Genomic DNA, 57,671 nt, shown 5'->3' on the forward strand with positions numbered 1-57,671 from the left:
GCATTTTGCTAAATCAACACTATTTAATGTCTTATTATAAGCAAAACTAGTTTCTCCTTCTTTTACTATGTTCTTAAGTCTAATTTCAGTAGGATCTATATTAAGCTTATGTGCTAACATATTTATAGTTGATTCCACGGCAAAACATCCTTGAGTTGCACCATATCCTCTAAGAGCCCCAGCTGGCATTTTATTAGTGTAAACTACATCACCTTTAAATCTTGATGCTGTTAGTTTATTATACATTGGCATAGTTTTTTCTCCAACTAATCCAAATGTTGTTGAAGCATGTTCTCCATAAGCACCTGTATCTGATAATGCATCAATATCTATAACTTTTATAATTCCATCTTTTGTAGAACCTATTCTTACATTTAATTTCATTGCGTGTCGACTTGTTGAACAGTTAAAAGTTTCTTTTCTATCATATATTATTTTTGCAGGTTTACCAGTTTTTAATGTTACAATAGCTGAAAATATTTCAACACATGCAGTCTGCTTACCTCCAAAACCTCCCCCAATTCTAGGTTTTATTACTCTAATTTTGCTTGAAGGTATATTTAAAGCTCTAGATAGATGTCTTCTTACATGAAATGGTATTTGAGTAGAACTAACTACTACTAACCTTCCATTATGATCTAAGTAATTATATGCTCTATATGTTTCCATCATTGCATGAGCTTGAGCTTGTGTATAATAAGTTTCTTCAACTACAATGTCACATTTGTTTAATTCTTCTTCTACATTTCCTTTTTCGTATAGATGTTTAGATACTATGTTTCTTTCTCTTTCCATCCCTATATCAAAGTTACAATGACGGTCAGTGTCATGAACTATAGTTTCACTATCTATAGCTTCTTCCATGTCTATAATAGGCTTTAAAACTTCATAATCAACCTTTATCATTTTCATAGCTTTTACCGCAGTTTTTTCATCTACTGCAGCAATTATAGCAACTTCATCACCAACATATCTAACAGTATCTTCAAGTATTAATCTATCATATGGTGATGGTTCTGGATATGACTGACCAGCTAATGTAAATCTATTATTAGGTACATCCTTGTAAGTTAAAACACATTCAACTCCATCTATGTTTATAGCTCTAGATACATCTATATTTTTTATTCTTGCATGGGCATGTGGGCTTCTTAGTATTTTAACTACTAAGGCTTCTTTTGCTGCTAGATCGTCTGTATATACTGGTTTTCCAGTAGCAATTGACATACCATCTATTTTTTTTATGCCTTTTCCAACTAACTTCATCATCTATTTTACCCCCAGATAAGTTTTAATCGCTCTTAATTGTCCCATATATCCTGTACATCTACATAAATTACCTGTTAAATAGTGTATTATATCTTCTTCTGTAGGATTATTTAATTCATCTTTCATAGCTAAAACTGTCATTATAAATCCTGGTGAACAGAATCCACATTGTTCTGCACCCTCACTTACTAATATTTCTGCAAATTCACTAGCTTCTTTTTGCAGACCTTCTATAGTTGTAATCTCTTTATTTAAAGCTCTAACTGTAAGCATTGAGCATGATAATGTTGGTTTTTTATCTATCCATACAGAACAAAGTCCACAACATCCTGTATCACACCCTCTTTTTACACTTAGGTTTCCTAATTTTCTTAAACTATCTACTAAATATTCTTCTGGCTCTATTTCAACTTTTCTTTTTTTTCCATTCACTGTAAGTTCTACTAGCATTTTGTAACCTCCATGATTGCTCTTTTTACTAATACTTTACTTATTTGTAATCTATATTCTTTAGATGCTCTCATATTAGATCCAAACTCTATCTCATCTACCATTATGTTCATAGCTAAATCTATATTTTTTTCATTTATTTCATTATTTGATAAAAATTCACTTGTTTTCTTTGCTATTTTAGCCCTTTGAGGTCTAGCTCCTACACATATAGTAAAGTTTTTATCTAATTTAGACACCGCTACATTAAGTATTGGGTAGTCACTTTTAGCATTTCTCATGGAATTATATACTGCTTTTTTGTTGTTTTTCTTTATATAAATCTTAGTTAATATATCTTTTTCATAACTTTTATTTAGAAATTCTTCTAGAGATATTCTTCCACCTTTATAAGTTTCGACTTCAGTATCTAAAGAAAGTAGCGCTACTATCAAATCTGAAAATCCAAACTTTGAAAAAACACTTCCCCCAACAGTCACAACATTTCTAAATTGAACTCCTATTATATCTCTAACTGAATCTTTTAATATACTAAAATTCTTTTTTATAATGCTACTTGTTTCTAAACTTCTTAGAGTAGTCATAGATCCTATTTCTATAAAATCATCATCTTCTTTGATATAATCTAAGTTTAGATTTGAAAGCTCTATACCTGTTCCAATTCTCTTATTCCCCATTCTTAAAAAAGCTGTTCCTCCAAGAATTTGATTATTCTTTCTTTTAATTAATGTTGAGTATGCTTCTTCTAATGTATTTGGCTGAACTATCTCAGTAAGTGTAAACATACTTTTCCTCCCTTTTTATTACTTATAAATTATTTATATAATTTCTTTTATGAGATTATATCACACTTTATCAAAAATTTAGACATAAACTTGGTATTACTGATTATTTTTTCTTTTGTAAACTTTCTAAATAATTTAATCATTTTAAAATATATTGCGCGTAAAAATAGGCTATTGCAAAATATTACTAATATAATATATGAGTTTAATATCTTATATATTTTGTATTTTTATTAAACTACTTTATTATTTTAGTATTATATTTTGAAATAGCCTCCTCATGTTACATTTATAAATATATTTATTTAAACTTATGAAGCTTGACTTGTTTTATTTATAGCTTGCATACTTTCTTCTTTAGGTAATACTAAATTTAAAACTATTGCAATAATTGCAACTAATATAAGTCCTGAGTCTCCAAATATAAGTTGTATAGACTCAGGCATTTGAGATAATACACCTGGAACTAATGATAATCCAACTCCCAGACCTAAAGCAACTGCAACTATTGTACTATTTCTATTATTTAAAGGCTCTGATGTTATAAGTTTTATACCACTTACTGCAATCATAGCAAACATCATAACACTTGCTCCTCCTAATACACTTGGTGGCATTAATGATATTAAAGCTCCAAATTTAGGAAATATAGCTGCTAATATTAAAAATCCAGCTCCAATTGCTACTACATTTCTATTTATAACTTTAGTCATAGCAATAAGCCCTACATTTTGCCCAAATGATGTAGTTGGCATAGAGTTAAAAAATGCCGCTATCATGCTTCCAAATCCATCTGCCATTACCCCACCTGATATTTCTTCATCTTTAGCATCTCGACCTATACCTGAATGCGCTATTGCCGTTATATCTCCAACAGTTTCTACTCCCGACACTATAAACATACATATAAATGCAAATATTGCATCTATATGAAATTCAAATCCAAATTGTAGTGGTGTTGGTATAGCTACTAAAGCCATCTCCGAAATCTGAAAAAAATCTATTTTTCCCATAGGTATTGCTACTATATAACCTACTACAAGTCCGATAAGTATAGATGCTATACTAGTTATACCCTTTGTATATTGCTTACAAAACAATACCGTAACTAATACTATGCTCCCTAAAAATAAGTTAGATATAGATCCAAAATCACTAGCTCCAATGCCTCCAGCAAAATAATTAATACCTGTTGGTAGCAATGATATTCCTATTGCTAAAACTACAGTCCCCGTTACAACTGGTGGGAAAAACTTTCTTATCTTTTTTACATATGTACCAAATAATATTTCAACTAAACTTCCTACTAAGCAAGCCCCTAGTATTCCCTCATATCCATATTTAACACCTACCGCTGTTGCAACTGACACAAAACCAAAACTAGTTCCCATAACTATAGGTAGTTTGGCTCCAAATGGTCCTAAGCTATAACACTGTACTAAAGTTACAAGTCCTGATACAAGCATTGCACATTGTACTAACATAGTTTTATCTTCTAAACTAAGTCCAAGTGCTCCTGATATTATTATTAGTGGTGTAACATTCCCTACAAACATAGCAAGTACATGCTGTAATCCTAGTGGTATAGCTTCCTTTAATCTCGGTTTACCATCTAATTGATATATAACGGAATTCTTTTCATTCATAAATTGTTTTTCTCCCCTTTTGCCGTACATTATTTTATTATTCCAAATCAATATTCGTATTTATAAGTAAATTATAACAGTTTTGAATTTTTTATCAATATTTTTTCCGAATTTTTTTTATTTCCTTATTAAAAATGTACGTATTAATATTTTGTAATAAATAGTTATTAATATAATAAAAATTAGAAAAAAGCCCTTACATCAATGTAAGAGCTTTTTTCTAATTTTTATTAACTTCTATTTCTTTTAATTGTTCACTATTTTTCTCATTTATATTGTTTTTATTTATCAATTCAATTACAGAGTTACTATTACTTAAAATATCCTTTGCGTATTGTAAAGCATTTTCATATTGTCCCTTTTTAAATCTATTTTCTGTCATATGCTTCACTCCTTAAGATTATTTTAGCATGGAGGAAAGAAATTTTTATTAGCCAATCTATTTCCTAATATATCAGCAATTTTTTTATTGCTTGATATTTCAGATGCAATTTCTTCTTTATTTTTATTTTCTTTTAATAACTTCTTTACATCTTTGTTATTATCTAAATTATCATTGCTAATAGGTTTCTTTTTATTTTCCATATGATTACCTTCCTTTTTTGTATCGTTTAATAATAGAATGTCCATATGATATTTATTTTAAACTTATAATTTTTTTCTATTTATCTAAAAAAAAGAAAGTATAAAAATACTTTCTTTTTTAAGCAATCAATATAAATCTTCTTTATCTCGTTTTTTATCTCTTCTGTTCTCATAAATAGTATAAATACTCAAACCTACTATACAAATTGCAATAGTCCACAATATAGCTGATATAAACATATATTTCACCTCTGGTTTTATGGTTTAGTATTTATATATAATATTTGTAATAATGTAAAAAAGTTCCTATTTTTGTTAAAGATGCTTATTTTTTTTCATTTTATAATGACTTGTGATTGTAAAAATACCACAAAATACTAATATAAAATAATATATGTATATTCCATATAAAAATACAGAATATCCTATTAGTTCTTTTGGAATTATGTTTTCAAAAATTGTAAAAAATGCAATTTCATTTGCACCTACATTTCCTGGAGTAGGTACAGGTGATACTGCCATATATAAAAAACCTTGTAAAGTAAGCATGTGCCCATAACTCACTCCATTTAGGCCTAATGCTCTATATATACAATATGCTACACTAAAATATAAGCTCAATTGTATAAAAGTATAAAATAGAGCTTTTATTAGCATTTTTTTATCTTTTAAAAATAACATTACTGAGTAATAATATTCTTCTATAAAATCATTTATATTCATTCTTTTTTTCTCTAAAGACTTAAATATTTTTAACTTTTTTAATACATCAAACATAAAATTTATTATTACTTTAGTTTTTTTAGGACTGTATATTATTAAAAATCCAAAACTTAACATTACAGTATTCATAATCATTCCTGTCGTTACTAGTAGTATCACAGGGTTCATTTCATTTTTTAAATATCCGTAATGAGTAAACAGCAATATTCCACAATACAAAGTTACTACAGTTTGAAATACCACAGTTTTATTTACTACAACCGCTACAGATTTACTCATAGGTATCTTGGATTTTCTCATTACATAAATTTGTATAGGCTGACTTCCTGATGCTAGTGGTGTTACTAAGTTATAATATAACCCCATAGTAGCTAGTTTGAATCCCAAAAACTTTATTTTATTCATATATATTGAATCTATTATTATCTTTATTATCCGAGCCTCTAGTAATATATACATTAATATGCATATAAATCCTAATAATATATATTTAAAATTTATTATTTTAATAAGTTCTGGTAATATACTTATATCTAGTGTTGTGGATACTAAGTATATTGTTAAAATTATTAAAAATAATAAAAAACTATATTGTAATAGATCCTTTTGTTTTTTGTTTAGTATTCCCATATTATTTCTCCTAATCAAATTAGATGCTCTTCTATAATATACTATATACTCACCTTATTTCAATAGTTTTTAAGTTGTAGCAAAATTCAAATAAAATAAGAGCATTAAAAAATGCTCTTATTTTCAACTTTATTTTATTTTTTCTGCTGGTTTATAATCCACACCTTTTGTATCAACCCTTATACTTTCTATAACGATATTTTTTACCGGTTTATCATTCTTCCCAACTTCTACATTATTTATTTTATCCACTATATCCATTCCTTTTATTACTTTGCCAAATGCTGCATATTCTTTGTCTAAGTTTTTAGATTCTTTTGTCACTATAAAAAATTGACTTCCTGCAGAGTCTGGATGTTGACTTCTAGCCATAGATAAAACTCCTTTTTCATGACTTATATCATTTTTGAATCCATTGTTTTCAAATTCTCCACTTATAGAGTATCCTGGTCCACCCATTCCAGTTCCTTCTGGATCGCCACCTTGAATAACAAAATTTTTTACAACACGATGAAAAATTAATCCATCATAAAACCCTTTGTTTGAAAGTTCTATAAAGTTATTTACAGTATTTGGAGCTAAATGAGGATATAATTCAGCTTCTATAGTCCCATAATCTTTTACCTTAATAGTAGCTATCGGTAATTCTTTTGGTGGGTCTAAAGGTTTATTTACAAATTCTTTTTTTTCACCTGACTCTTTACTACAACCAATCACAAAAACAGATGATAATATAATGACACTTAATACAGTCCTAAACAAAATCTTTTTCATATAGTTCCCCTTTTCATAAATTTATCTATGTTTTGAATATTATACCATCTTTACTTGTCCTGTTCTACAATTTTGCATTTACTTTTAATAATTGTTAAAAACTATTAAATAACCGCTTACTTGTATCTACAAAAACATCAAATAGTTTATCTAAAGGGGTAAATATAAATCTATATATGTAATTTACAAAATTTAAAGATAAAATAATCATTATTAAAAATGGACTTACAATTATTATAATATTTTTAATAATACTTATATCCCAAGTTGGTATAATAGATAAAATAACAATTATTAAGTAAATATGAAATAAATACACATTCATAGTATTTTTTCCGTATTTACTATAAAAAACTTTATTATTTGGTACTAGATTTATTATACCTATACTAAGAATAATAGAGAAAATATATAAAATACTTCTAAATAAAATCCCATCTATTGTTCCTAAATTATTAGTATAATATGCATGAGAGTTATATAAAAATTTATAGTTTATTATTTCATGCTTAGATAAACTTATAGCTATTACTATAAATATAATACTAATACTTAATCCAACTAATTTATTTAGTTTATTTATTTTGTATAAAGTTTCCTCATTAGTATAATAACCTATAAGGAAAAATGGTAAAAATACTATTGTTCTTGATAATGATAAAAAATTTTCTCCAATATTATCTAATCCAATTAATAAGCCAAATATAAAACTAATAGGAATTATATATTTTATCTTAGTTATATATTTAAGAGATATTCTCCAAAAAAATAAACTTACAAGATACCATAATGTCCATCCAGGATATAACAATGAAAACATATTTTCACCAGTTACTATATATACACCTATATACCATACAGTATTAAAAAACACATATGGTATTAAAAGTTTTTTTATTATTATTTTGCTAGACTTTATTCCCTTCTTTGATAAATATCCTGATATAAAAATGAATAGCGGCATATGAAATATATATATGTATATATATGCACCTTTTAAAATATCACTTTGATTTATGTAATATTCTATTGTATGCCCAAATACAACTGTAAATATTAAGATAACCTTAAGATTATCAACCAAATAATCTCTCTTATCTAAATTCTTTTGTTTTTTCAATTCTATTCCTCTTTTCTTTAGTTTAAAAAATCTAAAATTATTTTAGACTCCCTTGTTTCATCTTCTCTTATTATTTTCAATATATTATTATGATACATATTATCTAAAAGAACTAATTTTGCTAATTTTGTTTTGTTAAATTTATTTACAAAACTTCTTGAACATTGAAAATCAATAACTCCATCGTTCTTTCCATGTATACATAGTACAGGTATATTTTCATCTCCATTTATTAAATTTATAGGATTAGTTCTATTTATATCTTTTTTATTTATATATTTTTTTATAATTGCTTTTGCATATGATTGTGTACATTTTTCAAAATCTAATACTCCTGAAATAGATACAAATTTCTTTATAGTATTTGTTTTAATATTATACTTTTCATGGAAATATCTATTAAACACTAAATTACTTGCTAACTCTCCACCTGCTGAAAACCCCATAACATAAATTTTTTCTCTATCACCCTTTATTTCTTTATTAGTTAAAGAATGTTTAAATCCTTTAAAAACATCATCTATCTGAGATGGATAAGTAAAATATGGAACAAGTCTATATGCTATAAGTATTACGCTATATCCTTTTTTGTTAAAAAATTTACCTATATATGAGTATATTTTAGGACTTCCATGCCACCAGCTTCCTCCATGTACAAAAAATATTATAGGGCTATCCTCTTTACAATTGAAAACTCTATAATATTGTCTTTTGTTAATATCATAGTTAATATCCATATATTTTATATTATTATCTTTTAAATTTGCTCTTACTATATTATATATTAAAGGAATTTTTAATATATTTTCTTTTAATTTATTTTTATTCATTATTTATCTCCTCAATCCTAAATAAAATAGAAATGTCTCTTAAATCGAGACATTCCATTTTATTTATTTGTGTAAGTAGTTACATCTAATGACTGTATAATGTCAATAGTATTTCCATCCCCAACTACATATATTGTATATATCTTTTTATCTTTTAATTGTACATTTTTATTTTTCCTAAATTTCACTTTATTTCCTTGTATATCTATATCACTTTGTTCTACTAAAAAATCATATATTCCGATAGGTATCTGAGCATAATTAGTACTTTTTCCAAAAGGAAGTTCATCTACCATTTTGACTCCATTTATACTTAAGTCTATTGGAGGTGCCGTTGGTGATAAATGAGCTAACCTAAACTTAGAAGTTTTATTTTCTATAGATTCATTAGGGTCTTCTGATACAGCAAGAACCATTAATTTAGGATATACACCCGTTATTACTACTGTACCTACATTTCCACCAGCTATATTTAATTCTTGATCTAATATTATATTATCATTATTGCCATTTTCATAAACTTTGATATTGTATTTCCCTGGAATCATAGGTGAATATGGCGTAAAGTTCTTATACAACACATTTGAAAAAGCTAATACATCATTAATATATATATCAAACTTTTCACTATTTACAGCTGTATTTAAAATCCTTATATATGAATAATCACTATTTACTCTTATATTCATATATATCCCCCCTTTTATTTATAACATATTTCATTATATGTATATAATAAATTATCTGCTACTCCAAAGATTCAAAGTATATCATTATTACCTGGGCAATTAAAACCATTGAAATAACTATATTTACAGGCATTTTTTTGTATACTTCTATTAGATATACCATTTTTTTACATTTATAATTATCTCTTGACAGCAATTATTCTTTTAAATATATTTATAATTTCCCAAATATAAAAAGCTCCTACAAATTGAAATTCGCAGAAGCTTAAAGTTATTCAAATTTTAATATTATTTAACCTCTTTATTTATAGAAATTACTTTACTTTTTTTATTATCATCATGTTTTTGTGAAGTAGTCTCTTCTATCTTTCTATTTTTCACTTTTTTTACTACATTACTTACCATTTCTACTATGTTATATTTATTCGCTAGTTCAAATTTTTTGCAATATTTGCCTTTAAAAAAAATCTCATCTGGTATTCCTGATTTGTACATTTCACATATAGGTTTTCCATCTTTTAATTGAACAAAATTTTTACTTTTTAATGTATATTTACATTTATGGCATTTTCTAGTTCTCAATTTTCCCATTTCCCCCCAAAAAAGTGTAATTATAAAACTACTTCCATGTATATATTTTAACATAAAAAAGTATTTTTTAATATATAGACTATAAATTATATATAACTTATTTTATAAAAAAAGCAATTGAAGATATAATAATTATATATTCCTTCAATTGCTTTATAATTTTATATTGAGTAGTATTCAAATCCATATCGTTTTATATCTTCTTTATTTATAAAATTTCTAGTATCTAAAATAGCATTATTATTCATAACTTTTTTTAATATGGAAAAATTTATATATTTAAATATATCATGGTCTACACCTATTATAATTAAATCACTATTTTCACAAGCATTTACCAACTCTTTATATAAATATTCACAATTTCTAACATTCGGATCATATACCCTTACATTATATAAATTACATTTTAATATATCAATAAGCTTGACTATAGGACTTTCTCTTATATCATCTATATTTGCTTTATATGTCATCCCTAATATAGTTACTATTTTATTATTTTGTTTATTTTTTAATATATCTTCTATTCTTTTAAAAATATAACTAGGCATACAATCATTTATATTTCTTGAAGTCTTTATTAAATTAGCTTTATCAGGAACTTTCTCTACTACAAACCATGGGTCAACTGCTAAACAATGTCCTCCAACACCAGGTCCTGGATAATGTATATTTACTCTAGGATGTTTATTGCAAAATTTTATTACATCCCATACATTCACTCCTACCTCATTGCAAATTATAGCCAATTCATTAGCTAGAGCTATATTTACATCTCGATAAGTATTTTCCATAAGTTTACATATTTCTGCAGTCTTTGTATCCGTTATATAAATATTTCCTTTAACAAGATGTGAATATAAATCTTTTATCTTTTTAGCACTAATTTTATTTATCCCTCCAACCAATCTATCATTACTTTCTAATTCATTTAATATATCTCCAGGTATTACCCTTTCTGGACAATAGCCTAAATATATATCTTCACCAACTATAAAACCTGCATTTTCTAACATAGGTTTTATAATTTCACTAGTTGTTCCTATAGGGGACGTAGATTCTAAAACTAATAAATTTCCTTTTCTAAGATATGGAATTATTGAATGTAAAGCATTCATTACATAGCTTAAATCTGATTTTTTTGACTTGTCTATAGGTGTTGGAACTGCAACTATAAACACATCTGCTTCACAAGGTGACATGCTTCCCCTTAGCTGTTTTTTTATAACCATATCTTTTATAAGTTCTTTTAAATTTGGTTCTTCAATAATTATATTTCCTTTGTTTAACTCATCTACTACTTCTTGTTTTATATCTACGCCTATAACTTCATGTCCACTTTTAGCGAACAGTGCTGCTGTGGGTAATCCTATATATCCAATTCCTAATATGCATATTTTACTAATCAAAGCTTATCTCCCTACCTATACCATTATTTTTCAGTTATAAAAAGGCAGCCTTTTGGCTACCTTTGGAAAATCTATACACCTACTATATCAACTGTTCCACTTACTTTAAATATATAAAAATCTAAATTTTCATCATCAATAACATCAACTTTAGTCAGTTTAGCTGGAGTAAATTTTGCTGTTACATTTTTTGGTCTTACATCTTCTTCAAATTTAACTATATCATATACAGAATAAGCTGTTACAGAATCTTGCATTCCATCATATACAATTTCATTAGTTATAGTATCATATAATATCCATGAATAGCTAACCGCTCCTACAAGTACCACTGCCTTTAATAAAGCCTCACCTAATACTGTTCCTTCTCCACATGGGTTTTGTATTTCATGATTATATTTAAATGCTACATCTAGAACTTCATAATTATCTATATGACCTAGGTTTACAATAATACCTATTCTTTCTAATTGTTCTTTATTTATTAATTTTTTCTCAACTTTTAATATAGCTTGTTTTAAATTATTAGTTATATCGCATGGAGATTGCCCTATATTTTTTATACCAATCATATTACTAGTCACCCTCTCAAAATTTAAATTGTCACCATGACTATCTACTTTATATAACTCTTCTAAATTTTCAAGTTCGTTAATTTCATCTTCATCATTTTCTTCTTGTATATAATTATTTTCAATTAAATCACTTTGTGTTATTTCATTTTCTATAGTGTCTTTTAAATCTAATACCTCTATACTTTGTATTTCTATACTTTCATCTAGTTTTTTATCTATATCAGTACTTTCATCTTCCATACTACTTTTCATTTCTTTTTTTATAAGTTTTTTTAAAAACTTCAATATACCTCTTTTTTCTTCCATTAAAGCATCTCTCCTTATGCCTTTATGGCATGTAAACTAATTTGAATTTCCCATCAATCCTAACTGTTTTGTTATCTGACTGGGGATCTTTACTCTCATTTCCTAATTCAATATCTTGTAAATAAACTTTTATTGGCATAGGTGTTAACTCTTGATCTACAGGTATATAAGCTATAGTCATATAGTTATTTCCATCTACATCTTTAACAGATACTAATCCATCTGCACTAGACCATGCAGTTTGAATTGTAACATTAGGTATACTTGGATCTATTATTAATTCATCTGATTGTAGTCCATCCACAGCAACTCTAAAATAAATGTATCCTGAAACATTTACTTGAGCTATTTTTAACTTCAAATCAGTTATAGTTTTACCACAAATTACATCTGCACTTGGTATTGTTTCTTCAACGATATTTTTATAAACCATTAAATTTTCTGTAGATATAGCTATTGAAAAATTATTTCCATCTATATATTCAAATTCCTTTGGTACAGTAAATGTAGCCGAAAAATCCAACTCAGCCATTTGGTTGCATGTTAAAGCCATATATACTCCTCCTATATCCTTTTATTAATACAAGGGGTATTTTCCCCTTATTCATATGTATGCATTAGAACAGTTTTTTGTTTACAATATTTGTGTTTTTTTATAAATAAAAAGAGATTGTAATATTACAATCTCTTTTTATTTGACATATAACGATTAATTCAACTTTTAAATTCTGTCATATTCTAATGCTTTTATAGATTTTTTATTCATCCATTTCAACGTATCTTTCATTACTTCTTGATTATTAATTTCATTTAGCATTTCATGCCTTCCATCTCTGTAAAGCTTAAACTCTACATCTTTTATACCCACTTTTTTATAATTTTCATATAATTTTTTTATACCTTTACCAAATTTTCCAACTGGGTCTTTATCCCCTGCAAAAATATATATAGGCAAGTTTTTGTCTACCTTCTCTATATTATTTATATTACGTATTTCTTTGAATAAATTAAATAAATCATAAAAATACCCATTACTAAAAACAACTCCGCATTTTTCATTATCTACATACTTTTTCACTTCTTTTTCATCTCTACTTAGCCAGTCAAATTCTGTTTTATTTGGTTTAAACTTTTTGTTAAATCCACCAAATACTAACTTATCAATTAAGTATGCTTTTTTATCTCTTCCCTTTAATTTGCACATAAACTTAGCTACTATTAACCCTAAATCAATTTCTATCCCATGCATTCCATTAGTACCAGATAGAATCACTCCATCTATTTCACTACCATATTCCATAATATACTTTTGAGATGCAAAAGATCCCATACTATGACTAAATAAAATTATCGGTAAATCTTTATTTTCTTCTTTTATTATACATGTTAATTTATATAAATCTTTTACTATACAGTTAATACTATCTTTGTTTGCTAATTTACCTATATGATCAATTGATTTCGCACTATTCCCATGCCCTCTATGATCATTTATATAAACTATATATCCATTATTATTTAAAAATGTCGCAAACCTTTCATATCTATTTGCTTCTTCAGACATACCATGTGAAATTTGAACGATTCCTACTATATTATTTTTATTTTCAGGTTCATATTTATATACATGTATTGTATGTTGTTCCTCTCCTTCAAACACAAAATTAGTTTTTATCATAACTCCTCCATTAAAATCATCTAACATTTCAAATTTTATATATTTTAAGATTATTATATCATTTATATATTTTATAAGCTAACTTACTTTAGTATAAAAATAAGAACTGTATAATTAATTATACAGTTCTTATTTTTATACTAAATATCCATTCTACCTCTATAGTTTTCTTTTCCATTTTTTATATGGCTTTTTCTATTCATAGTTTTTTTACTGTATTTTGATTCACCTTGAGATGCCATTTTAGCATTTATTTCAGTATTTTCACATCCATTTATTCCTAACTCAGTTGCTATTTCCTCTTTTGTTTGATTATAAATTTCAACTTTTCTAAGATTTTGTTTTTTCTTATTTGTCATTATAGTTCTTCCTTTCCTAAATATATTCTTTACTATTATGCTTAATTTAAATAAATTAAATTCTTATAAATTACTAAATAGTTTTTATGGCATAAAAATAAGGAGTTTAAAACTCCTTATTTAAAACTAAAATCCAATTTTTAATCCGATTATTAAAAAAGTTATTCCTGTTAAAACTAATATAGCTAACAACGGAGCTATAAATCTAACCCATTTGTCCCAAGGAATTCTAGCTACAGTTAATGCCCCCATTAAAACTCCAGATGTAGGAGTAATAAAATTTGTAAACCCTGATCCAAATTGGAATGAAGTTACAATTTCTTGAGCTGAAACATTAACTAGATCTCCAAGTGGTGCTAGCACTGGTATTGTAAGTGATGCTAGCCCAGATGATGATGGTATTAAAAATGTTAATAAACTTTCAAGTAAGAAAGTAAGAGTTATAAATATACTCTTAGGAAGACCACTTAAAGATTGTGCTGCTGAATTTAAAATACTGTCAATTATATGTCCATTTTGCGCAATTATAACTATCCCACGTGCTAGCGCTATCGCTAATCCTGCTGCTATTAAATCTTTAGCTCCTTCTATGAAAGATTCTACAATTTCATCTTGTTTTAATCCACCAAAAATACCTGAGAATATACCTATTATACAAAATATCATACATATTTCAGGTATATACCAACCTTTAACTACTACTCCATATACCATCGTTGCCATACCAACTACAAATACAATTAAAACTAACATTTCTCTTACTGTAAATTTTTTTATTCCTGAGTCATCCATAACAAAATGTTCTCTATTTTTTTTATCTAACTCATATACTATAGATTTTTCTGGATTTTTCTTAATCTTATTTGCATATAACATTACAAATGTTATAGATATAGTCATCAATACTAAAAATATTATACTTCTATATCCTATCCCTGATCCTGGAGCAATATTAGCTAATGCTTGTGCTATCCCAACTGAAAATGGATTTATAGTTGACGCCGCTGTTCCTGTTGCTGCTCCAACAAAAACAACTGCCATTCCAGTTAAAGAATCATACCCTATACTTACCATAAGAGGTATAAATATCATATAAAATGGAAGTGTCTCCTCACTCATCCCAAAGGTTGTTCCTCCAAGTCCAAATAAAATCATACATATTGGTATAATTAAAAACTGCAGACTTTTCATTTTTGATATAGTATGACCTATACCAGCTTCTATTGCCCCTGTTTTATTTACTATTCCAAATGCTCCTCCAACTAAAATTACAAATCCAACTACTTCAGCTGCATCTATAAAACCATTAATCGGTGCTTTGAATATATCATCTATTCCTTGAGGATTCGCATCTACCTGCTGATACGTTCCTGGTATAACTACACTTCTTCCATCAATTTCTTCTCTTTGGAATTCACCACTAGGTATTATCCACGTTAACCCTGCCATAACAATTATAAGAGAAAATATTATCGTGAATGTGTGTGGTATTTTAATTTTCTTCTTACTCTTTTTTTCTAAAGCATTTGCTCTACTCATAATTCATCTCCCTATAATACCTAATATTTTAAATAATTTTGGTTTAGTAGATTGATAAATTTATGTCATTACATTGCGTCATATTCTTTTCTATCAATACTTGTTCCCACTAAAATTATAGCAGATTATGTTTAATTATATTATAATTTTTTTAACTAATTAATAATTCCACTATTTTTATAACTATAATAGCTTTATTATAGTTATAAAAATTAAAAAACATAGATATATTTATATCTATGTTTTTACTTAATTATATATTTAAAAGATTTTCTAAAGCTTTAGCAACTCCATTTTCTGTATTTTTACAAGTTATATAATTTGAATTTTCTTTAACTATATCTTCTGCATTTCCCATAGCAACGCCCATTCCTGCATAGGTTATCATAGTTAAATCATTGTGATTATCTCCAAAGGTTATTATTTCGCTTTTATCTATTCCTAGGTATTTTCCTAAACTTTCTACTGCACTACCTTTATTTATCCCTTTTTTCATAATCTCGATATTATTAAAAAAAGATTTAGTTAATTCTATATCTTCTATAAGCTTTAATTCTTTTCTTAATTCTTCTAGCAAATCTAAGTTTTCTTCTATTATCAAAAACTTAAGTATATTTTTTCCTTTTATTTGATTTTTAATATCCTTGCTTTCTATTATTGTTATATTCAAATCTTCTTGCATTTGATATTTTTTAAGCCACTCATTTATGTATGGAGTGAATATTGTATTGTCAGTAAAGCATTGATAGTATATTTTATGCTTTTCTAATATACTTATTATTTCTTCACATTGTTTATGATTTATTGGTTCTTCATATATTATATTTCCGTTTTCTTCTTTTATTAATGCACCATTACAGCATATCATAGGTGTGTTTATCCCTAATTCTCTTGCATATTTAATAGCCGATTCATATATTCTTCCAGTTGCTATCGCTATTTCAATTCCTTTATCAGCTGCTTTTTTTAATGTGAGTTTATTAAAACTACTTATCTCATGTTCTTCATTTAATAATGTTCCATCCATGTCTGTTACTATTAATTTATAAGCCATAATTCCTCCTAATAGTCGTCAATTTATTATTTTATATTACATATTCTACATTAAGTTATTATACCCTTTTTCTTTCCATATAAATTAATAGCTTTTATATTCTTTCTAAACAACAGCTTTTATATGTTCTAGTGTGTTAAGTTCTATCATATATCTCATTTTTTCTCTATGCTCTAAAAATTTATTATATACCTTATCTGAAATATCTGTATCTCCATAAATTTTCCAGTATTTTATCTTACTTAATGTATAGTTTCCATACCCCATAAATCCTAATACATCTTTTAGAGGGTATCCTAAAAATATCCCTATCTCATGAGGAAAATCTTTAGTTTGTAATTTCTCTATAAGCTTTTTTATATAAACATCTAGTTCATATTCTTTTGGATACCCTAGATATTTTAAAAAGTTAATACATTTTTTATTATCTAATGTTTGCTTTAATGCTTCTTCATTTATAAATAATACTCTTGTAGATCCATCGTCTAGTTTTATAATTTCATATGACAATTTAGAACATCCATTAAAAAAATCTTTTATATCCTTTATCTTTTTATGTCTATTTGAGTCCTTCGATGATATATTTAATATCTCACATGGCTTTGATCCTAAAATAACCGGCCCTAAAGCTTCCAATAGCCACTTTATATATGATGAATTTATATTATTTTTACATGAATAATTACATTTTTTCATTTTAAAGATCCTCCTTGAATTTGAAAATGAATTTCATTTATATTCATTTTATGTTATTATATCAATTTTGATAATGATTTTCAATATCTTTTACAATTAATTTATACTTAATAAAAAAAGCAAATTTTTTACGTTTTTGATAAATTTCTATTTATTTTTAGTTTCACTAAAATATATTACATTTTCTGTCACTTTATGTTAAAATTGACTTAAATATATTATGAAATTAAAAGGGAGATGAAATTATGAAAATAGAAAGACTAAATACAGTTCTTGATAAGATGAGATCAGATAACATAGATCAAATGTTAGTTAGTGATCCTTATGCAATATTCTATTTAACAGGTAAAATGATACATCCAGGGGAAAGATTATTGGCTTTATACTTAAATGTAAATGGAAATCATAAAATGTTTATAAACGAACTATTCCCTGTAACTGAAGATCTAGGTGTTGAAATGGTTTGGTTTAACGATACTCAAAACTCTGTTGAAATCGTTTCTAATAATATAGAAAAAACTGGAACTATAGGTGTTGATAAAAACTGGCCAGCTAAATTCTTATTAGCTTTAATGGATTTATGTAAAGAATGTAAATTTGTTAATTCATCTTATATAGTAGATACTCTAAGATCTTCTAAGGATGAAGAGGAAAAGGATTTAATGAGAAAAGCTTCTGCTTTAAATGATGAAGCTATGAACAGACTAAAAAAATTAGTATCTGCTGAGTTAACAGAAAAGCAACTTGCTAATAAATTATCTGGTATATACGAAGATTTAGGAGCTGATGGTTTCTCATTCTCTCCAATAATAGGATTTGGGCCTACTGGTGCAGACCCTCATGGAACTCCTGGAGATAGAAAAGTTAATGTTGGAGATGCATTAATTCTTGATATAGGTTGTGTAAAAGATCACTACTGCTCTGATATGACTAGAACAGTATTCTATAAAGAAGCTCCAGAGAAAGCTAAAGAAGTATTTGAAATAGTACTTGAAGCTAACAAGAGAGCTATAGCTTTAGTTAAGCCAGGCGTTAGATTCTGCGATATAGATGCAGCTGCTAGAGATTATATAACTGAAAAAGGTTATGGTAAATATTTCACTCATAGAACAGGGCACTCTATAGGTCTTGAGTGTCATGATATGGGAGATGTTTCTTCTGTTAATACTGATTGTGTTGAAGAAGGAATGATATTCTCAGTTGAACCAGGTATATATTTACCAGGTGAGTTTGGAGTTAGAATAGAAGACTTAGTTTTAGTAACTAAAGATGGACATGAAGTTTTAAATAAACATGATAAAGAACTTTGTATAGTAGGATAAATACAAGAAAAAGATGGTAATTTTAAATTACCATCTTTTTATATTTTTATACTAATTATTCCACCTCTTAAAACTTTCGCATCTATTCCAAGCATCTTAGCATAAATCCACATTGTAGGACTTCTTAATCTTCCCTTTGAGCACCCTATAACCACAGGTCGTTCTTTATTGACAGATAAATTAATCAACTGACTTTTTATATATTTTAAATTTTTAATCATTCCATATAATATAACTACCTCTGCCCAAAATAAATGTTTATGTAAAAACTCATGCTCTCTTTTAGTTATTATTTCTATATTGTAATCTAACCTACCATTTTTAAGATATTCTTCTTTAGTCCTAACATCTATGGTTACTTCATTAGATATATCCTTGAAGTCAATTAAATATTTTTTAAATAACAAATTCATAAATTTATCTAGTGTAAATATAAATAATTCCTCCTCTTACTAAAATTAATTTATATTATACCTTCATTTTATACATAGTTAAACTTTATTTATACATTAATGTAAAAAAAGACTAGAATATACATCTAGTCTTTTATATATAATTCAAACTATGCATTTACAAGTTCTACATCCATTGCTCTTGTTAATATATCTTTTACATCTTGGTGTGTTGCTTTTATAGGATTTGTAAGTCCACAAGCATCTTTAAGTGCATTATCAGCTAGTGTATCAAAATCTTTTTCTTTTACACCTAGCTCTTTAAGTCCTGCTGGTATACCTATATCAGAAGATAATTTTCTTATAGCATCTATACAAGCTTTAGCCCCTTCTTCATCACTCATATTTTTAGTATCTACACCCATAAACTTAGCTATATCTTTTAACTTATTGCTACATACCTTAGAGTTAAATACTTGTACCTCTGGAAGAAGTATAGCATTACATACTCCATGTGGTAAATCATAGAAGCCTCCAAGTTGATGAGCTATAGCATGAACATATCCAAGTGAAGCTGAGTTAAATGCCATACCAGCTAAATACTCAGCATAGGCCATCATATCTCTTGCTTCCATATTATTACCATCTTCTACAGCATCTCTTAAGCTATCATTTATAAGTTCTATAGCTTTTTGTGCACATGCATCAGTAACTGGTGTAGCAGCTGTAGATACATAAGCTTCTACTGCATGAGTTAATGCGTCCATTCCAGTTGCTGCAGTTAAAGATTTTGGCATACTAACCATTAATTCTGGATCATTTACTGCAAGTATAGGTGTTACATTTTTATCAACTATAGCCATCTTAACATGTCTTTCTTCATCTGTTATTATAGAGAAGATTGTCATCTCAGATGCTGTTCCAGCTGTTGTATTTATTGATATTAAAGGTAGTTGAGGTTTTGAAGATTTATTTATTCCTTCATAATCCTTTATATTTCCACCATTTGTTGCAACTAAAGCTATTCCTTTTGCACAGTCATGTGGAGACCCTCCTCCATATGATATAACAAAATCACATTCATTTTCTTTTAATATCTCTACCCCATCCATAACATTTGTTACAGTTGGATTTGGTTGAGATCCTGCATAAACTATAAATTCTATATTATTTTCTTCTAAAAGATCTGTTACCCCTTTAAATTCTTCACTTTTAGAAGATCTTTTTCCACAAACTATTAAAGCTTTTTTTAGTCCTCTAGACTTTATTTCCTCTGCTATATTTTTAACACATCCTGGTCCCATTAAACTTATATTTGGCATAAAAAATGCGTAACTCATATAAATTACCCCCTTGATATTATGTATTAATAGTCAAATTTTTGTTTGTTTTTTATTTAACATACCTTTATTATATACCAATTTATCCCACATGTATATACAATTTTATAAATTTCATAATAAAAAAGATACAGTGTAAAAACTTATACACCGTATCCTTTTTTATTCTTCAATTTTATAATCTCCTGATTTTCCACCTGTTTTTTCTAGTAATCTTATATCACCTATAATCATTGACTTGTCAATAGCCTTACACATATCATATATAGTCAACGCTGCTATTGATACACTACTTAGCGCTTCCATCTCTACTCCAGTTTTTCCTATACACTTAGTAGTTGAATATATTTGTATGTAGTTTTCCACTTCATTTATATCAAACTCTAAATCGCATCCAACTAAGTTTATTTGATGACACATGGGTATATTCATAGATGTGTTTTTAGCTCCCATAATTCCAGCCACTTGTGCTACAGACAAAACATCTCCTTTTTTTATACCACCATTTTTAATCCTGTTTATAGTTTCACTACTTAAGTATATTTTACATGTTGCTATAGCTTTTCTAGTTGTATCTATCTTGTCACTTATGTCAACCATCTTAGCATAACCCTTATCATTTATATGTGTAAGCATATTATCCTCCTATTTGGTACATTTTTCTTGTCGTATCACTTTTTTTATTTTCAATCAGTTTATGTTTTTCTGGTTTTACATATATATGTTTTTTCATTACTTCTAAAAATTCATCTTTGTCATTTAAATACGGCTTTATGTTTAACTCCTCCCTTGAGTGTAAACAAAGTTTTAAATTTCCATTTGATGTAATTCTTATCCTATTACAATTACTACAAAAAGAGCAACTCATAGGAGTTATCATACCTACTCTACCTTTATAATTATCTATCTTATAATATGCTGCTACACTTTTATCTTCATTTTTTATAGATTTTAGTCCATGTATTTGCTTCAAATTTTCTTGTACATTAATGTATCCTTTTTCAAATATATCAAGACCTTCTCCCAGAGGCATTAATTCTATAAACCTTACATCTATAGAATTTTCTTTAGTTAATTCTATAAAGTCGTATATTTCATTATCATTTAACCCTTTTATTAAAACGCAATTTATTTTAACTTTAATTCCTATATCTATACATTTGTTAATTGATTTTATTACTTGCTCTAAGTCTCCACATCTAGTTATTTTTTTATATTTATACTTATCTAAAGAATCTATACTGATATTAACTTTTTTTAACCCTTTTTCCTTTAAATTTTCGATTCTATCCATCAGCCCTATTGCATTAGTCGTAATACATATATCACTTATTTCACATTCATTTTTTGTATATTCTATAATATCATCTAAATACGGTGATATCAGTGGCTCTCCACCTGTAAACCTTACTTTTTTTATTCCTAATTTTGAAAGTTGTTTTATGATAAACTTATAGTTATTTAGTGTTAAATTATCATTAATATAATTATTATCTACTGTATTATTCGGCATACAATAAATACATTTTAAATTACATTTATCTGTAAGAGAAATCCTTAAATAATCTATTTCTCTATTATACTTATCTATCATTTGCACACTCCATTGCTTCACCTTTTAATATATCTATACCATGACCTATTGTATCTATAACAAACTCTATACTTTCTACCGCTCCCTTAGGACTTCCTGGTAAATTTATTATCACAGTATTTTTTCTTATTCCACTAACCCCTCTACTTAATATAGCTCTTTTTGTTATATCACAAGATTGCATCCTTATATACTCACTAATCCCTGGAATCTCTCTTTCTATAACTTCTTTTGTAGCTTCTGGTGTTATATCTCTTTTTGAAAATCCTGTACCTCCATTAGTAAGTACCAAATCAATACCACCATTGCAAAGTTTTACAAGCTCTTCTTTTAATATATCTTTATCATCAGGAATCATATTGTAGTATTTAACTCCATATTCGTCTTTATTATTTATAAAATCTGTTAATTTTTGTCCTGTAATATCTTTTCTTAATCCATTAGCCCCTTTATCACTTAAAGTTACTATTGCCACATTATACATACGTTCACCCCTCAAACAATATCTTTGTCTAATTCTATCATATTTCAATGCTATTAGATAGTAATATCACGATTATTATATCAAAAAAACATCCATATATAATACTTTTCTATCATTAAATACGAATGTTTTTTTATTTTAATATTATTTTGTTAGCATTATTTTTTTATTAGTAGCGTCAAGTTTACATAGTACGCCTAGAGGAATGCTTATCATAGGTTTACAATGCCCCGATTGAAGATTGTATAAGCAAGGTTTTTTATATTTTTCAACTCTATCTAGTAATAAATCATATAACTCATAATCATCTTCTTTTTCTTTGTTACAATCTTCAAAATCTCCAAATATAATTCCTTTACAATCTTTAAATTTACCTGCTAATTCAAGTTGCGTTAACATCCTATCCAGTCTATATATATTTTCCCCTACTTCTTCTATAAATAAAATTTTATTTTTCACATCTATCTCATAATCTGTTCCTATAGTGCTTGCTATTAATGACAAGTTCCCACCTATTAGCTTCCCTTCTGCGTAACCTTCAACCAATGTGTACAATTCTTCATTAGTTGGATTTTCTATTATTAATTTTTCATCCATATCTATCATATCCATAAAAGACCTATAAGTAAATTCATCCCAATATGGTGATGTCGAAGCCATAATACCATGATAAGTTACCAAATTGCAATATTGATTAAACGCAATGTGTAGTGCTGTTATATCTGAATATCCTATAAATACCTTAGGATTATCTTTTATAATATTATAATTAATTTTATCAAGTATTCGTGGCGTTCCATATCCTCCTCTTAAGCATAAAATTCCATCTACTTCTTTATCTTTAAACATTAATTCTATATCTTTTGCTCTAATTTCATCTTCACCTGCTAAATATCCTTTATGACTTAAGTAACAAGTTTCTCCCATTTTTACTTTGTATCCAAAACTTTCAATTGTTTTTTTTACATTTTCAAGTTCATCTTTCAAAGATTCCTTGCTTTTAGGTTTATACGGACTAGATGGTGCAATTATCCCTATCGTATCACCCTTATTTAATTTTTTCGGAAATATCATATCTCATTCCCTCCCATTATATAGTTTAAAGATTTAATTACTTTACTATTTTTTATATATACTCTATCTAATCTTCTTGATACTGAACTTAATATCTCATTTCTATTAGTATCACACAAGCTTGCAACCTCTAAAATATTAGGACCTTTTTCTCCATATAAGATAACATCCTTTTCATAATCTTCCTTTTGTAAATTACTTATATCAATCACCATTTGATCCATGCATATTTTTCCAATGATATTACATCTTTTATTATCTATAAAAGCATATCCTCTATTTGATAATATCCTTGGAATCCCATCTGCATATCCACAAGGTAAAATACCTATAGTCATATCATTTAAAGCAACATATGAGTAGTCATATCCTATACCTTCTCCTTTTAGGATATTCTTAACCTGTATAATTTTAGACTTGAATGTTATAGCTTCTTTTAATTTTAAATTTGATGGTCTACTATTATAACCATATATGCTAGCACCTACTCTAACCATATCTAAATGAAAATTTTTATAAGCTACCATACCTATACTATCGCATATATGTTTAATCTGTATTTTTTTAAACTTCTCTATTTCTTCAACTATTGTTTTAAACTTATTAAATTGCTCATAATCAGATTTTTCATTTTTAAGTGCTAAGTGTGAAAAAATACCTTCTATATATAAATTTTTTAAGTTTATTATGTATTTTAGTTTATCTATTGTTTCATTATCTACCTTAAATCCAATTCTATTCATTCCTGTATCTACCTTTATATGAACTTTACCTATAATTTTTAACTCTTTAGAAATATCATCTATTATTTGCGCCTGTTTTATAGAAAATATAGTTATAGTTATATTATTTTTTATAGCAATTTTTAAGTGTTGATCAGGTATGTACCCCATAACTAGAATAGGTATATCTATATCGTTATTTCTAATCTCTAATGCTTCACTTAATGTAGCTACACATATATAGTTTACAATATTTTTATTTATATTTTTGCATATTTCAACAGCTCCATGCCCATATGCATCCCCTTTAACTACTATAGCTAATTTTGTTTTGTCTGATATAAACTTTTTTATCTCTTTTATATTATAATTTATATTATCTAAATTCACCTCAATATAGGTAGGTCTTAATAAATTCATATACTTCTCCTTTTGTATTTATTTATTACTATTTATCTTTATAGTAATTAGTATGTATATTTTAAAATTTAAATAACTATATCTATATATATGAAGATATATAAATTTAGTTAACTTTATATGTTAATTAATATAATCTACTATATTATGGAGGTATATAATGAAAGTATATATAAGTGCTGATATCGAAGGTACATGCGGAATTGTTAATTGGGATGAAACTAATCTAGAATCAACTTGTGGACAATATCATAGAAATCAAATGTCTAAAGAAGTATGTTCAGCTTGCGAAGGTTCTAATGATTGTAATTGTGAATATATATTGGTCAAAGATTCTCATGATAGTGCTAGAAATATTAATCCATCTTTACTTCCTGAAAATACGCATTTATTAAGAGGTTGGACTAATAACCCACTAATAATGATGTCTGGATTAACAGAAAATTTTGATGCAACACTCTTTGTAGGCTACCATAGTGGAAGTTCTGAATCCGGAAATCCATTGTCACATACTATGAGTACGAAGTATGATTATATTAAAATAAATGAAGAAATTGCAACTGAATTTTTAATAAATGCTTATACTAGTGCTTATTATAACGTACCTGTAGCATTTTTAAGTGGCGATGAAATGCTTTGTGAAAATGCTAAAAAATTAAACCCTAATATAGTAGCTGTACCAGTATCTAAAGGTATAGGAGATGCTTCTATATCTATACATCCAAATACAGCTATAAAAAATATAAGAAATGGAGTTAAGCAAGCACTATCAGGAGATATTTCAAGGCATCTAATTAAACTTCCTAATTCATTCAATATAGAAATCAAATTCAAAAACCACAAAGATGCTTATAAAGCTTATTTTTATCCTAATGTCAAACTTATAAACAATCAAACAATCTTCTTTAAAACCAATGACTACTATGAGTTTTTGAGAATGTTTTTATTTATATAACTAAGTTATTAAGGATAATATTTTTAATATTATCCTTAATAACTCTTTTCTCTAATTATATCATCTATCATCTCTTTTATAGATTTTTTATCAGATAAATCTACCTTTTCTTCAAAACCTTTTAATATATTTATATCCTCTTGTGTAAAATCTGATTTATTCTTATTTTCTATATATTTTTTAAGTGTTTTCATCATAATTTTATCAACCAGATTAAGTGATTTATATTCAAACTCACCCTGTAAGTTGTATATTTTAAAATTGTTTTTTTCTAATTCATAAAAGTTATTTTTTATTAAATTAATCCTTCTTTCTTCATTTATAGCTTCCATTCCTACAGTAAAAATATATAATTCTTTATCTTTAATTTTTTCATAATTATCTATTATGAATTTTATTCCATTAATTTTACCTCTATATATTCCTCCCCCAAATATTATAGTGTCATATTCAAGTAAATGCTTTGGTCTTATATCTGTTACTTCATATAAATCAGCATCTAATTTTAAAGTTATCCATCCTGCATATTTTTTTGTACAACCATACTTGGTTTTATATATAACTGCAATTTTTTTACTCATCTAAACACCTCTATAATAAAAATTATTTTTATTTATACTATATATTTATATGACTTATCTCTTAATTTTCCTTTATTTTAACTCTGATTTAATATAAAATAAAAGGAAAAGGACTATCTCTTTATAATAGTCCTTTTCCTTTTATTTTTATTTTGAGTATTTTATTACTATATCTTTCATTTCATCCATTTTTTCTTCCATATCTCTAACTAATTTAAATTGATTTCTAGCCCTATCTAAATTATGATTTTCTCTTTGTATTTTGAAGTATACATCCCCATTTATATAATCCATTAAAAATCTCATTCCACACTCAAAAGTCATAAGTTTAGCTCCAAATGCAAGATTATCAATTTCAATTTTATTTAAAGAATCTTTAGTTTCTTCTAAAAATCCTTTTACAAAGTTTTCATATAAATTAATATCAAATCTAACCTTACTTAAATCAGTTTCATCTTCTAAAGCTGTAGTAGCTCCCGAACGTATAGAGTCTCCAAAATCATATGCTGTTAACCCTGGCATAACTGTATCTAAATCAATTACAGCTATAGCTTCATCAGTTTCTTCATCTATCATTATATTATTAAACTTCGTATCATTATGAGTAACTCTCAAAGGTATATCTCCAGAGTAAATAAGATTAACTAAAACCTCACAATCATTTTTTCTTTTTAGAACAAAATCAATGTCTTCTTTAACTGCATCTACTCTTTTATGCGGATCTTCTTCTATCACACCTAAAAAATCTTCATATCTTTTCTTAGTATTATGAAAATCCTTTATTGTTTCATATAGTTTCTTAACTTCAAAATCTGCTAATTGTTTTTGGAATTTTCCTAATGCTTTACCACACTTGTACATGTGTATAGGTTCTTCAACCATTTGATACGTTTTAGCATTTGTTATATATATAAATGCTCTAAAACAATCATTATCTTTGGTTCTATAGTAATTTTTATTGTCTTTAGTTTTTATTATATTTAAAGTTTCTCTAAATATATCTCCATCTTCACTTTTAACTTTTACTTTTATATGATTAGTTACATTTTCTATATTATCCATAAGTTCATCAGGATTTTGAAAAATATTTGTATTTATTTTTTGTAATATATACTTAATTTCTTCTTTATTTTCTTTTTTAAAAGTTAATATATATGTGTCATTTATATGACCACATATATGACTTTGAGCCTCTATAAATTCCCCTTCAAAATTAAATTTATCAACTATATTTTTAAAATCATAGACCTTAGACATATTATTCCTCCCACAATTTATCTGGATAAAACCTTCCCATTAAATTACTTATATTTTTACATACATTTTCTTTGTCTTCTTTGTATGTAACTCCATACCATTGCTCATTAGATACTAATACTTTAACATTTGCCTTATTTTTCTTTATCATATTATCAACAACCGATGGTATGTAAAATTCTGATTTTAAAGCATCTTTATCTATATTGTTTAAAAATAACTTAAATTCATTTTCTAATTCTTCAAATATAGTTGGTTTAAATCCCCATATATTCATCGATACAATACTATCTTTTTTTATATTCACCCATAAATTGTCATCTTCTGTATATTTAGTTGTACTTCCAATTTTTTTAATTTTTGTTCTTTCTGTTATAGATACTAAGTTTCTATTCTTATCTATTTCACATATTCCTCTTGCAACAGTTCCATTTTCTGTCAATGTGTTTTCAAGTACAAATCCTACCATTGTGTAATCATATTCATTTGTATTACTCATTAGATAATCATAAATTAATTTATAAGTGCTTTGTCCATAAAAATCATCAGCATTTATAACGGCAAAAGGTCCATCTATAATATTTTTACAGCAATATATTGCATGTCCAGTTCCCCAAGGTTTCACTCTATCTTTAGGTATGCAAAAGTTTTTTGGTATTCCAAAATTTATATCTTGAAACACATATTCAGTTTCTATTACTTTTTCTATTTTTTTACCAATTTTTTCTCGGAATATTTCTTTAAGTTCTTCCTTAATTACAAATACTACTTTAGAAAATCCTGCTTTAATTGCATCATATACAGAATACTCTATTATAATTTCACCATTTGGTCCTATTGGATCTATTTGTTTTAATCCCCCATATCTACTACCCATTCCTGCAGCCATAACTACTAACGCGGGTTTTGTCATAATACTTCCCCTCTCTATAAAAACGTTGTCCACATATAAGTTATTATATTATATGCTAGCGAAATAATCTATAATATTATATTAATATTCTCTATTTTCTGTTACCTATATTTTATATATCTCTTATTTTAATTTCGTAATATTTAAATTTATCTAAAAATAAAATAAGTCATATCAAAATATTCAATATGACTTATTTATATAAAAATTTATTCAACTTCATTAAGTTCAAGTATTTCTTTTGATTTAAATAAAAATGATAGTTTTGTTTCTGCACATATTATTGCCATAAATATCAATATACTTCCTAAAATCATTCTTAATGTTATTACTTCTTTAGCTATTATAACTGAAAACATCATACCAAATATAGCTTCTGTTGATAATAATATAGCTGTTTTAGTTCCATCAACCTTTGTTTGACATATAGTCTGGCCTAGGAAACAAATTGTAGTATTAAATACACCTAAAAATATTATAGATGTAACTGTTGAATTATTTATTGGTGTATTAGTTTCTCCAACTAATATTTGAAGTATCACCGATAGTATAAAAGCTGTAGTCATTTGAATACATGTAAGTATTACTGGATCATGCTTTTTAGTAAATTCACTTGTAAAAAATATATGCATAGCAAACCCTATAGCACAAACTAAAGTTAAACTATCTCCAAAACTTATACTAAAATCCGATTTCAAAGATATAATTCCAATACCTATAAGTGCAATCAAACTACTTATAATTCCTATTTTATCTATTTTTCTTTTATATAAAATACATCCTACAAATGGAACCATAACCACATTGGCCGCTGTTAAAAATGCGCTTTTTGATGATGTTGTATACTTTAATCCAAATGTTTGAAAAGAAAATGCAATAAATAAAAATATACCTAAAATCACCCCTGCAATAATATCTTCCTTATTTACATTTTTAACTTTTTTAAAAAATATAGTATTTAGTAAAAAAGCTCCTATAAAAAATCTACCTGTCATCAATTGAAATGGTGTAAGTCCATGTGATAATCCTAATTGAGTAGCTACAAATCCACTCCCCCAGATTAATGAAACTAAAATTAACCCTATTTCTCCACTATACTTTTTTATAGCAATCCCCTCCCCCTTTTATTTATTCAATCATATTATATTCTTTATTATCTCTTTTTTCTACACTTTATGTAATGTTTATTTTCCTAAATTTTCACAAAAATATAAATATTCATTCTTAAGTATATTTATATTTTTACTGTTCATGTTTTTGACCTATCTAATATTTTAAAAAATATAAAAAATTCTACGAAAAAGCAAATATATTTACAAGCTTTTTGAGTGGTGATAATATCTACTTATTAAATAATATACATATTTTAGGGAGATGTTTACAATGAAATTTAAAGAAGAAGTAAAACATATAGAAGATGAGTTAAAAAAAGACTTAGAAGGTTTAAAATATGAACATGAAAGTAGAAAAGAGTATAAGAAAGAAGAACATGAAGAACATAAATTTGCTAAAGAATTAAAACACCAAATGAAGGAAGAAGATAAAGAATTAAAAAAAGAAAGCAAAGAAGACGCTAAAGAAATAGATAAAGAAATAAGAAAAGAAGAATCTGAAGAACATAAATTTGCTAAAGAATTAAAGCATCAAATGAAAAAAGAAGATAGAGAGTTAGAAAAAGAAAGTAAAGAAGAGTCTAAAGAAATAGATAAAGAAATAAGAAAAGAAGAATCTGAAGAACATAAATTCGCTAAAGAATTGAAGCATCAAATGAAAAAAGAAGATAAAGAATTAGAAAAAGAAGAAAAAAAAATAATAAAAGAAACTGAAAAAGAAATAAAAGCAATGGATAAAGAAATAAAAAAAGAACTAAAAGACTTAAATAAATAATATTAAAAGTGCATGTATATAATATATGCACTTTTTGTAGTTTGAAAAAACTTTTTAGTCTAATTACCTATATATTGAATGTTTTCATACTAATTTGTTTTATATTATAAAATATATTAAAAAGGAAATACCTTTTCTCTCCTAGAATTATTTTATCCAAGGTCTTATCAGGAGGATAAATATAATGAAAATAAATATTGTTATTATTTTACTTATTTCTTGTACTTTAGTTGTTGGATGCAATACTATTAACCCTAAAATACAAGAAGTTAAACAAAGTTCTAAAGTTGAGGAATCTAAAATTCATAAAAAAGTACTACCGTTAGAAGTAGCCTACCTAGACAATTCATTATTTCCTAGTTTATCTTTAATAAACTCAGATATAAAAAACATACTATTTCAAAATAATTACACAACACTAGAAGGAATTACTACTTTTAGAGGTAATCACCTTAGAAACTCACCTTCATTTGGAAAAACCTCATTAAAATCAAAAAAATTATCAAATTCATGGGAGTTTATTACATCTAGCAGCTCTTGGGGTGGCGGCGCCGGCTGGACAGGTCAACCTGCTATAATAAAATGGCCAAAACAACTTAGGGAAAATATGAATATAAAAGATTCATTTAAATACAAAGATAATTTTACAGAAGTTATATATGCATCACTTGATGGTAATATATATTTTATAGATCTTGAAACAGGTCAAGAAAGTAGAGAAAAAATAAATGTCGGAAATCCTATTAAAGGTAGTGTCAGTGTAGACCCAAGAGGAATTCCCCTTTTATATGTAGGTGAAGGAATAAATGAAAATTCTGCTGTTGGTTTTAATATTTATAGTTTAATAGATGGGAAAAAATTATATGAACTGGATGGCAAAGATTCTTTTGCGGATAGAGGTTGGCCTGCTTTTGATTCTTGTGCTATTGTAAACCCCGAAAGCGATAGTATTATAATTGGTGGAGAAAATGGAGTTTTATATATAATTAAATTAAATTCTAAATATGATATTAATTCAAATATAATTTCTATAAATCCTGAAATCAATAAATATAAGTATACCTCTCCTAATTCTAACGGACGTTTAGGTATAGAAAATTCCATCGCTACCTATGGTAACCTTGCTTATTTCGCAGATAACAACGGAATAATTCAATGTATAGATTTAAACACATTAAAACCTGTTTGGTATCTTGATGGTTTAGATGATATAGATGCTACACTTACAATAGATGTTGTTGATGATATTCCTTATATTTATTGTGGAAATGAAGTTGATCACCAAGGTAGTTCTGGTCTTGTTAAAATCAAAAAAATTAATGGGGTAACTGGAGAATTAGTTTGGGAAAACGAATTTGCCTGTGAGTCATTATTAGGTAAAAAACCTGTTAATGGAGGTCTCATGTCAACCAACATTATAGGTAAAAATAAGTTAAGTGATACAGTTATATTTTCGCTAGCTAGGTATAAGGGTTTTAATAAAGGAGGTATTTTAGCTCTTGATAAAAATACAGGTAATGTTAAATGGGAACTAATTTTAGATAATTATATGTGGTCTTCTCCTGTTGATATATACGATGAAAATGGTAATGGATATATACTTCAAGGCGACTCTGCTGGGAATCTTCATTTAATAGATGCCTCTAATGGTTCTATTTTAGATACAATAACATTAAACGGAAATATAGAAAGTTCTCCCGCTGTATTTAATAATAAGTTGGTAGTTGCAACTAGAAATAACACTATATATTCAATAGATATAAATTAAATCAATTTTTAACTTAAAACTTGTACTAATTCTCCTTTATATTATATATATATTAATATTGAAATTTTTCTATTTCTATTAACATGGAGGATTTATATGAATTTAACTTTTATACTTATGACTTCTTTTGCATTAGCTATGGATGCATTTACTGTTTCTCTTTCTAAAGGTATGAGCATACGTAAAATAGACCTAAAGCTAGCATTTAAAATCAGCTTTTCTTTTGGTCTATTTCAGGGATTAATGCCTCTTATTGGTTGGAGTGCTGGTATTAATTTTTCTGATTATATAAAATCTATAGATCATATTGTAGCATTAGTAATTTTATGTTTTTTAGGTTTACAAATGATTTTTTCAAAAGATACTGACTCTAAAAACTCAAATCTAAATAACTTAGATATTTTTATTTTGTCAATAGCTACTAGTGTAGACGCACTTGCTGTTGGGGTAAGTTTTGCTTTTTTAAATATTCCTATAATTCCTATTGTTACATCCATAAGTATTGTAACTTTTTTACTTTGTTTTTTAGGAGTATCATTAGGTAATAAGATAAGCTTATTCTTTGGGGATTTAGCTAAATTTATAGGTGGAGTTTTACTTATATTAATCGGATTTAATATTTTTAATCAACATACAGGATTCATAAACTATTTTTTTTGATTCAGTAAATTAAAAGCTATTTAAATAAATTTATTTAAATAGCTTTTAATTATTGTCTCCTATATTTAAACTTTTTATACTTTTATAGTATATTCCTTTGTTTTTTATTAAATCTTCATGTGTTCCATACTCTACTACTTTTCCTTTATCTATAACCATTATATTGTCACAATACCTTATAGTACTAAGCCTATGTGCTATTATTATACTAGTTCTACCCTTCATCACAACTTTTATGGCCTCTTGAACTCTCTTTTCTGTATGAGTATCTATACTACTAGTAGCTTCATCTAATATTAAAATTGATGGGTTTTTCAATATAGCTCTAGCTATACTAATCAATTGTTTTTGCCCTTCACTTAAACTATTTCCACACTCGTATATATAAGTATCATATTTATTTTTCAATTTAATTATAGAACCATGTATATTTACCAATTTGCAACACTCTATAACTTCTTTATCACTCGCATCTAGTTTAGAGTATCTTATGTTATCCATTATACTTCCATTAAATAAGTATATATCTTGAGACACTACTGATATATATTCATTTAAATTTTTTTTATCATATTTTTTAATATCTTCACCATCTATCAATATCTTCCCACTATACGTATCATATAGGCTATTTATTAAGTTTATAATAGTTGTTTTTCCACTTCCGGTAGTTCCTACTATAGCATTGCTAGTACCTTCTTTTATTTTAAAGTTTATCCCGTTTAATACATACTTATCATTTTCATCGTATTTAAAATATACATTTTCAAATTCTATATTTCCATTTATATCTATTGGTTTTATTGATTTTATTGAAGTATTTTCTTTTATATTTTCATCTATAACTTCAAATACTCTTTCACACCCTGCTATAGATAATTGAAATGTATTAAATAGATTTGCAAGTTCATTAAGAGGTCTTGTAAATTGTTTTGTATAACTTAAGAATGTTGTTATTGTTCCTACCGTTATAATATTTTCAATTGCCAGATAAGATCCTAATATAGATATTAATATGAATGCAATATTACTAATTACATTCATCATTGGCATAAGTAAAGAACTATATATTTGAGCTTTTAATGAACTATCTAATAGTTTATCATTTATTTTATAAAATTTTTCAATACATTCATCCTCATAATTAAATGATTTTATTATATTTATATTATTTATACTTTCTTCTATATGTGTATTTAAAATTCCCAAGTTAATTTGCTGCTTTTTAAAATACCCTTTACTTCTATTGGCAATGTACTTACTTAGCAAAATAACTAAAGGCATTGTTATTATGCTAACTATAGTTAGTTCTAGACTTAATATACTCATCATTGTTATAGTCCCAACAATGGTTATTATAGCACTTATTATCTGTATCATAGAACTTGATACTCCACTGCTTATACTATCTATATCATTAGTCATCCTGCTCATTAAATCTCCTTTATGATGAGTATCAAAATAATACATAGGTAATAATTGTAATTTCTTAAATATATCTATTCTTATATTTTTTATAACTCTTTGAGATATATTAATCACTACAAATTCCTTACATATATTAACTAGACCATCTATAATATATAAGCTTAATAAAATTATTATTATAATATTTAATTGAGACAGGTTGCTACTTGATGAGTCTATTATATCTATGCTTTTACCAATTAATATAGGTATAAATACTATTATTAAGCTATTAATTAAAATCATTATACTTAATAAAATTAGTATTTTTTTTTCTTCTTTAAAATAGCGTATTAATCTTAATACAGTTTTCTTTAAATTTTTTGGTTTTTTCTTAGGCCCAAATCTAGATTCTAATTTACTTTTCATTTAAATGCAACTCCTTAATATGTATTCATCTGAGATTCATATATCTCTTTATATAAATCACAAGATTTTATTAAGTTTTTATGCTTATCAAACCCAACTATTCGTCCGTTGTCTATTACCATAATTTTATCCATATTTATAATTGAATTTATTTTTTGAGATATTAGTATGTAAGTTGTATCTTTTATATGGTTAGTTATGTTTTCTCTTATTTTATTTTCAGTTTTTACATCCATTGCGCTAAATGAATCATCTAATATAATTATCTTCGGTTTTTTTATTAATGCTCTGGCTATACACAACCTTTGCTTTTGACCTCCTGATAAATTTTTTCCATTTTCTCCTATAATATGATTGTATTGTTTTTCAAACTGATTTATAAATTCGTCACATTCACATATACTGCAAATATTCATAATTTCTTCTATTGTTGCATTTTTATTTCCAATTTTTATATTATTTATTATAGTATCATTAAATAGTATGCTTTTTTGAGGAACAAGCCCTATATACTCTCTTAAATTTTTAGAATTTAGTTTATTTATATCAATATTATCTATTTTTACAATACCTTCATTAATATTATAAAATTTAGATATTAAATTTATTAAAGTAGTTTTTCCACTTGCAGTTGATCCTATTATTCCTATACTTTCTCCTTTGTTTATCTTAAAACTTACATTTTTTAAAACAATGTCATTTGTATTGTACGAAAAATTAACATCTGCAAACTCTATATTACCTTTAATATTTAAATTTATATTTGATTTAATTTCTTTATTTTCTTTATTTAAAACCTCTCTTATTCTATCACTTGAAGCTTTAGCTCTTATAAAAACATTAAATATATGAGATATCATTAATAAAGATGTTAATATTCTGCCTATATAGTTTATATATGCTACTATAATACCTATTTCAATTTCTCCATTAAAAAACATTCTAGAACCTACATATATAACGATTATAATTATTATATTTGCTATTAATGTTATTGTAGGCCTAAATAACGAGCTTATTTTCATAGCTTTCGCTGTAGAAATAAGCAATTTATCGTTAATATTTTCAAATTTATCATACTCGTAGTCATATCGATTAAATAATTTAACTATGCGTATATTTTCTAAATACTCTTTTATACTTGAGTTTAAATCATCTAAAGATTTCTGTACTTTTCTAAAAAATGGAGTCCCTATTTTAAAATTTATAATTATTATTAAAAATATAGTTATTATCCCTATTAATAAAACTACAGAAAGCTTTAAGTTAAGCCTCATTGCTAATATAAAACTTCCTATACATAAAATAGGAGCTTTTATTATTATACGCATAAGCCCATTTACAAATTGTTGTATTTGAGTAACATCATTTGTAATTCTTGTTATAAGTGATGCTCTTGTTATTTCATCTATATCTTCAAAACAATATGTATTTATATGCTTAAATAAATCATTTCTTAAATCTCTTGCAAATCGTTGAGATACATTGGTTGATATTATACATCTTAATATAGCAAATATAGCTCCAATAACAGCTACTCCTATCATTAAACCTGCTTTTTCAATTAAAAAGTTTATATCTTTATATTTTATTCCAACATCTATTATCTGAGATAATATAGTAGGCTGTAGTAGGTCACAAATAGATTCTACTGAAACTAAAATAATTCCTATAATAAATAGTTTTAAATATTTTATTATATATTTTTTAAAATATATCAATTTATCACCTCCTAATTATATTTATATTAAACATATCATACTTTTTATTATATCCAACTTATATATTCTAATAATTTTAATGTAAAACGCCTTTAATTTATTAGTTTTAGGCATAAAAATAAAGTTACCTCATTTACAACGAGATAACTTTATTTTTTATTGTTAGATATATAATGTCCAATCCATATTCCAAGAGCTAATGTAAGAATAATAGTAAAATTTATTTTAGTAAATAGTATTCCTGCTAATACTCCTATTGCTATTCCAACAATCATAGAATTATTTTTCATACATCCCCTCCTAATAGCCTATATTATAGAGTATGTATAAATTTAATAATAAGTTAATATTTTATTTTAAATATTATAAAAAATATATTATTATTCCAACCAAAATAGCTGGTATAGTAGTTATTATTGTAGCCCACATAGCTGATTTTTTATCCATTGCAAGCAATGGGAATAATGCATCTCCATCTTGAGATATAGTATTTGCTACTAAAGCTGCAAATGGAAGACTTCCTTTTAAGTAAAATGACATTACTACAATTTGTATACCACATCCTGGTACTATTCCTAAAGCCGCCCCTGCAAATACACTTAAAACACCTGCTCCAAGTACTAATTTTACTAAAGCTTCTTCTCCTCCAACAAAGTATATTACAATATCATAGAATATATAAGCTATAAATATCCATACAATTACAAAAGAAATTTCACTTACAGAATGTATAATAGTTTCTTTTAATGACATTAGTTTATGTTCATTTTCTTCAAAGTTCTCATTTTCTAAAACTTTTTTAGTCATTATCATGTATACAAATGAGCATACAATACCTACTATCGCTATAACTTCTTCAAATGAATGCATAGCTTCTATAAATCCAAACTCTAACCCTGAGTGAGCTAATACCATAAATATAAATCCACTTATAAGTAAAAATAAATATATTTTATATCCTACCCCATGAACTATTTCATGAGATATATGATAAAACTTATTATGAACCTTTATGTCACATGCATTAGCACTGCTTGATCTTAAGCCTACAGCTTTTTCTTTAGTATTTACTCTTTTTTTATGTTTATGTAATTCTAGCCTTTGCTCTACTTTAAAACCATCCACTAAGTATCCAGTTATTATCCCTACTATAAAACTTATTACTGTTATAACTATATATGCTTTAAAATCGCTAGTCATCATTAAAAATGCACTATCTCCCATACTAGCTATTAAACTTGCTATTATAGTTCCAAAAGTAACTTTATTGCTCATAAATAGAGGCATTAAAACTATACTACCTCCACATCCTGGAAGAGCTCCTAATAACGCTCCTAATATAGGCTGTATGTTTTTATTCCTACTTATTACGTCTATAAAACTACCGCTCGTTTTATAGTTTATATATCCAAATAGTAATATCGATATACTAACTAAAGATCCCACATGTAAAAAGGTTTCTTCTGCACTATTGATCAATATGTCCATATGCATTCCTCCTTAAATTTTGTATTTAGATTATACCATCACATTTTTCATTTGTAAATGATTTTCTTTTTCATTTGTTTTCATTTAATCTAATTTAATTTATGTCCAATAAATACTACATTAATTCTTAATTAGTTAATTTATATTACTTATCAAAGTATGATGTTTATATTATATATGTTACTATTTATATGTTTTAATCAAAAAAATAAAATAGCCTAGGCTATTTTATTTTTTACGATCTATTATAGTTTTAGTAGTATCTATATCTTTAGCTAAGCATCTTTGTGTATTTAATCTTTCTCCTACTAACATAGTTGACATTAGAGTTTTTAATTCTTCTATTAATTTATTAAATTCTTCTGTATTTTCTAAATTTTTCTCTTCGTCTATTATAGTTTTAGTTGTATCCATACCGTTTGTTATGTTAGTTTCTGTGTTTAATGACTCCTCAGCTATCATTGTGTCTACTAATCCTTTAGCTTCTTTAGCTAATTTTTCTATTTCATTTATTCCAACATTTTCATGCTCTTTTTGATCTATTATAGTTTTAGTAGTATCTATATCTTTAGCTAGACATCTTTGTGTATTTAATCTTTCACTTACTAATAATTCTCCAGCTATACCTTTTAAATCTTCTACTAATTTACTTAACTCTTTATGTATCTTGTTCATCTCACCTTGAGTTAATTCTCTTTTTTCATGCTCTTTTTGATCTATTATAGTTTTAGTTGTGTCTATATCTTTAGCTAGACATCTTTGTGAATTAATTCTTTCACTTACTAACATAGTATCCATAATTCCTTTTAATTCATCTTTAAAAGATTTTAAAACATCATTTATTCTTTTCATATGTACCACCCCGTAATATATTTTTATATTTATATTTTACCCTATTTTACCACAATAAAACAATATTTTATTTTAAATTTTATTATATTTATTTATTGTCGATTAATGAAGGTTATTTTCCATCAATTTAATCTGTTTTTCCTTTATATTGTCCATTGTGTTTAAAAATTCACTAGAATCTTTATTATTTATATATATCAAACAAGAATTTTCATCTTTATCATTGCATATTTTAGTTGCAATCCTAATATGATCTTCTAATTGTTTAGTATCATATTTATAACTTAAATCAAGTCTATTTTTATTTCCATCTATAATTACATAGTCATGTTCTTTATCTATAGTCATATATATATTTTTTTTCGTTTCTCCTTTTACTATATTGTTATATTTACTATATTTATATGTATATCCTTTATAATCTAATCTATTACATTCATTTATTTTATCTATTATATATCCAGAATCTTCTTCTTCTTTTTTAAATTCTTCTATAGTGTAAAAATAATATTTTGAAAAATAATCTATTTTAAATGTTTTATCTTCATTTACCATAAAGCAATCCTCCTATAAATCAATATATTATTTAGTATCCCATTAACTATTTATATTTATTTATAAATTTAGTGCTTGTTTCATAAATATCTATTTAAATCATATAATTTTCAAAGGAGGTGATATATTGTTAACTATAAATTTAAATTTAACTTCAACTTTATGCTTTGGGATAGCATTTTTTATAATTGGTGTTTGGCTAAAAAATAATATTAGTTTTTTTAATAAGTTTTGCATTCCATCTCCAGTTATAGGTGGATTATTATTTACTTTTATATCCTTAATATTAAGAATTTCAAATACTATTAACATTAATGTTTTAGATACTATTATTCCTTTTTTTATGAACGTATTTTTCACAATCTTAGGTCTCAATGCTAGTTTCAAATTTATAAGAAAAGGAGGTAAACTTCTTTTTAAATACTGGATACTATGTGGTGGTTTAGCATTATCTCAAAATATAATTTCTATTATAATGGCAAAAATAACTGGTGTTCATCCATTAATAGGTCTTATGTGCGGTACTATATCCATGGAGGGCGGTCATGGTAATGCAGCTGCTTTTGGAAGCACTGTAGAAAGTCTTGGAGTAGATGGTGCTGTAACTATAGGTCTTGCAGCTGCTACTCTTGGAATTATATTAGGAGGAGTACTTGGAGCTCCTGTATCTAGATTTCTAATAACAAAAAATAACTTAAAACCATCTTTTAATTACAACTTATCAAAGTATAATAATAGATACAATTTATTTAAAAAGCTAGGATTAACTAAAGAAAATAGCAAATCCATTAATATAATCAATTTTTTCGAACAAATTTTAATCATACTTTTATGTATGAATTTTGGAGAGTTAATTACAAATATTTTCTATTTAAAAACTTCTATCATAATTCCAAATGTAGTTGGTTGTATGGTAATTGCTTGTATATTTAGAAATATAAGTGAGCCATTTGATATTTTAAATCTAAATTTTTCTCTTTTAGATTTTTTGAGTGAAGTTTCTCTTTCAATGTTTTTAATTATAGCTCTTATGAGTATTAATTTATTAGATTTATTACATATTGCAGGACCTATGCTTATAATAATATTTACTCAGGTTTTATTTGTTTTATCTTATGCATATTTTATTTGTTTTAAAGTTCTCGGTAGAAATTTTGATGCAGCGGTAATGGTATCTGGCCTTATTGGTCATGGTCTTGGAAATACTCCAAATGCCTTAGCCAATATGAACTCTATCACTTCTAAATACGGTCCATCTGAAAAAGCACTTTTAATAGTTCCTCTAGTTGGAGCTTTCTTACTTGATATATTTACATTACCTTGTATTTTAATTTTTATAAATTTATTTAAATAATTAATTGAATGTAACATACGTTACAGACTTATTAATACTTATACTATATAATAAGTAAGTATTTTAAATTTTGGAGGTATATATATGTCTTGTGGATGTGCTAATACAGATAAAAATGATGGTAAACAAGTAGTTGATTTAGTAAGAAGTAAAGATAAAGGAGACTTTCCTTTAAGAAGTCCTCATAATCTAACTTGCATTAATTGCAATGAAAACTTTACTATGACAACTCATGTTGATAAATGTCCAAATTGTAATATGACTTACGGAGTTACTCCATGTAGCTCTATGAATAAAGAAAATATAAAAGCTGCAGGAATAAATTATTAAAAAAACTCCCATAGGGGAGTTTTTTTAGTTTAATTCTGATGAATCAGTTTTATTTATAAATTTATTCATCTCTTCATTAGATGGATGTTGTTCATTATCATAACTCAATCTGTTACTATTGAATTCTTCAACTTTTTCTTGTAGTTCATAATTTTCATCTTCATTGTTATAGCTTTCTAAATTATACATATATTCATCATACTCTTCATTTTGTTTTGATTTATTTTTCTTGTATATCATAGTGGCTCCTACTGCTGCCCCTATACCTACTGCTGTAAGTGTAGTTACTTTTATAGCTTTGTTTCTTTGTTCCTTAATCTTTTTATTTTTTCTTTCCTCTTTTACAGCTTTATACATTTTAGTAGCTAACATATAATAAGCTCCCTTCTTTTTGTATTATATCTCATTCACTATTAGTATTTGATTTTATTAACAAAAAACACAATTAATTATTGTTATATAAGGAATTTTTATACTATACATAATAATATTTTTAGGTTAATATACTATTTAACAAACATAAATATATAAGGAGTGTTGCATTTGTTATTTTCAGAAAAAAAAGTTCCTCAATATTTAGATATTACCTTAAATGTTTTTATTGCATTTTACACTTTATCTTTGATTTATTTTATTTTTTATGGTCAAATGTATCAAATAACACCTTGTTTTTGTTCTCTTTTGACAACTTTATTTATAAAACTAATTTATAAAAGGTTTATAGATATATTTTCTCCAATTTTAATTTTATTTATAATTGTATTTACATTTGCAGCATCTTATTTAGGATCTAGCTTAGACTTTTACGGAATACACCATTATGATGATCTAATGCATTTCTCATCTGGTATATTAACAACATTATTCGCTTATGATTTATTTCACTTATTGAATGTTAATCCCGTTAGTACATCTTTTAGTAGAAGACTTATTATAGCCTTTGTATTTTTCTTTAGCATGGCAGTAGCCGGTTTATGGGAAATATCAGAGTTTTTAATAGATGATTTTTTTACAGCGAATATGCAAGCTGGTGGGCTTACAGATACTATGATGGATATGATAAATGCATTTTTCGCTTCTATTATTACAATTTTATTCTATGAGTTAGTTTATAAAAAAAGATTCAAATAAAAACAAGACCTCATGTATTTGAGGTCTCTATTTTTTAACTATTCAAATTTTCCTTCTGAGTAATTTTTTACAATGTCTACAAACCCTAGCATTTCTAAATTTGCATCTGTCCCATTTAAAACTTGGTTGTAATACCAGTTGGCGAATTCAGGGTTTGCTAAAGTTTCATTAAGCTTTAAAAAATCTAATTCATTTAAATTTTGATTTTTATTTTCTTCTGTCATCAGTATCATCTCCTTAAATAGTAATATTATTACTGATAAACAAATTATGTATTCATTTATTTTATTATATTCATATTTTTTAGATTATTGCCTATTTAGAGCAAAATAAAAGCCTAAAACCTTAAAGATTTTAGACTTTTTAATATCCATTTATTTCATTAATATCGATTCATTTAGTTTTAAGTTAACTTCCACTGTACTATTATTACTTACATCATCATATATATATCCAATTACCTCTAATTTTTTTGCATCATCAGAGTGTACAGAATTTAGTTGTATCTCTTGAGATTTTTTTATTACATCATATGAATCTAAATAAGATACATTAGTATATTCATTTTTATCATTAAGTTCTGCAATTTCTAAAATTACACTTCCTATATCTTTATCTGACATATTCTTTATTGTTATTTGTGCATGGTACCCTCCATCAACTTTATTTGTTATTTTGGGCTCAGATATTCCTAATATATTATATTTCTTATCGTTAACTATTTTTTCTTTTGTATCTACTATATTTACCTCGTTTGTTGATAAATTTACATTAACTAATTTATCACTAACATTATAAGCGTAACTTGTAACTTCTGCACTTTGTGCATATTTTTTATGAGCTGATTGTATATATGCGCTTTCTCCAGGTAATAAAGTTATTTTTGATAAAGCTTCTGTTTTTGATAACGCATTGTTATCTTTATCAAACTCTCTAAATGTTAACTCTATGTTTCTTATATTATAATCACTAATATTTTTAACCTTAGTTTTAGTTTCTATTAAATTGTCACCTACATTTTCATCTAAAACTTCTGGTTTGCTTATTTCTAGTACTTTTGCTTTATTTTTATTTATATCAATATTAGAATTTTCAGCTACTACATTATCACTTACTTTTTTCACATCTTCACTTTCACTTAATGTGCAACCTGAAAGCATGCTAACCGCAACTATTAACATAATGGATATTATTGATGTCTTTTTTAAATGGTTGTTCATATATTAGCACCTCAGTTCTATATCTTTATTATTATAATATACTATATATGAACTAAGTTAAATGTTTTTTTTATTTTTTTATTATTTTAGTGGAAATTTTTAATCCCCTACTCCAAAATCAGTATTGTTATAAAGCACCTCTATTTTTTCATTTTCTTCTAAAAATTTATACTCTTTTTTGAACCATTTAACCAATTCTTCATCTCTTTTTACATCAGTTGTATTATTTACAAATACATTTACAGTAGCATGTTCAAAATGCTTTAATATTATGTCCATATCTTTTTTTATCATTTCTTTTGTTTGCCCTTTTATACCTACCATCATACAAGGAGAATCAAAATAAGTTTTCAGTTCATCTATTGATTTAAATTTTGCGTTTTTATTTAAAAAATCATTTCTAAAATTATAATCAAAACTTTCTACTCCTATTTTGAATATTATAGGAATATTAAAAAACTCTTTCATATCATCTAGTCTATTTCTATAACACCAATGACTTTCTAAAAACAATTTTTCTATTTTATTATTTTCTATTACTTCTTTTATCTTTTCTAAAGTTTTTTTAGGAAGTTCAAAGCAGCTTCCTGAATTTATAACTTCTAAAACTTTATATTTACCTGTTACTTGTTCTAAAACTTCAAAGTTTAAATTATTTATTTCTTCTTCATTAATATCATTGTCTAGTGTATAGTCACAAAATGAACATTTACCCCATACACATGGAAATCCTTTTAATAACACTATTTCCCTTTTATTTTTATTAGTAATTTCACTATATCTATCCATTTTATATCTCCATATAACTATCATATTTTAATTTTTTTATAAAACTTATCGGGACTACAGATACTATACTATTAACAATGATTACTGCTATAAATTTATCTATATAATCCGTAAAAAATTGTGTTACAAAAACACCCACTACTTTATTTACTCCAATACCAGATAATATCTGTACTATATAAGACGATCCTGATGATGTTATTCCTCCAAACACAAATGCTGCTATTATAGAACTTAAGATTGATGTTGGAAGTGCAAACCCTAAAACGCCTAAAAAAGTCCTTTTTCCTTTTAAAAAACCTTTTTCAAACATTATTCCCGCTAAGTATCCTGTTGATATTTGAACAGGCATAAAAAAGAAAGAATATATATCAAAGGTCATTCCACTTACCGCGCTTCCTAAAAGTCCTGTTAGCACACCATATTTAGGTCCTAATATACATGCTATAAATATTGTTCCTATTGAATCTAAATATATAGGTAGCCTTAAGTTTAATGCTATAAATGCACCTATTACATTTAAAGCAACTCCTAGTGCTATTATAGTTACTTGTGATGTAGTTAATTTTTTACTCATATTAGATTATTCCTCCTACCATATCTATTTTTTCTTTATGATTTGGAAATAATCTTTTTAAGAACATATTCATAAATTTTTTATCATCTACTTCAGTAAGTATGATACTATTTGAATCTTTTTTATAAAAATTAAATGAGTCTACTACGCTTTGTCCCATAGCAACTCCATCTTCCACCACTTCAGTATAAGATGCAAATCCACTGCAAATACTTCTATCGATAAAGTATGCTACTGCTAATGGATCATTTATTACACACCCTATTATGCCTTCTTGTTCCCAATGAAAATCAATATAAAATCTAGTTATTTCTGTTATATATTTAGCTAAATCTTTATCTAGTCTATTTATAAATTCAATTATATTAGGTGTTAATACTATTTTTCTCGTTACATCTAAACCTATCATATGAATTTTTTTAGGTAAGTTCTTATAAACATAATCAGCTGCATGTGGATCCACCCAATAGTTAAATTCAGCAACAGGAGAACAGTTCCCATGAATTCTAAAAGCTCCACCCATAGATACAAATTCGTCTAAGTTATCAAAAGCTTTTTTATCTTTCATAAGAGCTTTTGCTATATTAGTCAATGGTCCTAAAGCTATAATAGATACATCTTTATTTTCTCTAAGTGTATCAATTATAAAGTCTACACCATTGTAGTTTATTAAACTATTATCGACTTTTTCATAATAGTTTTCTCCAACTCCATCGTTTCCATGAGTATCTTGTGCTGTTACCAGTTCTCTTTCTAATGGATTTTCTTCTCCTACATATACATTTATGTTTTGTTTTGAAAATCTTTGAAGTGTATATAGAGCATTTTCTGCTCCCATTTTAGCGGGTACATTCCCACTACAAGTAGTTATTCCCAGTATTTCTAGCTCTGGTGAGTTTATTGCAAGCAATAGAGCTAAAGAGTCGTCTATACCTGGGTCACAATCAATTATTACTTTTCTTTTTTGCATAACAAATCTCCTCCTAAAAAATTATTAAAGGAGAACCTTACAACTTTTAACTTAAAAGTCATAGCTAAGGATATTTTTTATATACTGCCACTATATAATTACCTTAGTTTTTTATACTTGGAGGTTCTCGAACAAGTCCTAGTTAGTTTCAAACTATCTAGTATTTTCATCATTTTAACTGTGTTTGTCTAGTTTTTTATCTAGTCTCTAATAAGTCATACACAAGTTTAGTTACTTTTATTCTTGTTAATTATACTATTAATTCTTATCTCCTTCAAGAGTATTTACTATAACTCAAACATCTGAATAATTAATTATTTTTTAAATTTTTTCAAATATAAAAGACTAGAATTTCTTCTAGTCTTTATATTAACTATTTTATAAAATTTTATATAATTGCAATTTTCGTCTATTAATATTATTGTATTACTCCAAATTATCTACAGCATATTGTGCTTCTTCTGGTGTAAATTTTTCTCCATATTCTGATATTAATTGGTCATAAATAGCACTTGGTGACATTGCCATATCATTTTGGTATGTCTGTGCTTTTTTCAATGCATTTTCTTTCCAATCTGCTTCTACATTATCTATCGCATATTGTGCTGCTTCTGGTGTGAATTTTTCTCCATATTCTGATGTTAACTGTTCATATAGTCCATCCTTAGACATATGCATAGTATCGCTATATGTTTTTGCTTTTCTTAATGCAGACTTATATTCTGTTGGAACATCTTCTTCTATTTTTTCTTCAGCTGAAGTATCTTCCTTTTTTTCCTCAACAGGAGCATTACTTCCATCTTCTGATTTATCTGTTTCTGGCTCTGAACATCCAACCATAGATAACGTTAAAGCTACCCCTAATATTAACCCTAATTTCTTTTTTAATTTCATAATTTCCCTCCAAGTAATTTAAGTCATTAACATTATACAATATTGCCTGTGTCGTTTTATGTAATTTATTGCTATTTTGAAATTATTTTAACTTTATTTTCTATTTTTTTACTATTTTCGTTAAATTTCTAATTATTTTAACTTTTTGCAACTTCATTTTGTTACAATTTAATTAGGATATTACCTAAATTAATTGAAAGGTTGTGTTTTTATGAATAAAAACGATTTACTAGTTTTGACTTTTTTAAAAAGCCACTTTTCCAAAAGTGACAAACCTATTGTTGATTTAGATATTTCAATACCCGGATTAGATATACTAGATATATCTGAGTCTATTGACTATCTTAATTCAAAAGGTTACATTAATGTTCTAAAAAAACATATACTTAACGCTGTTGTATCTATAAACTAAATTCTATATAAGTTTATATTTCAAACTCGTTTTTGTGTAACTTTTTGTAATTCATTTTTGATATAATTTAATTAGGGTGAAACCTAAAAATATTTAAAAGGTGGGGTTTTTATGAAGCATTATTACTTCGGAAACATTCCAGACAAAAAAGGGTCATATATAGTTCATTCTGAATATTGTGATCACTTACCAAGATTCAAAACTTATATTGGTTATTTTTCAGATTGTCATGAAGCAATAGTTAAAGCTAAAACTCAACACCCCTTTAAAAAATTTGATGGATGCAGTTGGTGTTACGAAAACTTCCATAATTAGGTATTAGATGGTAGGGAAGTTCCCTACTGTCTTTTCCCCTTTTATAAGACCATATCTTAACTTATCTAAATTTAATTTAAGATATGGTCTTATTTAAATTCAATAAAAATTCACTCGTTCATAAAAATAAAAACTAGGATACAATTCATAATCCTAGTTTAAAATACTAATTAATTTTCCTTTTCGTAAGTACACCACCATCCTGTTAATTCAATTAGTGCTGCCATTTCACGCTTAACTCTATCTTCACCAGTAAATCCACCTGTTCTTATTCTCCAGTCATTTGGTTTAAATTCTTGTAAAGTTAAATACCAGCCTGTAAGTCCTTTTAAATTTTCTAATTTTTCTTGTGCCTTTTCTTTACTTCCAAAGCCTCCAGTAATTATATTATACACATTTAGATTTTGTACAGGAGAATTGCTAGTAAACTTAACTCCCAAAAACTCACATATGCCATCAGCTATTGCAAGTGCATATTCATCTTGTTTATTTAAAAGTAATTTTATATCTTCAATATTAGATACAAACCCTAATTCTACTAAACAAGCTGACATTTTACTCTCTCTCAGCATGTGTAAATTTCCGTCTTTGACTCCACGGTTTATAGTATAAAGCTTGTCTTTAATTAGTTCACTTTGAATACAGTTTGCTAATTTAGAGTATTTACCTAAATCAAAGCAGTAGGTTTCTAGTCCTTTAGCGTCTTTGTTTGTAAAACTATTGCAGTGAACAGAAACTAAACAATCAGCACCCCACTTATTAGCTTCAGTGGTCCTATAATCTAGGGATTTAAATACATCTGTATCCCTTGACATCTTTACATCTATTTTACGACTTTGTAAAATAGTCTTTATCTTTAAGCAAATAGCTAGTACTACGTCTTTCTCAAAGATATTTTCTACACCTACTGCTCCACTATCTTTTCCTCCATGTCCTGGATCTAAATAAACTTTTTTCATAAAATCACTCCTTCCATTTATTATATTTTTTATATAAAAAATAGTTACACAATTACATTTTTCATTTACTCTTTTCGACACTAGGTGTAGCTCTTTTCCTCTATATTTTTTCAAAATAATGAAAATTTTTACATAGTGTGTTAAAATATCTGTACTAATTTTTTAAAAAGGAGGTTTTATTTTGCAAAACAAAAGATTTTCTAAACTTATCTTAATTGTATTGTTTTGTTTTATATTTATTGTTGGGTGTTCTGATAATACTCAAAATAAAGTTGAACATTCTAACACTGCGATTGCAAGTCAGTCATCAGACTCAAATAATAATACAGAAATTACATCTACCAAAGAAACTGAACTTCATTTTATAAATACAGGAAATTCAGATTCCATACTTATTATCCAAGGTGATAAGGCTGCCATTATAGATGCTGGAGATAACGATGATGAACAAAGAGTAGTTTCTTACATAAAAAAACAAGGGGTAACAGAGTTAGAGTATGTATTCGCTACTCATCTTCATTCTGACCATATAGGTGGACTTGATGCTGTTGTTAATTCCATTCCTATAAAAAATATATTTGTTAGTAATGGAGATGCAAATACAAAAACTTATTCCGACTTTATAAATGCAATGGCTAATAAAGGACTTTATCCAAGTGTTCCTTTATTAGGAAGTGAATTTAAATTAGGATCTGCTACTTTAAAAGTTTTATCTGTAGCTAATGTTGATGACCCTAATAATAATTCTATCGTTTTAGAATTTATAAATGGTAATGACAAGGCATTGTTAATGGGAGATGCAGAAAAAGAAATAGAAATTAATTTAAATCCTGGAGATGTGGATTTAATAAAAGTAGGTCATCACGGTTCTCATAGTAGCTCTACTTTAGATTTTTTAAACAAAGTTAATCCTGAGTATGCAGTTATAACTTGTGGAGAAGGTAATAAATATGGACATCCACATAAGGAAACTATGGATACTCTAAAAAAGATGAATGTAGAAGTTCATAGAAGTGATGAGTGTGGAGATATAGTATTTAAATCTACTGGTAATGGTTTTGTTGTGAATTGTCCACAAGGAAGTTATAATTCAGGAAGTCAACAAAATTCATCACTATCTGATATTAATACAAAAGTTAATGATAATATAACTCAAGAGCCAGATATTAAAACCAATCAGAACTCAGAAATAGTTTATTGGACTCCTAATGGTAAATCTTATCACACAACAAATTCTTGTCCAACACTTAGTAGAAGTAAAACTATACTTTCTGGAACTCAATCTGAATCTGGCAAAAGTGATTCTTGTGACAAATGCCATTAAAATATTTAACAAAAAAAATAGCTAGGACCTCTCCTAGCTATTACAAACAAGGTATCTAAACCTTTGAGTTAAGTGTATGTAGTTGTATTATAAAATTATTTTGAATGTATATTCAAGTACTTTCACAGCATTTTCATTTTACCCTTGTATAAATTCAATTTAATTTCATATATAACAATCTTAATTTGCTATTTTCCTGCAACTGATAAAGATTTTACTACAACCGATGGAGATCCTACACTACTTAATGGAAATTCTAAATCATCACCTATTAATTCTATATCTTTAATGACATCAAAGAAGTTTCCTGCTACAGTTATTTGTTCTATAGGATGAGATTTTTCACCATTTTTTATATAATATCCTTTAGCTGCCAGTGAAAAATCGCCTGTAACAGAGTTAGCCCCGGAATGTAATCCTGCAAAATCAGTAACTATAATTCCTTCTCCTACTACTTTTAAAAGTTTTTCAAATGTATTGTCACATTTTTCTATATAAAAATTAGTAGGTTCTACACTAACTACAGATGAGTAACTAGCTTTAAATCCATTTCCAGTTGTTTTTGTTTTTGCTTTATTTGCAGTTTTTAAATTATGAAGTAACGTATTTAAAACACCATTTTCAACTATATTTTTTTTGTAAGTTGCGACACCTTCATCATCAAATGGAGAAGACGCTAATCCATTATCAAGCAAAGGATTATCAATTATTGTTACTATATTAGATGCAATTTTTTCGCCTTCTTTTCCTTTTAGTAATGACATTCCTCTTTGCGCATTTTCTGCACTAAATATATCACTAAAAGTCTCAAGTAAAGATGACATAGCTTCATTATTTATTATAGTTTTATATTTTCCTGAAGGTATAGTTGTAGCCCCTATTTTGGATAAGGCTTCTTCACATGCATCTTTCGCTATTTTTTTAGTATCTATATCTTCTATAGCTTCTACTATTTGATATCCCATTCCATCTTGTTTTTGATTATTAACCTTTATAACTGGTATAACATATGCCATAAGTAGATTACTCTTATTATTTAAATCTAAACCTTTTGTATTTGTAATTGTACTTTTAGATGAACTATATGAAACTTTACATCCACTTAAATTAACAACTTTGTCACTATATTCTTTAGTTTGTTTTTCTAAATCTATAGCTATGTCAATTAGTCTTTTTGCATCTATATTATCTAATTTTTCGGAATAAGTTTTAACCTCACTATAGTCTTTATCTCCTTCATATATAAATTGTATATCCTTATTTTCTATAGATAAAGCTCCTTCTTTAGCATTTTTTATTAGCATATCTATTGCTTGTTCATCTAATATTTCTGTATATGAATATCCCATTTTATTATTCATTAATCCTCTAAATGAAAGTCCTATATATTTATCTATATTATACTTTTCAAGTTCATAATCATATACAGATATACTTATATTTTCCCCTTGATTATAATATATTTCACACTCACTAAACCCTTGGTTCATAGCTTTTTCAAATAATCTATTTTTAAAATCATTAAACTTCATAATTATTCCTCCGATCTACCACCTACAGTAATTTCTTTAACTCTTATCATAGGTTGCCCTACATTCGTTGGTATACTTCCTGATGATGATCCACACATTCCTTGAGCTTGTTTTAAGTTGTCTGAAACCATATCTATATTCATCAGTACTTCGCTTCCTTTTCCTATTAAGCTAGCCCCTCTTACTGGCTCTTGAATTTCACCATTTTTTACTAGATATCCTTCAGCAACTGCAAAGTTAAATTCTCCTGTTACTGGGTTTACAGATCCTCCCCCCATTTTTTTTGCATACAATCCATTATCTATAGATTTTATTATATCCTCTGCCTTATCCTCTCCTGCTGCTATATAAGTATTTGTCATTCTTGATGTTGGTGCATACTTATAACTTTGTCTACGGGAACTTCCTGTTGGGATCATATTCATTCTTCTTCCATTTAATTTATCTATCATATAAGATTTTAATATTCCATTTTCTATTAAAATATTTTTTTGAGTAGGATTTCCTTCATCATCTATGTTACTAGAACCCCAATGATTAGATAATGTTCCATCATCTATAGCCGTTACCTTAGTTGATGCTATTTGCTCACCTAATCTTCCTGAAAATACTGAGTTTCCTTTTGCCACAGATGTAGCTTCTAATGAATGTCCGCATGCTTCATGGAATATTACTCCTCCAAAACCATTATCTATTGCAACAGTCATTTTCCCTGCTGGACAATTTTTAGCGTGTAACATAGTATGTGCAGTTCTTGCAGCCTCTTTTCCATAATATACTGGGTCAACTTCTTCAAACATTTCAAATCCCATGGCTCTTCCTGGTGCTTCAAATCCAGTTTGATTTTCATTATCTTTAGATGCTACAGCACTAACTCCAAGTCTAGTTCTAACTCTTTCATCTTCTATGTATAACCCTTCTGTATTCGCTATCAGTATCTTTTGGTCTTTATCTAGGTAAGTTACATTAACTTGAGATATATCTTTACTATAATCTTTTGCACTTTTATATGCATCCTTCATTACTTTTATTTTTTTTTCATAATCGATTGAATTTGGATACAATTTTATAGGATGCATGTTTTTATATTTAATACTATTATCTAAAACAATTGTTTTTTCTTCTTTTAAGTTTCCTAATGCTAAAGCTGCTTTATAAGCTGTATCTAACAATGATGCTATTGAGTTGTCATTAGTATAGGCATATACACTTTTAAACCCTTTAAATATTCTTATTCCTATCCCGTAACTTCTTCCTCCAAGTGCATTTTCAACTTTACTATCTATTAAACCTATAGAGTTACTTATAGTATCCTCTTCAAATATCTCCGCAAAATCTCCTCCAGTTATCAAACATTTTGATAACACTTGAGAAGCTATTTCTCTTGAAATCATATTATTCCTCCCATATTTTTACTATTACTTTAATGATATCACAATACACATTAAGTTCTCATATAAAATTTTTATGTAATAAAAATCTATTCTTATGCTAATTTCTTTTATATAATTTAATATTTATAAAAAAAATTACTGAAGTTTAACTCCAGTAATTTTTTTTGCAAAATCCAGCTTCTTTAACATCCATAATTTTATTGCTTAAGCACATGGGACACTGTACTGATTCTTCTTTACCAGTTAGTTTATATATAGTTCCACATACTGCACATCTAAAGAAAATATATAAAGTATCATCTGTAGGCTGCTCTTTTTCTTCAATTATATTTATAATATTTTTATCATACATTTCTTTTGCAATTTTGTATCTTGCACTTTTTAATAGTTTTTCAAAGTCATCTACACTTAAATTCATCTTTTTAGCACAGTTTTTTATCTTTAAATTATCTATATCCACCAACTTAATTGCTTCTATTTCATTTTTAGTAAGTCTTATCTCTGATTTACATGTTGTGTTATCATTTTTCATAGACTCATCCCCTATTTACTTAAATTAGTTTAGCGAATATAAATTATTATATGTATATAAGTTAAATATAGTGATTAGCAATCTATGCGTATACTAAATCTTCATTATAGAATTTACACTTTTCCTTTAAACATTCTTTATTTAAGTTCATAAATTCACAAAGTATATTTTCATTCTTATCAAGCTCTACATTTAGGTACTCTTCTGTAAAATCTATAGCACTTTTTATAGCAACAAAAGAGTCTCTCTTGCAACATCTAGGTCCACCAAAAGAGCTTATATTTTCTAAAGATTTTGATGTCATTAAATTACAAATTCCCCAACTCTCTTTTGATAGTGGTGTAGCTTCTAATATTAAGCTCATGTATATTCCACATCCAACACCAGCTCCACAAGCTCCATAAAATCCACAAAATCCACCTAATACATTTTTAGATCTTTTTTTACCCTCATTTAATAATCTTTCTTTGTCTTCTATTTTCCCAACCTTATTTAAGTAAGCACTAATCAGAACTGCTGGTACTAAAAAATGATGTTCTGGTCCATGCATTTTAATTGCAGGATGCTTCATCAAATCTATAGCCATATTAATAGGATTAGTACTTATACTTTTGTTACAGTATTCATTTATAACCGTTAAAGCATCTTTACTATGACAGTTATCACATACATAATGTCCATTTTTACATACCATAGATGATTCATATTCATTTTTACAGTAATAACAAGTTAATTTTTCACTTTTTGACAAATATAAAACTTCTTCATTACATATTAAGCAATTATTCTTATTCACTATTGTCCCCTCTTCCCCAAATTTCTTATTAACTCTATAATAATTATACATGTATTTTAATTTATTGTTAATTGTTTACAAAAAATTTAGCATCGTTATATAAATATAACGATGCTTTTTATTTTAAATATACTTTTAATTAATCTCTATAATTTTGCATAGCATTATTTGCTACTGTTGAAGCGCTTTCAATAGCACTTAAAGCCTTTTGTATTTCTTGTTTATTTTGTTGTTTTTCAACAGTATCCATTGCTTGGTTTAGCTCGTTTTTGGCACATTGTAATTGACAACATGCTTCTCTTAATTGTTCTTTTGCATTCTTTTGCATTTATATATCCTCCTAAGTATTTGTTGTAATCTATTTGACTACAAACTTATTATGTATAAATACCTACAGATATATTCTTTAATTTATATTAATTATCAAACCTATCAACTTTAAATAAGTCTATATCTTTAGACTTTTTACCATTATATAAGTCACTTAAAATAAGTCCACCAAGTATAGCAAATAATATACCATTTGCTCCATACCCAAGACAATACCATAGATTTTTATGCTTAGGGTCCGGTCCTATAAATCCTAAATTATCCTTAGTACTTGCAAAACATCCGCAGTACTTATACTCTATTTCCATGTCTTTTAAATGATTAAACATATGTTTCAATCTTTGTTCTAATATATCATATTTTTTCATTGCTAATTTTTCATTTTCAATTTCTGTAAAATCCACATCTTCTCCTCCGATTATAATCCTGTTATCTTTTGTTGTTCTTAGATAATTATATGGATCTTCATTATCTCTTATAAGTATATTATTTTTTAATCCAATGTCATCTTTTATTGGCTTTGTAGCTATATTAAATGTATTAGATTTCGTTGCAAACTTTCTATGTGTAAATAAATCTGTATTATATCCAGTAGCAACTATTACCTTCTTAGCCTTTACTTTATAACCATATGTAGTTTCAACTTCAACAAATTCATCATTATATTGTATTTTTATAGCTTCTGTGTTCTCATATACCTTTAACCCCTTCTCTGTTCCTACTCTTAGTAGTTCATGTGTAAATTTATATGGATCTATTTCTGCTCCACCACTTTTAGATAGTACTCCCGCTTTCAAACTAAAACTGTATGGATTAATATCACCATCTATATACTCTACATCAAATCCATTTTCTTTTCTTATTTCAAACTCATTTTTCATAGCTTTTTTTTCTGTATCTTTATTAGTATATAATAATGTATCTCTTTTTATATAATCAAAATTATTTCCATATTTCATTGTAAATTTTTCTATTTCATCTAATGCATATAATCCTAATTCATACGCTCTTATAACTTTCTCTAACTCCATAACTTCTTTTAGTTCTAATGCATTATCATCTAACTCATACTGAAGTAAGGAAGTGGTTACACTAGTACTTAAGTGCCCCACTCTACTTTTTTCCATTAAAACTGTCTTTATATTGTTTTTTGTAAAATAATAAGAACATATAGCTCCGGTTACTCCTCCTCCCACTATTAAAACATCTGTTTGTATATTATTAGTTAAATAAGGGTATTGCTTAATAACTTTATTTATATTAGTGAATATAGGTTTACCTTTTACATACTCTTGCATAATTTCACTCCTGAACCTAATTTATTTTATATAAAATAGTTTGTCCTTATGAATAATTTAAATACAAGTATTTTATATTTATAATTCTTTGTTTTTATGTTTAATTCTCTATTTTAAATCGCAAAATATTTTTGTCGATTTTTGTCACATTATGCCCGAATAATCATATAATAAATTATCTACAGTAAATCGTTATAATATTGTAGATACAAATTTTATTAATTGAGGTGAAATTATGGGATATTTAAAAAAAGAATCTTATAAAGGACACAATCATTATAAAAAAACAAATTCATATAGTAAAACTTATAGTGAATCTTATCATTATAGCTATAGTGATCCTTATAGCAAATCTTATGACTATAGCTACAGTAAACCATTTAGCGAGTCTTATGATTATAGCTACAGTAGACCATTTAGTGAGTCTTATGATTATAGCTACAGTAAACCTCATAGCGATTCTTATGACTATAGTTACAGTAAACATTACAGTAAATCTTCTCATTACAGCCACAGTAAATAATGTTAATAATAAGTAGCTGTTATCATTATGGATAAATATTATAATCCTGGAGAAATAATAAGTGGATATTCAATTATAAAAATAATTGGTCAAGGAAGATATGGAATAGTATATTTAGTAGAAAACAAAAATTTTGAAAGATATATACTAAAACAACTTAAAAATAATATGTTAGAAGAAACTAAAGAAAAGTTATTTTACGAACAGGAAATATTAAATAAACTAAATGACTCTAGATTTCCTAAATTTATATCTTTAATTGAAGAAGAGATAACAGGATATGTACTAGAATATATAGAAGGTATAGTATTTGAAGATTTATTAATAAGAAAAAATTATAATTTTAGTAAAAAAGAAATTTATAATTTCGCTGACCAACTTTTAGATATTATAGAATTATTGCATAAAAATAATGTAGTCCATAGAGATATTAGACTGCCCAATGTGATATTGAAAAAAAATAAAGAGTTGGTTTTAATAGATTTTGGTCTAGCTAGGTATATAGATAATAAAAAATATGTAAGAGAAATGGATTATTGGTATTTAGGTGATTTCTTAATTCATTTATTTTACACATCCTATTATGAAGAATCAAATGATGAGGAAAAACCTTGGTATGATGAACTAAATTTAGATGAACATGAAAAACTGTTTTTAAAAAAACTTATGGGCATAGAACCTAGCTATATAGATATTGAGTCAATAAGAAACGATCTAAATATTTTAAAAAGCATAACCTAACTTTTAAATATAGACTATATGATTATTATATAATAATCATATAGTCTATACAATTTAAAGCTAAATATGTCAATTTTAGGCGGTGTATATAATGATAAATTCTAATCATATATTGAAAATACACAAAGATACCTTTAGTGCTAACATATATACTATTAAACCATTTAGAATGATTGGTTTAATTGATGTAGATATTGAGTATTATTATGGAATAGAAAAAGTAACATTAGCTTTTTATAGTTCATCTGGAAGTAATAGTGGAAAAATTAAAGGATTATGGTATCCCATAGTTGGAATAAAAACTCAAACCGGAGAATTTAGTGAGTTTACACCATATTTAAATTTTATATTAAAAAATACAACTAAAAATTCTTATGCAAGAAAAGGATGGCTCGCAAAATCCTTGTTTTTTAATAGTAAGTATATAAATAGTTCTAAAATTAGAGGTTTTTCAAATGGAAAATACTATGAATCACTTTTAGAAATAGGAACTACATTAAGAAGTTTATATGAACAAGATAGCTTTAATAATTTAAAATCTTTAGATGCTTATAATTTAAATAAATTGTTAACATCTAATTTGACTTATCCTGGAAATATTTCTACTCAGAGAGAAAATTTCGAAAGGTTTATTCAAGATATATTTAATCAAGTTTAACAACAGAATATTTCTAATCTTATTTTTTACTTATATGATATCACTAGTAGATACATATTA

Annotated in this window: 65 protein-coding genes and 1 riboswitch (1 of these 66 running past the window's edge); of the genes, 13 read left to right on the forward strand and 52 right to left on the reverse strand. The window is 26.4% G+C overall.

Going from position 1 to position 57,671, the window contains the following annotated elements; translation table 11 throughout:
* The 20 genes from ACEXNK_RS01290 to ACEXNK_RS01385 form a co-directional block, all read right to left on the reverse strand.
* Positions 1 to 1,266, reverse strand: partial view of a xanthine dehydrogenase family protein molybdopterin-binding subunit gene (locus tag ACEXNK_RS01290; RefSeq protein WP_373601143.1) — the 5' portion only. Its footprint begins 999 nt before the window's first position; only the first 1,266 of its 2,265 coding nucleotides appear in the window; the start codon lies at positions 1,264 to 1,266; the stop codon falls past the left edge of the window.
* Between the two features lie 3 nt (positions 1,267 to 1,269).
* The gene (locus ACEXNK_RS01295) at positions 1,270 to 1,719 is read right to left on the reverse strand and encodes a (2Fe-2S)-binding protein (RefSeq protein WP_373601122.1); all 450 of its coding nucleotides are present in this window, start codon (positions 1,717 to 1,719) and stop codon (positions 1,270 to 1,272) included.
* Positions 1,713 to 2,504, reverse strand: a complete 792-nt coding sequence (locus ACEXNK_RS01300; protein ID WP_373601121.1) for an FAD binding domain-containing protein — start codon at positions 2,502 to 2,504, stop codon at positions 1,713 to 1,715. The genes ACEXNK_RS01295 and ACEXNK_RS01300 overlap by 7 nt, the downstream gene beginning before the upstream one ends.
* A 311-nt stretch (positions 2,505 to 2,815) precedes the next feature.
* Entirely contained in the window at positions 2,816 to 4,150 is a 1,335-nt protein-coding gene (locus ACEXNK_RS01305) for a uracil-xanthine permease family protein (RefSeq protein WP_373601120.1), read from the reverse strand.
* 220 nt (positions 4,151 to 4,370) lie between these two features.
* Entirely contained in the window at positions 4,371 to 4,532 is a 162-nt protein-coding gene (locus tag ACEXNK_RS01310; RefSeq protein ID WP_373601119.1) for a hypothetical protein, read from the reverse strand.
* Positions 4,533 to 4,555: 23 nt separating this feature from the next.
* Entirely contained in the window at positions 4,556 to 4,735 is a 180-nt protein-coding gene (locus ACEXNK_RS01315) for a hypothetical protein (protein ID WP_373601118.1), read from the reverse strand.
* A 315-nt stretch (positions 4,736 to 5,050) separates the two neighbouring features.
* Positions 5,051 to 6,088, reverse strand: coding sequence for a lysylphosphatidylglycerol synthase transmembrane domain-containing protein (locus ACEXNK_RS01320; RefSeq protein ID WP_373601117.1), 1,038 nt, complete (start codon positions 6,086 to 6,088; stop codon positions 5,051 to 5,053).
* Between the two features lie 129 nt (positions 6,089 to 6,217).
* Positions 6,218 to 6,862, reverse strand: a complete 645-nt coding sequence (locus ACEXNK_RS01325) for a peptidylprolyl isomerase (RefSeq protein WP_373601116.1) — start codon at positions 6,860 to 6,862, stop codon at positions 6,218 to 6,220.
* A 94-nt stretch (positions 6,863 to 6,956) separates the two neighbouring features.
* Positions 6,957 to 7,982 carry an acyltransferase family protein gene (locus ACEXNK_RS01330; RefSeq protein ID WP_373601528.1) on the reverse strand — a complete coding sequence of 342 codons (1,026 nt, stop codon included), beginning with the start codon at positions 7,980 to 7,982 and terminating at the stop codon, positions 6,957 to 6,959.
* Positions 7,983 to 7,999: 17 nt separating this feature from the next.
* Positions 8,000 to 8,812, reverse strand: coding sequence for an alpha/beta hydrolase (locus ACEXNK_RS01335; RefSeq protein ID WP_373601489.1), 813 nt, complete (start codon positions 8,810 to 8,812; stop codon positions 8,000 to 8,002).
* 59 nt (positions 8,813 to 8,871) lie between these two features.
* Positions 8,872 to 9,501, reverse strand: a complete 630-nt coding sequence (locus tag ACEXNK_RS01340; RefSeq protein WP_373601488.1) for a DUF4397 domain-containing protein — start codon at positions 9,499 to 9,501, stop codon at positions 8,872 to 8,874.
* A gap of 288 nt (positions 9,502 to 9,789) precedes the next feature.
* Positions 9,790 to 10,083, reverse strand: coding sequence for a hypothetical protein (locus tag ACEXNK_RS01345; RefSeq protein ID WP_373601487.1), 294 nt, complete (start codon positions 10,081 to 10,083; stop codon positions 9,790 to 9,792).
* Between the two features lie 170 nt (positions 10,084 to 10,253).
* Positions 10,254 to 11,504, reverse strand: a complete 1,251-nt coding sequence (locus tag ACEXNK_RS01350; protein WP_373601529.1) for a nucleotide sugar dehydrogenase — start codon at positions 11,502 to 11,504, stop codon at positions 10,254 to 10,256.
* A gap of 71 nt (positions 11,505 to 11,575) precedes the next feature.
* Positions 11,576 to 12,385: a hypothetical protein gene (locus ACEXNK_RS01355; RefSeq protein ID WP_373600925.1), complete on the reverse strand. Its 810-nt coding sequence runs from the start codon at positions 12,383 to 12,385 to the stop codon at positions 11,576 to 11,578.
* A gap of 22 nt (positions 12,386 to 12,407) precedes the next feature.
* The gene (locus ACEXNK_RS01360) at positions 12,408 to 12,938 is read right to left on the reverse strand and encodes a hypothetical protein (RefSeq protein WP_373600924.1); all 531 of its coding nucleotides are present in this window, start codon (positions 12,936 to 12,938) and stop codon (positions 12,408 to 12,410) included.
* 168 nt (positions 12,939 to 13,106) lie between these two features.
* A complete protein-coding gene (locus ACEXNK_RS01365; protein ID WP_373600923.1) occupies positions 13,107 to 14,063 on the reverse strand; it encodes an alpha/beta fold hydrolase in 957 nt (318 codons plus the stop codon).
* Between the two features lie 140 nt (positions 14,064 to 14,203).
* Complete coding sequence (locus ACEXNK_RS01370; RefSeq protein ID WP_373600922.1) at positions 14,204 to 14,422, reverse strand: hypothetical protein; 219 nt, start codon at positions 14,420 to 14,422, stop codon at positions 14,204 to 14,206.
* A gap of 126 nt (positions 14,423 to 14,548) precedes the next feature.
* On the reverse strand, positions 14,549 to 15,961 hold the full coding sequence (locus ACEXNK_RS01375) for a YfcC family protein (protein ID WP_373600921.1): 1,413 nt from the start codon (positions 15,959 to 15,961) through the stop codon (positions 14,549 to 14,551).
* Between the two features lie 253 nt (positions 15,962 to 16,214).
* Complete coding sequence (locus tag ACEXNK_RS01380) at positions 16,215 to 17,015, reverse strand: Cof-type HAD-IIB family hydrolase (RefSeq protein WP_373600920.1); 801 nt, start codon at positions 17,013 to 17,015, stop codon at positions 16,215 to 16,217.
* Positions 17,016 to 17,120: 105 nt separating this feature from the next.
* Positions 17,121 to 17,711, reverse strand: coding sequence for a DUF3793 family protein (locus tag ACEXNK_RS01385; protein WP_373600919.1), 591 nt, complete (start codon positions 17,709 to 17,711; stop codon positions 17,121 to 17,123).
* 245 nt (positions 17,712 to 17,956) lie between these two features.
* Between ACEXNK_RS01385 and ACEXNK_RS01390 the strand changes: the two genes are divergently transcribed.
* Positions 17,957 to 19,033 (forward strand): M24 family metallopeptidase, encoded by a 1,077-nt coding sequence (locus ACEXNK_RS01390; RefSeq protein ID WP_373600918.1) that lies wholly within the window; start codon positions 17,957 to 17,959, stop codon positions 19,031 to 19,033.
* Positions 19,034 to 19,071: 38 nt separating this feature from the next.
* Here ACEXNK_RS01390 and ACEXNK_RS01395 read toward each other — a convergent pair whose 3' ends face one another.
* The 7 genes from ACEXNK_RS01395 to alr form a co-directional block, all read right to left on the reverse strand.
* Positions 19,072 to 19,446: a rhodanese-like domain-containing protein gene (locus ACEXNK_RS01395; RefSeq protein WP_373600917.1), complete on the reverse strand. Its 375-nt coding sequence runs from the start codon at positions 19,444 to 19,446 to the stop codon at positions 19,072 to 19,074.
* A 149-nt stretch (positions 19,447 to 19,595) separates the two neighbouring features.
* The gene (gene yiaY, locus ACEXNK_RS01400) at positions 19,596 to 20,765 is read right to left on the reverse strand and encodes an L-threonine dehydrogenase (RefSeq protein WP_373600916.1); all 1,170 of its coding nucleotides are present in this window, start codon (positions 20,763 to 20,765) and stop codon (positions 19,596 to 19,598) included.
* Between the two features lie 162 nt (positions 20,766 to 20,927).
* Positions 20,928 to 21,401 carry a cyclic pyranopterin monophosphate synthase MoaC gene (moaC, locus tag ACEXNK_RS01405; protein WP_373600915.1) on the reverse strand — a complete coding sequence of 158 codons (474 nt, stop codon included), beginning with the start codon at positions 21,399 to 21,401 and terminating at the stop codon, positions 20,928 to 20,930.
* A 1-nt stretch (position 21,402) separates the two neighbouring features.
* Positions 21,403 to 22,359 carry a GTP 3',8-cyclase MoaA gene (gene moaA, locus ACEXNK_RS01410; protein WP_373600914.1) on the reverse strand — a complete coding sequence of 319 codons (957 nt, stop codon included), beginning with the start codon at positions 22,357 to 22,359 and terminating at the stop codon, positions 21,403 to 21,405.
* Entirely contained in the window at positions 22,349 to 22,843 is a 495-nt protein-coding gene (locus tag ACEXNK_RS01415; protein WP_373600913.1) for a MogA/MoaB family molybdenum cofactor biosynthesis protein, read from the reverse strand. The genes moaA and ACEXNK_RS01415 overlap by 11 nt, the downstream gene beginning before the upstream one ends.
* 144 nt (positions 22,844 to 22,987) lie before the next feature.
* Entirely contained in the window at positions 22,988 to 23,917 is a 930-nt protein-coding gene (locus ACEXNK_RS01420) for a S66 peptidase family protein (protein WP_373600912.1), read from the reverse strand.
* A complete protein-coding gene (alr, locus tag ACEXNK_RS01425) occupies positions 23,914 to 25,059 on the reverse strand; it encodes an alanine racemase (protein WP_373600911.1) in 1,146 nt (381 codons plus the stop codon). Before alr ends, ACEXNK_RS01420 begins: the two co-directional genes overlap by 4 nt.
* 160 nt (positions 25,060 to 25,219) lie before the next feature.
* On the opposite strand from alr, the gene ACEXNK_RS01430 reads away from it, so the two are divergent.
* Positions 25,220 to 26,014, forward strand: a complete 795-nt coding sequence (locus ACEXNK_RS01430) for a M55 family metallopeptidase (protein WP_373600910.1) — start codon at positions 25,220 to 25,222, stop codon at positions 26,012 to 26,014.
* 35 nt (positions 26,015 to 26,049) lie between these two features.
* Here ACEXNK_RS01430 and ACEXNK_RS01435 read toward each other — a convergent pair whose 3' ends face one another.
* From ACEXNK_RS01435 to ACEXNK_RS01450, 4 genes are all read right to left on the reverse strand, one after another.
* Entirely contained in the window at positions 26,050 to 26,595 is a 546-nt protein-coding gene (locus ACEXNK_RS01435) for a flavodoxin domain-containing protein (RefSeq protein ID WP_373600909.1), read from the reverse strand.
* 147 nt (positions 26,596 to 26,742) lie between these two features.
* Positions 26,743 to 27,852, reverse strand: a complete 1,110-nt coding sequence (locus ACEXNK_RS01440) for a phosphotransferase (protein WP_373600908.1) — start codon at positions 27,850 to 27,852, stop codon at positions 26,743 to 26,745.
* A 1-nt stretch (position 27,853) separates the two neighbouring features.
* Positions 27,854 to 28,765, reverse strand: a complete 912-nt coding sequence (locus ACEXNK_RS01445; RefSeq protein WP_373600907.1) for a nucleotidyltransferase family protein — start codon at positions 28,763 to 28,765, stop codon at positions 27,854 to 27,856.
* Between the two features lie 209 nt (positions 28,766 to 28,974).
* The gene (locus ACEXNK_RS01450) at positions 28,975 to 29,877 is read right to left on the reverse strand and encodes a DMT family transporter (RefSeq protein WP_373601555.1); all 903 of its coding nucleotides are present in this window, start codon (positions 29,875 to 29,877) and stop codon (positions 28,975 to 28,977) included.
* Positions 29,878 to 30,148: 271 nt separating this feature from the next.
* Between ACEXNK_RS01450 and ACEXNK_RS01455 the strand changes: the two genes are divergently transcribed.
* From ACEXNK_RS01455 to ACEXNK_RS01465, 3 genes are all read left to right on the forward strand, one after another.
* Entirely contained in the window at positions 30,149 to 30,652 is a 504-nt protein-coding gene (locus ACEXNK_RS01455) for a hypothetical protein (RefSeq protein WP_373600906.1), read from the forward strand.
* 184 nt (positions 30,653 to 30,836) lie between these two features.
* Positions 30,837 to 32,420: an outer membrane protein assembly factor BamB family protein gene (locus tag ACEXNK_RS01460; RefSeq protein ID WP_373600905.1), complete on the forward strand. Its 1,584-nt coding sequence runs from the start codon at positions 30,837 to 30,839 to the stop codon at positions 32,418 to 32,420.
* Between the two features lie 96 nt (positions 32,421 to 32,516).
* Entirely contained in the window at positions 32,517 to 33,080 is a 564-nt protein-coding gene (locus ACEXNK_RS01465; protein ID WP_373600904.1) for a manganese efflux pump MntP, read from the forward strand.
* Positions 33,081 to 33,125: 45 nt separating this feature from the next.
* Here the strand turns inward: ACEXNK_RS01465 and ACEXNK_RS01470 are convergent, their stop codons facing one another.
* The 6 genes from ACEXNK_RS01470 to ACEXNK_RS01495 form a co-directional block, all read right to left on the reverse strand.
* Complete coding sequence (locus ACEXNK_RS01470; RefSeq protein WP_373600903.1) at positions 33,126 to 34,916, reverse strand: ABC transporter ATP-binding protein; 1,791 nt, start codon at positions 34,914 to 34,916, stop codon at positions 33,126 to 33,128.
* Positions 34,917 to 34,930: 14 nt separating this feature from the next.
* Positions 34,931 to 36,637: an ABC transporter ATP-binding protein gene (locus ACEXNK_RS01475; protein ID WP_373600902.1), complete on the reverse strand. Its 1,707-nt coding sequence runs from the start codon at positions 36,635 to 36,637 to the stop codon at positions 34,931 to 34,933.
* Between the two features lie 149 nt (positions 36,638 to 36,786).
* Positions 36,787 to 36,927, reverse strand: coding sequence for a hypothetical protein (locus tag ACEXNK_RS01480; RefSeq protein WP_373600901.1), 141 nt, complete (start codon positions 36,925 to 36,927; stop codon positions 36,787 to 36,789).
* Between the two features lie 73 nt (positions 36,928 to 37,000).
* The gene (locus ACEXNK_RS01485) at positions 37,001 to 38,125 is read right to left on the reverse strand and encodes a putative manganese transporter (RefSeq protein WP_373600900.1); all 1,125 of its coding nucleotides are present in this window, start codon (positions 38,123 to 38,125) and stop codon (positions 37,001 to 37,003) included.
* A 228-nt stretch (positions 38,126 to 38,353) separates the two neighbouring features.
* A complete protein-coding gene (locus ACEXNK_RS01490) occupies positions 38,354 to 38,977 on the reverse strand; it encodes a hypothetical protein (RefSeq protein ID WP_373600899.1) in 624 nt (207 codons plus the stop codon).
* A 102-nt stretch (positions 38,978 to 39,079) separates the two neighbouring features.
* Positions 39,080 to 39,532, reverse strand: coding sequence for a hypothetical protein (locus ACEXNK_RS01495; protein WP_373600898.1), 453 nt, complete (start codon positions 39,530 to 39,532; stop codon positions 39,080 to 39,082).
* Positions 39,533 to 39,659: 127 nt separating this feature from the next.
* Here ACEXNK_RS01495 and ACEXNK_RS01500 point away from each other — a divergent pair, with 127 nt between their 5' ends.
* Together ACEXNK_RS01500 and ACEXNK_RS01505 are read left to right on the forward strand one after the other, a co-directional pair.
* Complete coding sequence (locus ACEXNK_RS01500) at positions 39,660 to 40,886, forward strand: sodium/glutamate symporter (RefSeq protein WP_373600897.1); 1,227 nt, start codon at positions 39,660 to 39,662, stop codon at positions 40,884 to 40,886.
* An 84-nt stretch (positions 40,887 to 40,970) separates the two neighbouring features.
* On the forward strand, positions 40,971 to 41,216 hold the full coding sequence (locus tag ACEXNK_RS01505; protein WP_373600896.1) for a hypothetical protein: 246 nt from the start codon (positions 40,971 to 40,973) through the stop codon (positions 41,214 to 41,216).
* 24 nt (positions 41,217 to 41,240) lie between these two features.
* Here the strand turns inward: ACEXNK_RS01505 and ACEXNK_RS01510 are convergent, their stop codons facing one another.
* Positions 41,241 to 41,588 carry a hypothetical protein gene (locus ACEXNK_RS01510; protein ID WP_373600895.1) on the reverse strand — a complete coding sequence of 116 codons (348 nt, stop codon included), beginning with the start codon at positions 41,586 to 41,588 and terminating at the stop codon, positions 41,241 to 41,243.
* Positions 41,589 to 41,759: 171 nt separating this feature from the next.
* Here ACEXNK_RS01510 and ACEXNK_RS01515 point away from each other — a divergent pair, with 171 nt between their 5' ends.
* Entirely contained in the window at positions 41,760 to 42,347 is a 588-nt protein-coding gene (locus ACEXNK_RS01515; protein ID WP_373600894.1) for a hypothetical protein, read from the forward strand.
* Between the two features lie 38 nt (positions 42,348 to 42,385).
* Here the strand turns inward: ACEXNK_RS01515 and ACEXNK_RS01520 are convergent, their stop codons facing one another.
* From ACEXNK_RS01520 to ACEXNK_RS01545, 6 genes are all read right to left on the reverse strand, one after another.
* Positions 42,386 to 42,571: a hypothetical protein gene (locus tag ACEXNK_RS01520; protein ID WP_373600893.1), complete on the reverse strand. Its 186-nt coding sequence runs from the start codon at positions 42,569 to 42,571 to the stop codon at positions 42,386 to 42,388.
* A 150-nt stretch (positions 42,572 to 42,721) separates the two neighbouring features.
* A complete protein-coding gene (locus ACEXNK_RS01525) occupies positions 42,722 to 43,567 on the reverse strand; it encodes a hypothetical protein (protein ID WP_373600892.1) in 846 nt (281 codons plus the stop codon).
* Between the two features lie 99 nt (positions 43,568 to 43,666).
* Positions 43,667 to 44,356 carry a radical SAM protein gene (locus ACEXNK_RS01530; RefSeq protein ID WP_373600891.1) on the reverse strand — a complete coding sequence of 230 codons (690 nt, stop codon included), beginning with the start codon at positions 44,354 to 44,356 and terminating at the stop codon, positions 43,667 to 43,669.
* Position 44,357: 1 nt separating this feature from the next.
* Positions 44,358 to 44,933: an ECF transporter S component gene (locus tag ACEXNK_RS01535; RefSeq protein WP_373600890.1), complete on the reverse strand. Its 576-nt coding sequence runs from the start codon at positions 44,931 to 44,933 to the stop codon at positions 44,358 to 44,360.
* A 1-nt stretch (position 44,934) separates the two neighbouring features.
* Positions 44,935 to 45,903, reverse strand: coding sequence for a nucleoside hydrolase (locus tag ACEXNK_RS01540; RefSeq protein ID WP_373600889.1), 969 nt, complete (start codon positions 45,901 to 45,903; stop codon positions 44,935 to 44,937).
* Between the two features lie 97 nt (positions 45,904 to 46,000).
* Positions 46,001 to 46,045, reverse strand: a riboswitch (PreQ1 riboswitch).
* 284 nt (positions 46,046 to 46,329) lie between these two features.
* Positions 46,330 to 46,797, reverse strand: a complete 468-nt coding sequence (locus ACEXNK_RS01545) for an Ltp family lipoprotein (RefSeq protein ID WP_373600888.1) — start codon at positions 46,795 to 46,797, stop codon at positions 46,330 to 46,332.
* Positions 46,798 to 47,008: 211 nt separating this feature from the next.
* Here ACEXNK_RS01545 and ACEXNK_RS01550 point away from each other — a divergent pair, with 211 nt between their 5' ends.
* Both ACEXNK_RS01550 and ACEXNK_RS01555 read left to right on the forward strand, forming a co-directional pair.
* On the forward strand, positions 47,009 to 47,209 hold the full coding sequence (locus ACEXNK_RS01550) for a hypothetical protein (RefSeq protein ID WP_373600887.1): 201 nt from the start codon (positions 47,009 to 47,011) through the stop codon (positions 47,207 to 47,209).
* Between the two features lie 111 nt (positions 47,210 to 47,320).
* Positions 47,321 to 47,524 (forward strand): hypothetical protein, encoded by a 204-nt coding sequence (locus ACEXNK_RS01555; protein ID WP_373600886.1) that lies wholly within the window; start codon positions 47,321 to 47,323, stop codon positions 47,522 to 47,524.
* A 170-nt stretch (positions 47,525 to 47,694) separates the two neighbouring features.
* On the opposite strand, the gene ACEXNK_RS01560 is transcribed toward ACEXNK_RS01555, so the two are convergent.
* A complete protein-coding gene (locus ACEXNK_RS01560; protein WP_373600885.1) occupies positions 47,695 to 48,483 on the reverse strand; it encodes an N-acetylmuramoyl-L-alanine amidase family protein in 789 nt (262 codons plus the stop codon).
* A gap of 181 nt (positions 48,484 to 48,664) precedes the next feature.
* On the opposite strand from ACEXNK_RS01560, the gene ACEXNK_RS01565 reads away from it, so the two are divergent.
* A complete protein-coding gene (locus tag ACEXNK_RS01565) occupies positions 48,665 to 49,807 on the forward strand; it encodes a ComEC/Rec2 family competence protein (RefSeq protein WP_373600884.1) in 1,143 nt (380 codons plus the stop codon).
* Positions 49,808 to 49,995: 188 nt separating this feature from the next.
* Here the strand turns inward: ACEXNK_RS01565 and ACEXNK_RS01570 are convergent, their stop codons facing one another.
* The 7 genes from ACEXNK_RS01570 to ACEXNK_RS01600 form a co-directional block, all read right to left on the reverse strand.
* Entirely contained in the window at positions 49,996 to 51,339 is a 1,344-nt protein-coding gene (locus tag ACEXNK_RS01570) for a TldD/PmbA family protein (RefSeq protein ID WP_373600883.1), read from the reverse strand.
* Between the two features lie 2 nt (positions 51,340 to 51,341).
* Positions 51,342 to 52,733: a TldD/PmbA family protein gene (locus ACEXNK_RS01575; protein ID WP_373600882.1), complete on the reverse strand. Its 1,392-nt coding sequence runs from the start codon at positions 52,731 to 52,733 to the stop codon at positions 51,342 to 51,344.
* Between the two features lie 145 nt (positions 52,734 to 52,878).
* Entirely contained in the window at positions 52,879 to 53,265 is a 387-nt protein-coding gene (locus ACEXNK_RS01580; RefSeq protein WP_373600881.1) for a DUF134 domain-containing protein, read from the reverse strand.
* A gap of 82 nt (positions 53,266 to 53,347) precedes the next feature.
* Positions 53,348 to 54,061, reverse strand: a complete 714-nt coding sequence (locus ACEXNK_RS01585) for a DUF5714 domain-containing protein (RefSeq protein WP_373600880.1) — start codon at positions 54,059 to 54,061, stop codon at positions 53,348 to 53,350.
* 139 nt (positions 54,062 to 54,200) lie between these two features.
* The gene (locus ACEXNK_RS01590) at positions 54,201 to 54,389 is read right to left on the reverse strand and encodes a hypothetical protein (protein WP_373600879.1); all 189 of its coding nucleotides are present in this window, start codon (positions 54,387 to 54,389) and stop codon (positions 54,201 to 54,203) included.
* Between the two features lie 88 nt (positions 54,390 to 54,477).
* Positions 54,478 to 55,689 (reverse strand): NAD(P)/FAD-dependent oxidoreductase, encoded by a 1,212-nt coding sequence (locus tag ACEXNK_RS01595; protein WP_373600878.1) that lies wholly within the window; start codon positions 55,687 to 55,689, stop codon positions 54,478 to 54,480.
* 292 nt (positions 55,690 to 55,981) lie between these two features.
* Positions 55,982 to 56,194 (reverse strand): hypothetical protein, encoded by a 213-nt coding sequence (locus ACEXNK_RS01600; RefSeq protein ID WP_373601530.1) that lies wholly within the window; start codon positions 56,192 to 56,194, stop codon positions 55,982 to 55,984.
* Between the two features lie 45 nt (positions 56,195 to 56,239).
* Here ACEXNK_RS01600 and ACEXNK_RS01605 point away from each other — a divergent pair, with 45 nt between their 5' ends.
* The gene (locus ACEXNK_RS01605; RefSeq protein ID WP_373600876.1) at positions 56,240 to 56,953 is read left to right on the forward strand and encodes a protein kinase family protein; all 714 of its coding nucleotides are present in this window, start codon (positions 56,240 to 56,242) and stop codon (positions 56,951 to 56,953) included.
* Positions 56,954 to 57,044: 91 nt separating this feature from the next.
* Positions 57,045 to 57,611 (forward strand): hypothetical protein, encoded by a 567-nt coding sequence (locus tag ACEXNK_RS01610; protein WP_373600875.1) that lies wholly within the window; start codon positions 57,045 to 57,047, stop codon positions 57,609 to 57,611.
* The last annotated feature ends 60 nt before the right edge of the window (positions 57,612 to 57,671 follow it).

Origin of the sequence: Paraclostridium bifermentans, assembly GCF_964259345.1 — a bacterium.
GTDB classification, from domain to species: Bacteria; Bacillota; Clostridia; order Peptostreptococcales; family Peptostreptococcaceae; genus Paraclostridium; species Paraclostridium bifermentans_B.

What these genes read in the sequence shown, in the direction of transcription:
- ACEXNK_RS01570 (WP_373600883.1), bottom strand. Translation starts at nt 51,339, where the DNA reads ATGAAGTTTAATGATTTTAAAAATAGATTATTTGAAAAAGCTATGAAC.
- ACEXNK_RS01485 (WP_373600900.1), bottom strand. Translation starts at nt 38,125, where the DNA reads ATGGACATATTGATCAATAGTGCAGAAGAAACCTTTTTACATGTGGGA.
- ACEXNK_RS01490 (WP_373600899.1), bottom strand. Translation starts at nt 38,977, where the DNA reads ATGAAAAGAATAAATGATGTTTTAAAATCTTTTAAAGATGAATTAAAA.
- ACEXNK_RS01535 (WP_373600890.1), bottom strand. Translation starts at nt 44,933, where the DNA reads ATGAGTAAAAAATTAACTACATCACAAGTAACTATAATAGCACTAGGA.
- ACEXNK_RS01505 (WP_373600896.1), top strand. Translation starts at nt 40,971, where the DNA reads ATGTCTTGTGGATGTGCTAATACAGATAAAAATGATGGTAAACAAGTA.
- ACEXNK_RS01355 (WP_373600925.1), bottom strand. Translation starts at nt 12,385, where the DNA reads ATGGAAGAAAAAAGAGGTATATTGAAGTTTTTAAAAAAACTTATAAAA.
- ACEXNK_RS01540 (WP_373600889.1), bottom strand. Translation starts at nt 45,903, where the DNA reads ATGCAAAAAAGAAAAGTAATAATTGATTGTGACCCAGGTATAGACGAC.
- ACEXNK_RS01320 (WP_373601117.1), bottom strand. Translation starts at nt 6,088, where the DNA reads ATGGGAATACTAAACAAAAAACAAAAGGATCTATTACAATATAGTTTT.
- ACEXNK_RS01295 (WP_373601122.1), bottom strand. Translation starts at nt 1,719, where the DNA reads ATGCTAGTAGAACTTACAGTGAATGGAAAAAAAAGAAAAGTTGAAATA.
- ACEXNK_RS01595 (WP_373600878.1), bottom strand. Translation starts at nt 55,689, where the DNA reads ATGCAAGAGTATGTAAAAGGTAAACCTATATTCACTAATATAAATAAA.
- yiaY (WP_373600916.1), bottom strand. Translation starts at nt 20,765, where the DNA reads ATGAGTTACGCATTTTTTATGCCAAATATAAGTTTAATGGGACCAGGA.
- ACEXNK_RS01390 (WP_373600918.1), top strand. Translation starts at nt 17,957, where the DNA reads ATGAAAATAGAAAGACTAAATACAGTTCTTGATAAGATGAGATCAGAT.
- ACEXNK_RS01385 (WP_373600919.1), bottom strand. Translation starts at nt 17,711, where the DNA reads ATGAAAAAATGTAATTATTCATGTAAAAATAATATAAATTCATCATAT.
- ACEXNK_RS01605 (WP_373600876.1), top strand. Translation starts at nt 56,240, where the DNA reads ATGGATAAATATTATAATCCTGGAGAAATAATAAGTGGATATTCAATT.
- ACEXNK_RS01435 (WP_373600909.1), bottom strand. Translation starts at nt 26,595, where the DNA reads ATGAGTAAAAAAATTGCAGTTATATATAAAACCAAGTATGGTTGTACA.
- ACEXNK_RS01590 (WP_373600879.1), bottom strand. Translation starts at nt 54,389, where the DNA reads ATGCAAAAGAATGCAAAAGAACAATTAAGAGAAGCATGTTGTCAATTA.
- ACEXNK_RS01455 (WP_373600906.1), top strand. Translation starts at nt 30,149, where the DNA reads ATGAAATTTAAAGAAGAAGTAAAACATATAGAAGATGAGTTAAAAAAA.
- ACEXNK_RS01480 (WP_373600901.1), bottom strand. Translation starts at nt 36,927, where the DNA reads ATGAAAAATAATTCTATGATTGTTGGAATAGCAATAGGAGTATTAGCA.
- ACEXNK_RS01600 (WP_373601530.1), bottom strand. Translation starts at nt 56,194, where the DNA reads ATGAGAAGATTTACTGTAATGTTTACTGTAACTATAGTCATAAGAATC.
- ACEXNK_RS01555 (WP_373600886.1), top strand. Translation starts at nt 47,321, where the DNA reads ATGAAGCATTATTACTTCGGAAACATTCCAGACAAAAAAGGGTCATAT.
- ACEXNK_RS01550 (WP_373600887.1), top strand. Translation starts at nt 47,009, where the DNA reads ATGAATAAAAACGATTTACTAGTTTTGACTTTTTTAAAAAGCCACTTT.
- ACEXNK_RS01460 (WP_373600905.1), top strand. Translation starts at nt 30,837, where the DNA reads ATGAAAATAAATATTGTTATTATTTTACTTATTTCTTGTACTTTAGTT.
- ACEXNK_RS01370 (WP_373600922.1), bottom strand. Translation starts at nt 14,422, where the DNA reads ATGACAAATAAGAAAAAACAAAATCTTAGAAAAGTTGAAATTTATAAT.
- ACEXNK_RS01510 (WP_373600895.1), bottom strand. Translation starts at nt 41,588, where the DNA reads ATGTTAGCTACTAAAATGTATAAAGCTGTAAAAGAGGAAAGAAAAAAT.
- ACEXNK_RS01470 (WP_373600903.1), bottom strand. Translation starts at nt 34,916, where the DNA reads ATGAAAAGTAAATTAGAATCTAGATTTGGGCCTAAGAAAAAACCAAAA.
- ACEXNK_RS01530 (WP_373600891.1), bottom strand. Translation starts at nt 44,356, where the DNA reads ATGGATAGATATAGTGAAATTACTAATAAAAATAAAAGGGAAATAGTG.
- ACEXNK_RS01465 (WP_373600904.1), top strand. Translation starts at nt 32,517, where the DNA reads ATGAATTTAACTTTTATACTTATGACTTCTTTTGCATTAGCTATGGAT.
- ACEXNK_RS01365 (WP_373600923.1), bottom strand. Translation starts at nt 14,063, where the DNA reads ATGATAAAAACTAATTTTGTGTTTGAAGGAGAGGAACAACATACAATA.
- ACEXNK_RS01340 (WP_373601488.1), bottom strand. Translation starts at nt 9,501, where the DNA reads ATGAATATAAGAGTAAATAGTGATTATTCATATATAAGGATTTTAAAT.
- ACEXNK_RS01305 (WP_373601120.1), bottom strand. Translation starts at nt 4,150, where the DNA reads ATGAATGAAAAGAATTCCGTTATATATCAATTAGATGGTAAACCGAGA.
- ACEXNK_RS01420 (WP_373600912.1), bottom strand. Translation starts at nt 23,917, where the DNA reads ATGATATTTCCGAAAAAATTAAATAAGGGTGATACGATAGGGATAATT.
- ACEXNK_RS01580 (WP_373600881.1), bottom strand. Translation starts at nt 53,265, where the DNA reads ATGAAAAATGATAACACAACATGTAAATCAGAGATAAGACTTACTAAA.
- ACEXNK_RS01575 (WP_373600882.1), bottom strand. Translation starts at nt 52,733, where the DNA reads ATGATTTCAAGAGAAATAGCTTCTCAAGTGTTATCAAAATGTTTGATA.
- ACEXNK_RS01375 (WP_373600921.1), bottom strand. Translation starts at nt 15,961, where the DNA reads ATGAGTAGAGCAAATGCTTTAGAAAAAAAGAGTAAGAAGAAAATTAAA.
- ACEXNK_RS01495 (WP_373600898.1), bottom strand. Translation starts at nt 39,532, where the DNA reads ATGGTAAATGAAGATAAAACATTTAAAATAGATTATTTTTCAAAATAT.
- ACEXNK_RS01325 (WP_373601116.1), bottom strand. Translation starts at nt 6,862, where the DNA reads ATGAAAAAGATTTTGTTTAGGACTGTATTAAGTGTCATTATATTATCA.
- ACEXNK_RS01525 (WP_373600892.1), bottom strand. Translation starts at nt 43,567, where the DNA reads ATGAACAACCATTTAAAAAAGACATCAATAATATCCATTATGTTAATA.
- ACEXNK_RS01310 (WP_373601119.1), bottom strand. Translation starts at nt 4,532, where the DNA reads ATGACAGAAAATAGATTTAAAAAGGGACAATATGAAAATGCTTTACAA.
- ACEXNK_RS01430 (WP_373600910.1), top strand. Translation starts at nt 25,220, where the DNA reads ATGAAAGTATATATAAGTGCTGATATCGAAGGTACATGCGGAATTGTT.
- moaA (WP_373600914.1), bottom strand. Translation starts at nt 22,359, where the DNA reads ATGATAGATAAGTATAATAGAGAAATAGATTATTTAAGGATTTCTCTT.
- ACEXNK_RS01560 (WP_373600885.1), bottom strand. Translation starts at nt 48,483, where the DNA reads ATGAAAAAAGTTTATTTAGATCCAGGACATGGAGGAAAAGATAGTGGA.
- ACEXNK_RS01315 (WP_373601118.1), bottom strand. Translation starts at nt 4,735, where the DNA reads ATGGAAAATAAAAAGAAACCTATTAGCAATGATAATTTAGATAATAAC.
- ACEXNK_RS01360 (WP_373600924.1), bottom strand. Translation starts at nt 12,938, where the DNA reads ATGGCTTTAACATGCAACCAAATGGCTGAGTTGGATTTTTCGGCTACA.
- alr (WP_373600911.1), bottom strand. Translation starts at nt 25,059, where the DNA reads ATGAATTTATTAAGACCTACCTATATTGAGGTGAATTTAGATAATATA.
- ACEXNK_RS01520 (WP_373600893.1), bottom strand. Translation starts at nt 42,571, where the DNA reads ATGACAGAAGAAAATAAAAATCAAAATTTAAATGAATTAGATTTTTTA.
- ACEXNK_RS01440 (WP_373600908.1), bottom strand. Translation starts at nt 27,852, where the DNA reads ATGTCTAAGGTCTATGATTTTAAAAATATAGTTGATAAATTTAATTTT.
- ACEXNK_RS01610 (WP_373600875.1), top strand. Translation starts at nt 57,045, where the DNA reads ATGATAAATTCTAATCATATATTGAAAATACACAAAGATACCTTTAGT.
- ACEXNK_RS01380 (WP_373600920.1), bottom strand. Translation starts at nt 17,015, where the DNA reads ATGGCTTATAAATTAATAGTAACAGACATGGATGGAACATTATTAAAT.
- moaC (WP_373600915.1), bottom strand. Translation starts at nt 21,401, where the DNA reads ATGCTTACACATATAAATGATAAGGGTTATGCTAAGATGGTTGACATA.
- ACEXNK_RS01445 (WP_373600907.1), bottom strand. Translation starts at nt 28,765, where the DNA reads ATGACAAAACCCGCGTTAGTAGTTATGGCTGCAGGAATGGGTAGTAGA.
- ACEXNK_RS01300 (WP_373601121.1), bottom strand. Translation starts at nt 2,504, where the DNA reads ATGTTTACACTTACTGAGATAGTTCAGCCAAATACATTAGAAGAAGCA.
- ACEXNK_RS01415 (WP_373600913.1), bottom strand. Translation starts at nt 22,843, where the DNA reads ATGTATAATGTGGCAATAGTAACTTTAAGTGATAAAGGGGCTAATGGA.
- ACEXNK_RS01335 (WP_373601489.1), bottom strand. Translation starts at nt 8,812, where the DNA reads ATGAATAAAAATAAATTAAAAGAAAATATATTAAAAATTCCTTTAATA.
- ACEXNK_RS01545 (WP_373600888.1), bottom strand. Translation starts at nt 46,797, where the DNA reads ATGAAATTAAAAAAGAAATTAGGGTTAATATTAGGGGTAGCTTTAACG.
- ACEXNK_RS01395 (WP_373600917.1), bottom strand. Translation starts at nt 19,446, where the DNA reads ATGAATTTGTTATTTAAAAAATATTTAATTGACTTCAAGGATATATCT.